Origin of the sequence: Pseudomonas sp. dw_612, assembly GCF_018449725.1 — a bacterium.
GTDB lineage: Bacteria > Pseudomonadota > Gammaproteobacteria > Pseudomonadales > Pseudomonadaceae > Aquipseudomonas.
On the sequence record NZ_JAAVVC010000014.1, the window covers coordinates 115344 to 171101 of the forward strand.

Below are 55758 nucleotides of genomic sequence, written 5' to 3' on the forward strand. Positions count from 1 at the left end.
TCGGCCCAATCAGGCACCACCAGGGCGCGGGCCTGGGCATCTTCGGCCAGCACGAACAGCTTGAGGCCACGAGCATTCAGCGCATTGAACGGCACGGTGCCCGGCTGCAAGGCATACGCCGCATCGCCGGACAGCAGCAACGCATCGTCGGCGCCGATCACGCGCAGGCAACTGGTCAGGCGATCGTCGCCGAACGGGGAATGAGACAACAGATGCAAAGTCGACATCAGAGGGTGATCACCTGGTCGTAACGGTCGATAAGGGCGGTGATTTCGGTGGCGGCCAGCACCTGGGCTTCTTCCAGCGCCAGTCTGCTCGGGTCCATGCCACGTTCGGCGGCGCTGTCGGCGCAGACAAACAGGTCTTCGACGCCGAACATCGGCAACGCTTGCAGGTTGGCGCTCAGGTCTTTTTGTTGCAGGGCCTTGGCGTCCTGTTTCGCGGCGAGCTGGAACACGCCGTCATCGAGAAACAGCAGGCCGATCGGCAGGTCGAACGCACCGCCGGCCAGCACGATGTCCAGCGCTTCCCGCGCGCCCGGTCCGGACCACGGCGCCTGACGGCTGATAATGAGTAGGGATTTAGGCATGTCACGCGCCTCCGAAACAGATCAGGCGGTCGGCGTCCTGTACCGCGTCATGCAATTGACCGAGACCGGACAATTCCCAGGGAGCATCCACCGCGACCGCTTCACGCTGATAGCGTTTGGCTTCTTCGTCGTTCAATACACCCCGACGCAGCGCAGCGGCGATGCACACGACGCCGTCCAGTTGATGCTCGGCGACAAAAGTGCGCCATTGCTTGGGTAAGTCCTGCTCGTCCTGGGGCGTGACCACGCTGCCGGACGCGTTGTAGACGCCGTCCTGATAGAAAAACAGCCGGACAATCTCATGCCCGCCGGCCAGCGCAGCCTGGGCGAACAGCAAGGCACGGCGCGAGGAGGGCGCATGGGCGGCGGAAAACAGCGCGATGGCGAACTTCATGACAGACTCGATCAGCAAAACTGTGGCCATGATAAAGCTTTATCGCTGAGGCGGCGAAGGGCGTTTTCTTATAGACCGAGGTGCTGCAATCGCGAGCAAGCTCGCTCCCACAAGGGATCTGTGTTGCGCGTGACGACCGAGTCCACCACAAAACCCTGTGGGAGCGAGCTTGCTCGCGATGACGGACTGTCAGGCAACACATTCAGCGCGGCATGTACCCCAACTGCCAACGCCGTGGAATCTTCAGTGACAGCAATCCCACCACCCCGGCCAGCAAGCCGCTGACAAACAACGCCTTGAGCCCCAAATGGTGTTCCAGCACCGCACCCAGTACGGCGCCGGCGAACATGCCGGTCCAGGGAATCAACTGCACCCGCCAGCCATTGCGTCGTTCGCCCAGCATCCAGCGCCCCAAACCACGGCCGAAGCGCGACAGGGCGCCGGTGACGTAGGTCAGGCCGACGGGCAGGCCGTTCACTTCTTCGACTGCAGCATTGAGCATGCCCATGGCGATGATCGCCGCCAGCAGCGCCGGCAGTTGCTCGTCATAAGGCCACGCGGCAGCGCCGCAGAGCAGGGTGGCGATGCACAACAATAACGGCAGCGCCCGACGCCCGCCGAGGCGGCTGACGACGATGCCCAGCGCGTTGCCGATGATGAAGGTCGCCACAAGGATCAACAGGCGCAGGGTCAGCCCCTGGTCTCCGTCGCTGATAGCGACCGCGAGCCGAGTGGTGTTGCCGCTCATAAAGGATACGAAATCGCCGCTGGCCATGAAGCCGATGGCGTCGGTCATGCCGGCGAGCACCGACAGTGTGGCCACCAGCGACAGGCCAATGCGCCCGCGCCATTTCTGGATATGCAGATGGCCAGGGCTGGCGCGATGAGTGGAGGCGGATGGCAGCATCGGCGTAAGTCGTCCTCAGACAGCGACCGAAAGGGTCACTTACTCAATCCATATAACTCGCAATACTCCAGCCAGTCCATGCCGGCCATTTCAGCGACTTCTTTATGCACTTCCATGCGCTGGGCCTGATAGTCCTCGGCGCTGGCCGCAGTCAGTTGCAAGGTCAGTTCCCAGGCAAACAGGCCCAGGCGTTCGGCCTCGGCTTCGAACGCTTCATGCAAGCGCTCGTCGCGGTATTGGGCCGGGGTTTCACCCTTGGCCTGGGCGAGCAGCGGGTTGAGGTTATCGAGTTCGTGGCGCAGTTCCGGGCGCTCATCGAGAAACTTTTTCAGCGCCTGTTCGTGTTGCTGTTCGGTGGCTGCCATGGTCGCTCCTTGCCGGTCAGGTTACGAAGCCTGCTTCTTGGCTTTGGCCGCTGCGGCCAGGCATTCGAGGGCGAACTGCTCGGGGTAGGTCATCTGGATCGGCGTGGTTTCGCCTTTGACGGTTCTTTCGCCGTCGAGAATGTAACGAATCCGCTTGTCAGTGACGCCGATTCGCTTGGCGATCCAGGAAGGGGTCTGACCGATCTGGCTGATCAGCTTGTCGGCATATTCGGCGGTTGGTTTGTAAAATTCGGCGTTGGGTGTCATGTGGCTTTCCAGAAAAAGAGGTGATGCGCTGTTAATTGCGCGACAGGGTGCGCGAATCGTCACGCGGTGTCGCGCTATAAATGAAGTAAAGCAGAACGATACGCCGCGCCACGGTGATACAGTCCGCTTTTTCTTGAAGAGCGAACACGATGCGAATTCTGATGGTGGCGCTGGCCGCAACCCTGCTGGCGGGCTGCGCGGGCTCGGCGATGGACGACTCCCGCACCAAATCCCCGACCAAGGTCCTGAACTCGGACAAACCGGAAAAAGTCGTCGCCCAGTGCGTGCAATTCGCCTGGCAGGACGAAGCGGTATTTGGCGTGGACGCCGGGGCTTATCTGCAGCCGGGCAAGAAGGGTGGTTCGACGGTTTATACGCGCTCGGCGGAATCGTTTGTGGACTTGACCACCGATGCTTCCGGAACGGTATTGAGTTACTACGCGCAGCACGATGATTTCGTAGCCAAGCGTCGGTTGGCGGCGTTGGCGACTTGTTTGTAAGCCAGAACACCATCGACCACTGTGGGAGCGGGCTTGCTCGCGAAGACGGTTTATCACTCAACATTGATGTTGGCTGAGACACCGCTTTCGCGAGCAAGCCCGCTCCCACAATGGGATTTGTGTTTTAAAGGGTATGAATCAGGCGCTTCTGGAAAAAGTGGCGCGTATGCCCCGGCGGATAATCAGCAATCTGGCCAAACTCGCTGTAACCCAGCTTCTTGTAGAATGCCGGCGCCTGAAAGCCGAAGGTGTCGAGCCAGATCCCCACGCATTCCTTCTCCTGTGCCAGTGCTTCGGCCATCTGCATCAGTTTTGTGCCCAGCCCCTGTCCTCGGCCTTGTTCCGGCACTGATAGCAGTTCGATAAACAACCATTGGTAAAACACCCGGCCATAGAGTCCGCCGAGGATATCGCCGCTGTCGTCACGCACCAGCAAGGCCACCGGCTCAGGCTTGGCGAGCCCGGCTTGCGCCGCGTTGTAGATCCGCAACGGTGCAAGGATGGCCTCGCGCTCTTCGTTGGTGGGGGCTTGCGAGCGTTCGATACGCAACGTCATGGCGATGTCCTTATGGCTGTGAGCCGAGAGATTATCTGGCTCGCCGCCATTGTTCCATCCCCGAACGCCGGTGGAACCGTCGCTTGTGCGCAGGTGTCTAGCCTCTAGAGCGTCAATTCAGAACGCGGCCATGAGGAGAGCCCATGAACATTTTCGAAGCCTTGCGCGAAAGCCACGACCGCCAGCGCGGTTATGCCGATGCACTGATCAAGACCAGCGGCGACACGCCGGAGCGGGTCGAAGCCTATAAGCAACTCAAAGCTGAGCTCCAGGCCCATGAAACCGCGGAAGAGCGGCATTTCTACATCCCGCTGATGGAGTTCGACAACGGCGTCGACCTGAGCCGTCATGCCATCTCCGAACACCACGAGATGGACGAAATGATGGAGACCCTGGACGAGACTGAGATGTCGGATCCGACGTGGCTGGTGACGGCGAAAAAGCTGTCCGAGAAGGTCCATCACCACCTGAAGGAAGAAGAGCAGAAGTTCTTCCAGATGGCCGGCAAGTTGCTCGACGACAAACAGAAAGAGTCCCTCGCCGGCCAATACGAAAAGGAATACCAGGAACAACTTTCCTGAGGTGAGAATCGTTCCGATTGCTGCCTTGCGCTGTAGGCCTTTGCCCACAAGGGTCGTAGGACTTGGCTCAAAGTACTGGCTGTATATCCAGTATTTGCTGGCGATCCACCAAGCAGGCAGCCTCGGTAGCGGAAATCCGGTCGGTGGACAAAAAACGCAGCTCCGTTAGGTTGAAGGCCTCTCCTCAGGAAGGAGAGTTCTTAAATCAATGGAGTGAAAAAGATGAACAAACCACAGACTCAACCCGAACTGCGACACGGTCGTGTCACCTCCCCATCCAGCCGTGGCGCGGTCGCCGTCGAACTGGGGCTGCTGGGCAACTGGCAGGTCAATGAAATGGAAGGCGGCAAGAACTTTCCGTCCCTGGTGGCCGGTCCGTTTCCCGCACCGTATCAAACCGACAGTGACAGCGTCACCCCACCGGCCGACGGTTTCATCCTCAGCGGTGGCAAGACCGATGCCCGCGACTGCATCAACTTCACCAACGAAGAACTGAGCCAAAAACTCAATCGTCCGTTCGCCTGGCCGCTGTTGAACGTCGACCCGGGCCAGACCTTCAACGTCACCTGGGAATACACCGCGCCCCACGTTACCCGTGGTTATCGCTGGTTGATCACCAAGGATGGCTGGGATTCGAAGCAGCGCATCTCCCGCGCGCAACTGGAAGCCAAACCGTTCGCCGAGGATTTCTACACCCAGGTCCCGTATTACAGCCATTCCGCCGAGATGAAGGCCAAGGTCAACCACGAAGTGAAATTGCCGGGCAACAAAAAAGGCCATCACGTGATCGTGCTGATGTGGATCGTCGCCAACACCGGCAACGCCTTCTATCAAGCGTTCGACGTGGACTTCAAGTAAGCCCGCCGCGTTAACCCTCCACACGTTCTGAAGGAATAGAACATGTCAAAATTTGACTTTACGTTATTGAAATCCGCCGTCAGCGACGCCGCTTCACTGATGCCGAGCATTGCCGGCAAAAAGATCCTGATGGGCTTCTGGCACAACTGGCCCGCCGGGCCGAGCGACGGATATCAGCGTGGCCAATTCGCCAACATCGCTCTGCAGGATGTGCCCAAGGATTACAACGTAGTGGCCGTGGCCTTCATGAAAGGCAACGGCATCCCGACCTTCAAGCCGTACAACCTGTCCGACGCCGAGTTCCGTCGCCAGGTCGGCGTGCTGAACAGCCAGGGCAGGGCGGTGCTGATTTCCCTCGGTGGCGCCGATGCGCACATCGAGCTACACAAAGGCAACGAACAGCCACTGGCCAATGAAATCATCCGTCTGGTGGAAACCTACGGCTTCGATGGCCTGGACATCGATCTTGAACAGAGCGCGATTGATTTCGCCGACAACAAGACCGTCCTGCCGGCCGCGCTGAAACTGGTCAAGGACCATTACGCCGGTGAAGGCAAACACTTCATCATCAGCATGGCGCCGGAGTTTCCGTACCTGACCACCGCTGGCAAATACGTCGGCTACCTCCAGGCCCTGGAAGGTTATTACGACTTCATCGCCCCGCAGTATTACAACCAGGGCGGTGACGGAATCTGGGTGCAGGAAGCCAACAACGGCAACGGTGCGTGGATCGCCCAGAACAACGACGCGATGAAAGAGGATTTCCTGTTTTACCTGACCGAAAGCCTGGTAAGCGGCACTCGCGGGTTCACCAAAATCCCGGCGGACAAGTTCGTCATCGGCCTGCCGGCTAACGTTGACGCAGCGGCCACCGGTTACGTGATCAACCCGGCAGCAGTGGTGAATGCCTTCAAGCGTCTGGACGCCAAGGGGCTGTCGATCAAAGGCCTGATGACCTGGTCGGTGAACTGGGACAACGGCGTCAACAAGGACCACGTGCCGTACAACTGGGAGTTCAGTCGTCGCTACGGGCCGTTGATCAACGGCACACGGCTGTCCTCCCACGAGGAAGGGCACGCGGCGCCTGAAATCGCCAACCCGCTGTAAAAAGAAGCCCGGCAGAGATGCCGGGCTTTTTGGTTTTCGCCTACCATGGGGCTCTTCTCACGAAAAAAGGATGCGTTGTGATGGCGAATACAGCCGACCGGGTCAACATCATTGACACCCAGGTGTTATCCCACGACTGGTACCTGCTGAAGAAAATCACCTTCGACTATCAGCGTAACAACGGTGACTGGCAGCGCCAGACCCGCGAAGTCTACGACCGAGGCAATGGCGCCGCGATTCTGCTGTTCAACCGCGAGAAGAAAACCGTGGTGCTGACACGTCAGTTTCGGCTGCCGGTGTTCGTCAACGGTCACGATGGTTTGTTGATCGAAGTGGCGGCTGGATTGCTTGAAGGCGCCGACCCCGAAGAACGCATCCGCGCTGAAGCCGAAGAGGAAACCGGCTACCGCGTGCACCACGTGCAAAAGGTCTTCGAGTCCTACATGAGCCCCGGCTCGGTCACCGAAAAACTGCACTTCTTCATCGCTGAATATGACGCCGCATCGAAAGTCAGCGCGGGCGGCGGGCTGGAAGAGGAGACCGAAGAACTGGAAGTGCTGGAGTGGACATTCGACGAGGCCCTTGAGGCGTTTTATCGCGGGGAGATCTGCGACGCGAAGACGATTATGTTGCTGCAATATGCGGCGATGAAGGACATCTTCGGAGCAGTGTGATCCGGGTCGAACGGGCCTCTGGATCGAGAGAGCGTTTTGGCACAATGGTCGAGCATTTCGGCACAGTAACCCTCCTGTGCCGCCTCTAGACTCGTGCTTCACGCCAGCACTCAGATGAGGTCACGATGAAACTCAGAATTATCCCCTGCGCATTGTCCATGGGAGTTGTCCTCACGGGGCACGCTGCCAACTTCTCGCTGACCAGCCAGGACATTGCTGACAACCATCCGCTGACCAGCCGCGAAGTGTTCCAGGGTTTTGGTTGCGAGGGCGGCAATACCTCGCCTGAACTGTCCTGGAGCAACGGCCCGGCGGGTACCAAAAGTTATGCGATCACGGTCTACGATCCCGATGCGCCGACCGGCAGCGGCTGGTGGCACTGGACAGTGGTCAACTTGCCCGTTTCAACCCACAGCTTGCCTCGCGGTGTCGGCTCGAACCTGCCGGCCGGTGCCGTACAAGGACGAACCGATTATGGCCAACCGGGATTCGGCGGCGCGTGCCCGCCGGTAGGGGATAAGCCTCATCGTTATCAGTTCACCGTATGGGCATTGAAAGTCGATAAGCTGCCCCTCGACAACCAGGCCAGCGGCGCGTTGGTGGGCTATATGCTCAATGCCAACGCCCTGGCCAAAGCGACCCTTACTTCAACTTACGGACGTTAACCACAATGCGCCCTTGTGTCGGCATACAGCACCGGGAAAACATTATCGATGCGTGTGTCATCAGGGCGCGGCAGCCTCATACCTTGCAACGGGTGCCGGTGTTCGTGACCACCGTGTGTCGCGTGCGCCAGGGCGAAAAACTGCTGCAATGGGATGATCGGCAGATGCGTGCCGGGCCGCAGCATCTGATTCTGATGCCGGCCGGGCGCGAGCTCGGGATCTCGAATTTCCCCGGTCTTCACGGTCACTACATCGCCGATGCCGTGACCTTTCCCGCCTCGACACTGCGCCATTTCAGCAGCCGTTATGGCCAACAGATCAGCAGCCGTCCCCGCGCCACGAACAGCGATTTATGTGTGCCTTTGGACCGGCACACTACGCAAGCCTGGGATCAGTTGTTGGCCGCGATCCATGCGGACGCGCCTGAGGCCTTGCGCACACATTATGGCGAAGCGGTTCTCTTGAGCCTGGGCCTTGGCGGCTTCGCCGGGCCGCTGTTGATGGACCGCAACGATCCCCTGTGCGAACGGGTGCAACAGCTATTAATGAGCAGCCCGGAGCGAGACTGGACGGTGGCGGGCGTCGCCCAACAGCTGAATCTGGGGGAGTCGACGTTGCGTCGCCAACTGGCCAATGAGGGGGACAGTTTCAGGAATATTCTGGAAGGTGTGCGTCTGGCGACGGCGTTGCAATGGCTGCAAACCACGTCCAGGCCCATCGGTGAAATTGCCGGTGCCAGCGGTTACGCCTCGGCCTCACGTTTTGCGGTGCGTTTTCGCTCACACTACGGGCTGTCGCCTCGGGAATTGCGGGCGATGATTTAAGCTGTCCTTGACCTCAAAACAAATCATCCATCCTGCTGGCGCCTGACCACTCGCAACCTTCCAGTGTCAGCAGCCGCTCCTTCGCCTCCAGCCCCCCGGCAAACCCGGTCAGCTTCCCCGACGCCCCGATCACCCGATGACACGGCGCGACAATCGAGATCGGGTTCTTGCCATTCGCCGCACCCACCGCCCGAACCGCACTGGGATTACCGATCTGCTCGGCAATCTGGCTGTAACTGCGGGTCTCGCCAAACGGAATGGTCAACAGCGCCTGCCAGACCTTTTTCTGAAAATCGGTCCCGGCAAACTCCAGCTCCAGGTCAAAGCGGTTTCGTGTGCCGGCAAAGTATTCCTGCAACTGTTGAACCGCGCGCAGCAGGATCGGATGGTCCGGCGCTTGCGTCATCGGCCCGAGGCGTACCCGGTCCGGTTTGTCGTTTTCCCAGAGGATGGCTGCCAGTCTTGAACCGTTCGCGACCAGCTTCAACTCGCCGACCGGGGAGGCCATGGTGGTGAAGGTGTAGCTCATGCCGGCGAACTCCGAAAACCGCTGAATAGAGGGCAAGCATACTGCCTCATCGGGGAGGCGCAATACGTAATCCCAGCCATACTGGCTACTGCTCTTGAAGCGTTCCCTCTGTTATTGCAGAGCCTAAAAACAAAAAAAGAGACCGAATCATGAAGTTCGAACCTTTTGCCAAATCGCTGATAGCGACCTCATTGGCGCTCAGTTGCCTCAGTGCTTACGCCGCCTCGGTGGCCCCGGTGGCGGCCGAAAACGGCATGGTGGTCACGGCCCAGCATCTGGCCTCCCACGTAGGCGTGGATGAACTGAAGAACGGCGGTAACGCCGTGGATGCCGCCGTGGCGGTCGCCTATGCGCTGGCGGTGGTCTATCCCGCAGCAGGCAACCTGGGCGGCGGTGGTTTCATGACCATTCAACTGGCGGACGGGCGCAAGACCTTCCTCGATTTCCGCGAAAAAGCACCCTTGGCCGCGACGGCGAACATGTATCTGGACAAGGACGGCAATGTCGTCCCGGACCTGAGCACCCGTGGTCACCTGGCCGTTGGCGTGCCGGGCACGGTCTCCGGCATGGAACTGGCCCTGAGCAAATACGGCACCAAGCCGCGCAAGGAAGTGATCGCCCCGGCCATCAAACTGGCTGAAGACGGTTTTGAGCTGGAGCAGGGCGATGTTGATCTGCTGGAGTACGCCACCGATGTCTTCAAAAAAGACATGCGCGACTCGGGCTCGATTTTCCTGAGCAACGGCGAGCCGATGCAGGTCGGGCAGAAACTGGTGCAAAAAGATCTCGCGAAGACCCTGCGGGAAATTTCCGAGAAGGGTGCCGACGGTTTTTATAAAGGCTGGGTGGCCGACGCCATCGTCACCTCCAGTCAGGCCAACAAAGGCATCATCACCCAGGCCGATCTCGACAAGTACAAAACCCGCGAACTGGCCCCGGTGGAATGCGATTACCGTGGCTATCACGTAGTCTCGGCGCCACCGCCAAGCTCTGGCGGGGTGGTGATCTGCGAGATCATGAACATCCTCGACGGCTACCCGATGAAAGACCTGGGCTATCACTCGGCCCAGGGCATGCATTATCAGATCGAAGCCATGCGCCACGCCTATGTGGACCGCAACAGCTACCTCGGCGACCCGGATTTCGTGAAGAACCCGCTCGCCCACCTGCTGGACAAAAACTACGCGACCACACTGCGCGCCGCGATTCAACCGCAAAAGGCCGGCGTGTCCCGGGAGATCAAACCCGGCGTCGCGCCGCATGAAGGCAGCAACACCACGCACTTCTCCATCGTCGACAAATGGGGCAACGCGGTGTCGATGACTTACACCCTCAATGACTGGTTCGGTGCCGGGGTCATGGCGAGCAAAACCGGGGTGATCCTCAACGACGAAATGGACGACTTCACCTCGAAAATCGGTGTGCCGAACATGTACGGTCTGGTGCAAGGGGAGGCCAACGCCATCGCGCCCGGCAAGGCACCGCTGTCGTCCATGAGCCCGACCATCGTCACCAAGGACGGCAAAGTGGTGATGGTGGTTGGCACGCCGGGTGGCAGCCGCATCATTACCGCGACCTTGCTGACCATTCTCAACGTGATCGACTACGGCATGAACATCCAGGAAGCGGTAGACGCGCCGCGTTTCCACCAGCAATGGCTGCCGGAAGAAACCAATCTGGAGACCTTCACCACCAGCCCGGACACGGTGAAACTGCTCGAAAGTTGGGGGCATAAGTTCGCCGGGCCACAGGATGCCAACCATGTGGCGGCGATTCTGGTCGGCGCGCCGTCGCTGGGCGGTAAACCGGTGGGCAAAAACCGCTATTACGGCGCGAATGATCCGCGCCGTAATACCGGGTTGTCGCTGGGTTACTGAGGCTGTTGAACAGGGGTGAATATGGATAGGCCGGATGTGGTGATGTGAGGTTCTCAGCAATCTTGCATCCGGCCCGTTCAAAACGACTACTTTGAAAGGAGCAGCGCGATTTGATTAGCGAATTTTTCATTCGCGTGGATGGTGTTATCAAAGTCGAAATCGCCTGCCTTCAATTCTTCCATTTTGTAGATAAGCGAATTGATGTTTTGTAAAAGTGATGCAAGCTTCTTAGTTCGGTCTAGAGCTCTTGGATCAGCTGCCGGCCACTCGTGCACCATTTTCCTATATGGAAAGTAGCGATCTGTTTCTGTGGTTAGCGTGAAGTTGTCATAAATAATATTCTTTAAATCCTGGATGGTTACATTGCTGACCATTAGCGAAAGCAGGGCAGCCGTGTCGAGTCCCATATTTTCCATGCAACACTGGTAGATCAAACTACGCTGTTGGAACTGTTTATTCCTGTAGTCAGTTTCTGCGTCCAAGCAGGAAATAATGCTATTGCGTATGTTGTGGGCATGCCCAGTCAAGATCACATCATCTTTGAAGGATTTTAAGTCCGTCGTTACGGTGGTGTGAAAACTACACAGCAATGCTTCGACATAGCAATCGAGGTAAAGCGTATAGCTCTCGAATGCTTCTGTTTTCGGGTATGACTGTGGAAAGCCGTCGGTGTACTCTTTAGCCGAAAGATAAGCAGCTTCTAAACCAGGAAGCGCGAAAAGAATCGAGTTCATCACCCGCTCAGTGTCCACTGCCAATGAAATGGCCATGATTCCTTTTTGACCTTGATTGGTCATGGTGCGGAATCGTGTCCAACTATTAAAAACAGTGTGTCTATTGACTTGAAGCTCTTTGAATTGAACGTAAGCAAATTTTTTGTCTATGACTGCATGAAAATTTTCAACAATGACGTGGAAGTCGAAAACGGTGTTTTGGCGATTATCGTCATTCGTTGTAATGGATTTCAGATAGTCGACAAGGCCGACCTCATTTATTGCCTTTATATATTTTTTATCCGCGCCTACCAGCATGGTTCTAACGGTGGGAACTTTGTTCATATCACTTTCCTTGTGCCAAAATTGGGCACGGCATCATTTTGGCTTCAGTCATCAGTGAGGGCATGGGAGACGAGGTTTACACCAATGCCGGCAAATACAAAGGGTGTCAGGTATTTTGTGAGGTCAACGATAAGACCTAGCACGATAAGCACATAGGAGATGTCGGGGACAGCCATTTGGTATTTGTTTATCGCATCCCCTAATTGGCCTGACGTTCCTACAATCAGTGCAGAATAAAATATGAGCGTAAAACCATTCTTGTAGTTTGTTCTTCTTACAATAGCGTCACTCGTGTAAGTGCTGTGAACTCTGGCGCCAGCAAACCAGATGCATGCGAGTAATGCGGCTAACCAGAAAAACAATATAAGCATGCTTCAAATTCCTTTTAGTGTTGAGCGACGACCATACGTGTGGATGGCGCGTGGTTTATGTGCGTATCTCTTTGAAAAAAAGTATTTCTGTATGCTAGCCTGATGCCACTATCGCGTCTACAAATAGGTCTTGTGCCTTGGTCGTATCGTCGATCAGTTAACGGCAATGCTTTTGAGCTGTGAACGCGTTCCGTGTACGCTTGATTGACCAGACAAGGAAGCTCCTGCCATGACTACCGCACTGCTGATCATCGATGTCCAACAAGCCCTGTGCACCGGCGAGTACGAATGCTTTGAGATCAAACGCGTCATCGAGAACATCAATGGCCTGAGCGCCAAGGCCAGGGAAACAGGAGTTCCGGTCGTCCTGATCCAGCACGAAGAAAAGGGTGACCTGTTGCAACACGGCTCCAAAGGCTGGCAGTTGGCCGATAGCCTGGAGACGTCATCCCAAGACTTGCGCGTGCGTAAAACCACCCGGGATTCGTTCTACCAAACCCACCTGCAAGCCTTGCTGCAAGACCAGGGCACTGATCGCCTGATCATCTGCGGCCTGCAAACCGACTATTGCGTCAACGCCACCGTGCGCCAGGCCCTGAAACTGGGCTACGACGTGGTCCTCGCCGCCGACGCGCATTCCACTGTCGACAACGGCAACGTCGCCGCCGCCGACATCATCGCCGAGCACAACGCCGATCTGGCGCACTTGACGGGGCCGGTGGCGCGGATTGACGTTTTGCCGACTGCCGAGATACGCGTTTAAGCCGCGACAGCTTCCCCCCGAAAACACCCTTGGCGACTCATGATTGTCGCCGCGCGGCCGGTCAGTTAAAGCGCAGAACCTGTGGGAGCGAGCTTGCTCGCGATAGCGGCGTAACAGTCAGCATCCCTGTTGAATGTGAACCCGCTATCGCGAGCAAGCTCGCTCCCACAAAGATTGCGCCGATGCGTTTTTGATGTGATTAAACGCGTTTTTGATTGAGTGTTTAAAGACACTCAGTGTTACGTCATAAACGGCTACAACGCCTTGCGTCGTTGCCTACGCGTACGCCAGAATCCGCCGGCTTGTGCGCCTTTGAGCTGGGCTCTATCGTTTGCCTGCCACTGCTCATCAGTGGTCGGGTTTAGTAGCCCGTGGTAATTCAGGCTGCACGTGCATCCGTCGGACAGGTAGTTTCAGATCTGTGCTTGATGGTAGCTGTACGTAGGGCGTCTTCGGGCGCGCCGGCTTGTTGAGTTCCCCGGTCTACTAACCTGCGTACAGCTGCCACCCTCCTTGTTTAGTAGCGGGATGGGATTGGCACCCAATTTGGAACTCAACTTATGTTCAAAGTAACGCCAAACCCCCCGCACACCAGTCCAGTACCCTACGACGCCTCTTTTGATCTTGACCCCAAGAAAATGAAACAGGCGGCCGACCGCGCGCTCAACTTCTACCTGAACCCCGGGGCGACGAAAACGCAGATACCGCCCCGCAGCCCCAGCAGCATCTTCACCATCGACGCAGCGGTGGATGACGAAACGTTACTGGTCCAGGCCTCCGATTCGATGTCATCGGCTAGCCTCATGGCCAGCGATTTCGCCGAGCTGCTGGAAGGCCCGCAACGCAAGAGGATGCTGCTGTTGCAGCAGGTGATCACGATGGGTGAGCTAGCGGTCAATCGCGTACTGGATAACCACAAGCCTGGGTAGCCGCCAGGCACATCCCTGTAGGAGCGAAGCTTGCTCGCGAAGGCGTCAGGCCTGATACACCGCGTTAACGTTCTTCGCGGGCAAGCCTCGCTCCTACACACAAATCCGGTCCGATCTTCTGCAGGAGCGAAGCTTGTGCAGCAGATCCCCCTAAAAACTCAAGTAGCAAACATCAACCCACCGATCATCCCGACCCGCTCAGGCACCACACCCCCCAACACCAACCGGGTAATCGTCGCCGCCGCCTTCTGATAATCCCCATCTTCCGGCACCGGCCTCCCGGTGATGTGCGCCATCTGCCAGCCCAGATTGGTATAGGTGCGCGTGGCCGACCAGATAAACAACATCAAATGCTCCGGATCCACCGGCGCCAGTAACCCACGCTCAATCCAGCTGCGCAGGCAGTCGACGTTGCGCTGCGCCTCGGCATACAACAGATCCCGACACTCTTCCGGCAACTGCCGTCCCCCCAGCAACAACTCGCCACTGAACACCTTGGCAATGTGCGGGTGCTCGCGCGCGATGCGGATTCGCGCCGCGATGTAGGCCTGCAACCCCACGACCGGGTCGTCGCTCTCGCGCAACACCGCCGACGCCTCCAGCAACTGCTCGACAAACCCGAGCAGCACCTTGGCGTAGAGGTTTTCCTTGGTCTGGAAGTAGTAATACAGATTCGCCTTCGGCACCCCCGCGCGTGCCGCGATGTCCCGGGTCTGGGTGGCGTCGAAACCCTTGGCGGCAAATTCTTCGCTGGCGGCGGCCAGGATCAGGTGCTGATTGCGTTGGCGAATGCGGGTCATGGAGATGGAACAAAGGAGGAGGGCATGGGGGCGTCTTGAAAAATCGGTTTCGTAATATACAAAACTATACAGCGAATGAGCCAGACACGAATCGTCGGATCGCACGGGCGGTTACCGAAATCAAAAGGGCGGCCCGTCATCCGTGTCCTAAACTGAATGGGGCTTCGGCCTTGGCCAAGCAGTCACTCCTCAAACGCCGACAGATGCACCGCACCACTAACCTGGAGGCATTCCCAAACCTAGAGGCATTCCCATGAAAATCGTCGTCATTGGAGGAACCGGGCTGATCGGCACCCAGCTCTGCAATAACCTTCGCCAGCGCGGGCACGATGTCCTCGCCGGCTCGCCGAGTACCGGCCTCAACGCCCTGACGGGCGAAGGTCTCGAAGCCGCATTGGCCGGCGCCGAGGTGGTTGTCGACGTCGCCAACTCTCCGTCCTTCGAAGACGCCGCCGTATTGGACTTCTTCGAAACGTCTGGCCGCAACCTGTTCGCCGCCGAAAAAGCGGCCGGGGTGAAACACCATGTCGCCCTGTCCGTCGTCGGCACGGAACGCATGCTCGGCAGCGGTTACTTCCGGGCCAAGATGGCCCAGGAAAAACTGATCAAGGACTCCGGCGTTCCCTACTCGATTCTGCGTGCCACGCAGTTTTTCGAATTCATCGGCGCCATCGCCCAATCCGGCGAGCAGGGCAACAGCACGCGCCTGCCTGCGGCAGACCTGCAACCGATCGCCTCGGCCGACGTTGCCTTGGCACTGGCCGAAATCGCCGAGCAACCGCCCACGAACAAGACGCAAGAAGTGGCCGGGCCTGAGCGGCTGCCGATCGTCTCGTTCGTCAAAACTTACCTGAAACACAACGATGATCCGCGCGAGGTGATCCCGGACCCCGAGGCCACGTATTTCGGTGCGCCCATCGACGATCAGTCACTGACGCCAGGCGCCGATCCGATCATCGGCGCGACTCACTTCGATGCATGGCTCAGGAACACTTAGCGGCTAAAACGGGTGGCGATCGTACGTACCGATCGCCACCCCACTTGCTCATGGCCATCCCACACGAGGAAAGCCACATGCACCTGCATCCGCTCTTGGCTTTACTGCCGCTGTTGTGCACCGGACTCGCCATTGCCGGGGACAAAACCGCGCCGCCCCCGGTCGTCAAACCCGTGATGGAACAGGCGCTGGCCGACTACCCCGGAAAAGAAGTGCTGATGATTACCGTGGAATATCCGCCGGGCGGGGCTGATCCGGTTCATCGTCACGACGCGCATGGCTTTATTTACGTACTCGAAGGTTCCATCGTCATGGGCGTTAAGGGCGGCAAGGAGGTCACGTTGCTGCCGGGGCAGAGTTTCCATGAAGGGCCTGACGACGTGCACACGGTGGGACGCAATGCCAGCCAGGACAAACCTGCGAAATTTTTGGTGTTTCTTTTGAAGGAGAAGGGCAAACCCGCAGTAATTCCGGTTGAGTGATTGAAAGTTCAGCCGATAAAGGGCATGGAGTCTGCCAAATCAACGGCTGGCCATGTGTCGTGGTTCTGTCCCTTAGTTGGCATAAAGCGAATAAAACGATTGATAAAAATTCTCATAAGCTTTAAACGAGAAGTTCGCTGGCACATTGCTGGTTTTTAACAGGAAAGTATCGCCAGTTATTGGCTCAGGGAGCGCTGATGAGTGTTCGTCCATTGACCGACGCCCTGCGGCAATCGAACGATTGCGACGTTGCCGCATCTCAACATAAAGGGAACTTGGATACTGTCGGCATGGCCTGCGCTGGCAACGGGGATACGATCGAACACTTGCTGGACTCGGCGCGCAGCTGGGCGCATACCACTTCGTGGGTGGTTTACCGCGCCGGTGAACAAATGCACCTGGTCGGGCAGGGCGACCCACGGGTGCAGTGGCCCTCCAGCGTGGCGAACGACGAGTTTGAGGCCTTTTGCCAGACCTGGAAGTTGCACCGCTGGCCGACCGGTCGCGGCGAAAGTGTGCTGGGTTGGCTGCTCGCGCCCGTCGACGATGCGGCGGAACCGGCCCTCGCCGAGTTTGCCCAGCGCCTGGGCATTCAGGTCCAGACCAATACCTTGGCCCGTGCGCAGATTACGCAACGCGTGCTGTATGAAATCACCTACCTGGCCAGTTCGACCCGCGACCGCTCCGTGTTTCTGGTGGGGGTTCACCAACTGCTGGCGAGCCTGATCGACGCCGAGAATTTCTACCTCGCGCTGTACGACCCGCACACCGGCAAGATGGACTTTCCGTATTACGTCGACATCATCGACGTTGAAGCCCTGGAGTCCGAGAACTACGAATACCTTGACCCTTCGCACCTGTCATTGACCGCCTACGTGTTGACCACCGGCCAGCCGTTGCTGATCGACTCCGCCGGCATTCTCGCGGCGCAGGCCGAGGGGCGTTTCTATTGCGTGGGTGATCGTCCCGAGTTCTGGATGGGCGCGCCGCTGAAAAATGCCTCGGACGACGTGTTTGGCATGCTCGCGATGCAGGTCTACGACGTGTCGCGTACCTACAGCGCTGAAGACCGCGCGCTGTTCCTGGTGGTGGCCCGCCACGTGGCCATGGCGCTGGACCGGATTCTGCACCGGGCGGACCTGGAAGAAACAGTGATGCGCCGCACCCTGGAACTTTCGGCACTCAACGACGCCTTGCGCCAGGAAGTGGCGGAACGCGAGCGCGCCGAACACCTGCAAAGTGCGCTGTTCCAGATTGCCGAACTGTCGAGCCAGCCTGGCGACATGGCGGAGTTGTTTAAAACCTTGCATGGCATCGTCGGTGATCTGCTGTTTGCGCAGAACTTCTACATTGCGCTGTTCGACGACGCGACCACCGAAGTGACCTTCCCGTATTACGTCGATGAGCGGCAGACAGTCCGCCCGGTGGCACGGCGTGGAAGTCGTGGCTTGACCGAGTACGTGATCCGTCAGCGTCGAGCGTGCCTGATCGATTCGGATGAGGCTGACCGACTGACTGACCACGGCGAAATCGAAGTCGCCGATCTGTATTTTCGTTCCTATTCCTGGCTGGGCATCCCATTGTTTGACGGCGATGTAGTGCGTGGCGTGCTCGCGGTGCAAAGCTATACCTCGCAAGTGCGCTATACCCTGCGTGACCAGGAACTGTTGACGTTTGTGTCGCGGCACATCGACACCGCGTTGTCGCGACGCACCGCCGCCGAAGCGATCCATGCCGCCAACCTCAAACTCGAAGCCCGGGTGCAGAACCGCACCCGCGAGCTCGATCACGCCAATGCCAAGTTGCAGCACGAAAACTCCCACGATGCGCTGACCGGGCTACCGAATCGCACCTACCTGCAACAGCGCCTCAACCTGGCCTGGTCGCAGTTTGGCAGCGACGGCGGGCACCTGGCGGTGATGTTCATCGACCTCGACCGTTTCAAAATGGTCAACGACAGCCTCGGCCACCATTTCGGCGATCTGCTGTTGATGCAGGCCGCCCAGCGTCTGCGCGGATGCTTGCGCGACACCGACATGCTCGCGCGCCTGGGTGGCGATGAGTTCTCGGTGCTCGCGCCCGAGGCGCCGCTGGAAGTGGTGATCGAAATCGCCGAGCGGATCCTGGTGGCGTTTGACCTGCCGTTTGTCATCAACGGGCATCAGGTTTTTTCGTCGTGCAGTATCGGCATTGTCAGCGCCGACAATCAGTTTCATCACGAGCCCGCCGACTTGCTGCGCGACGCCGATGCGGCGATGTACCGGGTCAAGAGTGCCGGGCGCGACAGCTACGCGGTGTTCAACCAGGAAGTGCGCCGCGAAGTCTCGGACCAGGTCGAGCGGGAAGGGGCCTTGCGCAACGCGCTCAAGCGCACCGATGAACTGCTGCCGTATTTCCAGCCGATTGTCAGCGTTGAAACCGGCGAACTGCTGGCCCTTGAAGCGCTGATCCGCTGGCATCAGCCGGGCGGTCGGGTGATCGCGCCCGGCGAGTTTTTGCCGGATGTCGAGGGGCTGCGCCTGATCGGCCGATTGGACCTGTACATGCTGACCAGCATCGCGGTGATCCTCGCCCAACCCGAGCACGCCAATTGGCCGCCGGTGCACGTCAATTGCTCCAGTTACAGCATGACTCGTCCAGAGTTCGCCAGTGAGGTGCTGGCCCTTTTGGCGCAGCACGGGGTCGCGCCGTCACGCATCTGCCTGGAGTTGACCGAAGGTGCGCTGGTGGCCGAGCCAGCGATTGCCCGGCTGACCATGCAGCAATTGGCGGACAACGGCATGTCGGTGGTGCTCGACGACTTCGGCGCCGGGTTTTCCTCCCTGAGCTATGTGCACCAATACCGTTTCAGCGGCTTGAAAATTGACAAGTCGTTCATCCTCGAACTGACCGCCAGCCCCCGCAGTCGCGCGATTGTCCGGGCGATTGTGCGCATGGCCGAATCCCTGGACCTGAGCGTGGTGGCCGAAGGTGTCGAAGACGAAGCGACCCTGGAGTTGCTGCGGGAAATGGGCGCGGGGCAGGCTCAGGGTTATTACTTTGCCAAGCCGATGGGGTTGGCGGCGTTGTTGGCGAGTTCGATGATTGGCCGTTAGGGGTTGAAATGACCCGCAGCCGCTGACTTAGTTTTTGCACTCCGACAACACCACTTGGCAGGTGTCCGGCGTGCCACCGGATCGGCCGGCGTAGCGAATGCAATTATTCAGGGATTTCTGGCGCGCCATGCTCAAGGTGTCCCCCCAGGCGAGGCCACCTTCGCCAGTCGTGGGGAGCGCTTTTGCATAGCAGTTGGAACCGATGCTGGCCGTCGAGTAGCGAGCGGTGGAGGTTTTGCGTGCACAGCCCGTGCTCAGCGCCAGGTTGATGGCGAGCAGAGAGAGCAGGGCCCATGACCAGCCTTGGCGCGCTGTTTTTCCGGTCATCGCGTTTCCCCTGTGGCAAGAGGCTGAGGGCACGTTGCGGCTTGTGCTCTACTCAGAATAGACGGTGTACCGGTTGGCCTTCAGCGATAGGCACGTCCGGATGCAGGTAATGATCGGCAGAGCGACATAAGATCGTGTTTTAGCCCCAGCTTTCAATATTTTCTTCAACCCGCACGGAGACGATCACCATGGCCATCCACGCCCAGCGCGCCGACGCCAGCCATCTCAATCAGGTGGCTAACCTGTTCGACGCCTACCGCGGCTTCTACGGCCAACCCTCCAACCTGCCGCAATCCCGGGACTTCATCGCCGAGCGCATTGCCCAAGACGAATCCGCCATTTTCCTCGCCCTGGACGACAACGGCGAAGCGCTGGGCTTCGTCCAGTTGTACCCGACCTTTTCCTCCATCGACGCCCACCGCACGTGGCTGCTCAGCGACCTGTTCACCGCGCCTGCTGCTCGGGGCCGTGGGGTAGGGACGTTGCTGATGAACACCGCCCGCGCCTTTGCGCTGTCGACGGGTGCGAAGGGGTTGGTGCTGGAAACAGCGACGGATAATTTTGGCGCGCAACGGTTGTATGAGTCCCTGGGGTATGTGCGGGATACGGGGTATTACACGTATTGTCTGGATTTGAAGCAGGGTTGATGGATATGTAGGAGCGAGGCTTGCCCGCGAAGAACGATGACGCGGTGTATCAGGCCTGACGCCTTCGCGAGCAAGCTCGCTCCCACAGGAAACAGCGTTAATTGCAAATCTTGTGAACGACACCCAGCAATTGTGGGAGCGGGCTTGCTCGCGAAGAGGGCGTGTCAGCCGACATCAAGGCAACTGACACACCGCTTTCGCGAGCAAGCTCGCTCCCACAGGAAACAGCGTTAACTGCAAATCTTGTGAACGACACCCAGCAATTGTGGGAGCGAGCTTGCTCGCGAAGAGGGCGTGTCAGCCGACATTCAGGCAACTGACACACCGCCTTCGCGAGCAAGCTCGCTCCCACAGGAAACAGCGTTAACTGCAAATCTTGTGAACGACACCCAGCAATTGTGGGAGCGGGCTTGCTCGCGAAGAGGGCGTGTCAGCCGACATCAAGGCAACTGACACACCGCCTTCGCGAGCAAGCTCGCTCCCACAGGAAACAGCGTTAACTGCAAATCTTGTGAACGACATCCAGCAATTGTGGGAGCGAGCTTGCTCGCGAAGAGGGCGTGTCAGCCGACATCAAGGCAACTGACACACCGCTTTCGCGAGCAAGCTTTTGGTAGAGAGCGACCTAACCCGGATTGAACATGGGCATTATCAGTCAGCTTCTTGCCGGCTTCGGTACTCTCGGCGTGTGCTTAGGGTCTGAACGCTCAACCCACCAGCCCCAACCACTGGCCCCACACGCCCCAATTCCGTAACATCCCCACCCCTCATTCCCCGCAACTCCCACGGCCCATCCCAACCGGCCCGTTTTTCAGGTAAGTCATGAAACCACAACGTCTGCGCGCCGATATCCTCGCCGGGCTCACCACATCCTTCGCGTTGCTGCCCGAGTGCATCGCCTTCGCGCTGGTCGCTCATCTCAATCCGCTGATGGGGCTGTACGGTGCGTTTATCATTTGCACCTTGACCGCGCTGTTCGGCGGGCGGCCGGGGATGGTGTCCGGGGCGGCCGGGTCGATGGCGGTGGTGATTGTGGCGTTGGTGGTGCAACACGGCGTGCAGTATTTGCTGGCGACCGTGCTGCTGGGCGGGTTGATCATGATGGCGTTCGGGCTGTTGCGGCTGGGCAAACTGGTGCGCATGGTGCCGCATCCGGTGATGCTGGGTTTCGTGAATGGTTTGGCGATCATCATTGCGTTGGCGCAACTGGAGCATTTCAAAAGTGGCGACACCTGGCTCAGTGGCACGCCGCTGTATGTGATGAGCGGGTTGGTGGCGCTGACGATGGCCATCGTTTACCTGCTGCCGCGTCTGACCCGCGCGGTGCCTCCGGCCTTGGTGGCGATTCTGGGCGTCGGGTTGGCGGTGTATGTGCTGGGCTTGCCGACCCGCACTTTGGGTGACATGGCGCACATTGCCGGTGGCCTGCCGAGTTTTGCGTTGCCGGACATTCCCTGGAACCTGGAGACCCTGCGCATCATCGCGCCCTACGCGATATTGATGGCGCTGGTCGGCCTGCTGGAAACCCTGCTGACTCTGAATCTCACCGACGAAATCACCGAGAGCCGCGGCTACCCGGATCGCGAGTGCGTGGCGCTGGGCGCGGCGAATATGGTGTCGGGTGTGTTCGGCGGCATGGGCGGCTGCGCGATGATCGGGCAGACCGTGATCAACCTCAGTTCCGGCGGACGGGGTCGGCTTTCCGGGGTGATCGCCGGGGTGATGATTCTGCTGTTCGTGTTGTTTCTGTCGCCGTTGATCGAGCGCATTCCGCTGGCTGCCCTGGTCGGCGTGATGTTCGTGGTGTCGCAGCAGACGTTCGCTTGGGCCTCGCTGCGGGTGATCAACAAAGTGCCGCTCAACGATGTGCTGGTGATCATCGCCGTAACCATCATCACTGTGTTCACCGACCTGGCCACCGCCGTGCTCTGCGGGATCATCATCGCCGCGCTCAACTTCGCCTGGCAACAGGCCCGCGAGCTGTACGCCGACACCTACCTGGAAACCGATGGCAGCAAGCTCTATCGCCTGCACGGCACGTTGTTCTTCGCCTCGACCACGCCTTTTCTCGACCAGTTCGACCCCGCCAACGATCCTGCCCAAGTGACCCTTGATTGCCGTCACCTGAGCTTCGTCGATTACTCGGCCATCGCTGCGCTAAAGACTTTACGTGAACGCTATGAGAAGGCGGGCAAGCATCTGCGGGTGTTTCATTTGTCGGAACGCTGCAAGCAAATGCTCAAGCGCGCCGGCGGGGATTACGCCTGATCGGTGGGTTACAGACGAGTGTTGCCGTGATCGGGGATGCAGCCTGGCTGTGCAACCCGGGTGCGATCCTGCTTAACTGTCAACGTCCACTCTCCAGCTGCTCAAGACGATGACCGATCTGAAACACGAATCAGCTTTCTTGCCTGTGTCTCAACCTGCCGATGCTTCGGTGCGTCGCCGCTCCCTGGTGGCGGGGTGCGGTGCTCATGCCATCCACGACGGGCTGACCGACGTGATCTATGTGCTGTTGCCGATCTGGCAGGCGCAGTTCGGCTTGAGTTTCGCCCAGGTCGGCCTGTTGCGCGGCGCCTATGCCGGGATGATGGCCGGGTTTCAACTGCTGGCGAGCCGGGCCGCCAAACGCTGGGCGCGCGAGCGCATGCTGGTGGGCGGCACGGCACTCGCCGGCCTGGCTTATTTGCTGGCGGGGCAGGCGGGCGGGTTGACGGTGCTGTTGCTGGCGCTGCTGTTGGGCGGATTGGGCGCGAGTACCCAGCACCCGCTGGCCTCTTCGTTGATCACCGATACCCACGAGGCGGGCGGCGGGGTCAAGCAGGCGTTGTCGCAGTACAACTTTTCCGGCGATATCGGCAAAACCCTGATTCCGGGGTTGATCGGCCTGTTGCTGACGGTCATCAGTTGGCGCGCCAGTGTTACGCTGTTGGGCCTGCTCGGGCTGGCGGCTGCGGGCTTGCTGTGGTGGCTGATTCCGGCGCGTTCCGAGTCTTTGTCCACTCAAGGCAACGCGTCGAAAGCGATCACGGGCAGCGGTTCCGCCAGCGGCCTGCGCGCACTGATCCTGACCGGGACCCTGGACAGCGCGGTGCGCATGGGCTTTCTCACGTTCTTGCCCTTTCTGTTGAAAGACAAGGGCGCCGGGACGGCAGGCATTGGCCTGGCGCTGACGATGCTGTTTATCGGCGGCGCGTTCGGCAAGTTGTTGTGCGGCTACCTGGGCGCGCGCATCGGCATGGTCAAAACCGTGTGGCTGACCGAGTTCACCACAGCGGTGTTGATCGTCATGGCGGTGTACCTGCCGTTTCTCGGCCTGATGGTGATGTTGCCGCTGCTCGGGCTTGCGCTCAACGGAACCTCGTCGGTGCTGTACGGCGCCGTGCCGGATCTGGCGGGGCCGGGTAAACGCGAGCAGGCGTTCGCGGTGTTTTACACCGGCACCATTGGCGGTGGTGCGCTGGCGCCGGTGGTGTTTGGCAGCCTCGGTGACGTCACGGGTGTCCCCGTTGCGGTGATCCTGCTGGCCGCCACGTTGTCACTGACGCTGCCGTTGTCGTGGCTTGTGCAGCGTGGAATGGACGCTGATGCGCGTTGAAAGCGCTGTCATTGTGGCCACAGGTTCAGTGTCAGGCGTAATGGATTGGAATCACCGCTCTGGAAGTCCCCAACTGTCACGCAACCGCGCGTACTCAGCCGCCGGCAACTGCACCAGCAACGGCATCTGTCGCGGATCCAGCCAACCTAACAACCGCGCAATATCCTCCGGGTCCATCGCCGTACACCCCAGCGTTCCCGAAGCCGGCCCACGCCAGATATGGAAGAAAATACACGAGCCTGCACCGGCCACCGCCGGGGTGTTGTGCTCGATGAAAATACCGTTGCGATACATGTCATCATCGCGGCGCATACGTTCGGAGCTGTTCCAGTCCTTGGCCACCGTCGCGCCGTCAACCAGTTGGTTGTAGCGTTTCGACTGACTGTCATCCACGCATTCAATGGTCGGCGTCAGTGGCTGGTAGGGCAGTCGGGTGTCGGTGGTGTTGGTGTAGCCGAAAGCGGTACCCAGTTTGAAGATCCCGGCCGGTGCCTTGCCGTCGCCTTCTCGTTTGATTGGCCCCGCAAGCGGGTCAACAACCGTCAGCCCCTTGCCCCAGGCCAATCCACTTTTACCGACCACCACCGCAAACGGCGCGCCGACTTTTTCAAAGGTTTTGCCATGGCGCTCGTAGCGCTGGGCGCTGCCCTGGATGTCGGTCCAGTTTTGGGTGGTGACGATGATTAACTGATGACTGCTGCTGAGTTCCATCGGGGTAATGGGGAAATCCATCACTTGGTTCAACGCCGGATTGCCGGTGTAGGAGAAGTGCCACCACTCTTTCGAATAGCCAACAAATCCCTCTTTTTCCATGGCGCTGGTGAGTCGCTGGCGATTGGCCTTGGCGGTCGCGTTGATTGCCGCGCTGTCGGTGTGGGCCGGCTCGTCGAAGCAATCGAAACCGGTGCCCATGTCCAGCGCACCGTCCTGCCAGCGCTGGCCATAGGGCGCGGTGCAATCGACTTGGGTGATCGAGGGTGACCAGATTGCAGCGGACGGCGCTTTAGGGCCGGTCAGGGTCAGGTCCACCGTGCTGCCCTTGGAATGCCCCGACACCCGCGCCACGTAACCCAGGCGCCAGAAGTCTTGTTTGTCCACGCGAGGATAAAACTCGGCTTTGGTCGGATCGCCCGGCACCTTGGCGAAGTTGCCCATATCGGCGACCGCGCGGGCCGGTCGATAGCAGTCGAATACCTTCAACCCGTAGCCTTGCGCATGCAGAGCGGTTTGCACCCGGGCCAGGGCTTTGGCCGCGTCCACTGACAACAGGCATTCAGGCGCCTCGTAACCGTCGAGCGGGTGCCCGGTGAAGTTATGGGCGGTGGCGTAACGGATGTCTTGCTGGATGTTCGGGTCGATCGAACGCAAATAAACCATGTGCTCGGGCCGTGGTTCGGCGCTGGCCAGGCATGGCACGACGAGGCACAGGGTGGACAGGATTTTGCTGAGCGCGCGCATGGCAGGCCTCCAGAAAGTCAGGTGCGGCGTGCGATATACACGAGGCTTTGTGGTTGCCCCGGCACGTCATCGAGCTCACCGAAACGCTGCATGCCGATTTTTTCCAGCACGCCGATAGAGGCCAAATGATTCGGCCGCACCAGCGCAAACACCTGCTCGGCCTCCAGCTCATTGAAGGCGAACGCCAGCGCCGTGGTCCCCAACTCCGTGGCGTAACCCTTGCCCCACGCGGCGGCATCAAACCGATAGCCGAGGTTGAGGCGCTCGACGTCGAGGTAGTTGTACAACGCAATGCCGCCGAAACCGATGACGTGTTCCGGCGCTTCACCGGTGGTAATCGCCCATTGCCCGTAGCCGTTTTCGCTCCAGTGGCGGAGCCAGCCTGCCAGCAAGGTTTCAGCCTGTTGGATGTCGGCCAGCGGCCCGGCCGGGTTGAATTGATTAGTCGCGGGGTCGCCGTAGATGGCAAACAGGCGAGCCAGGTCTTCGGCCTTCGGTGGTCTTAACATCAATCTCGCGGTGGTTCGTGGCATGGTCCGGTCAGTCCTTTGTCGGCACAGAAAGCACCTCATGGGCGAGGCGTCAGGTCAGGGCATCGGTTGGACCGGAGTGTATCGCCAACGCGGATGTGAAGCGCCCGGGCTAACGAGCTTTTTTATCGCTCCCAAGCATATTTTTAATATTTTTCCTCTGTAGAGGGATGTCGCACTATCGAGCCATACCCAGTGTGGTTCGGCGCTCCCGGATGGAGGCCGTTGCTCATAACGATGTAGGTCCAATGAGACCAGCACGATGGAACTGTTATTGGTCTCTGGCCAGCACTGCCCGGCTTTACCCTAATTTTAAAAAAACAGCTGCGGGAGCGTTCCATGTCTTTAACCTTACGTACGTGCATCCCTTTTTCCCTGGCCCTGTTGTGCACCGGCGTATTCGCCGCGCCGCAGGATCTGACCGTCATATCGTTTGGCGGCGTCACCAAGCAGGCCCAGGACAAAGCCTACTTCCAACCCTTCAACGCCAGTGGCGCCGGGCGCATCGTCGCCGGTGAATACAATGGCGAGTTGTCGAAAATCAAGGCGATGGTCGATGTCGGCCATACCAGTTGGGACGTGGTCGAGGTCGAGAGCCCGGAGCTGCTGCGCGGCTGTGATGCCGGGTTGTTCGAGAAACTCGACCCAGCCAGTTTTGGCGATCAGAGCCAGTTTGTGCCGGGGACGTTTACCGAGTGCGGCGTGGCCACTTATGTGTGGTCGATGGTCATGGCGTTCGACCAGAACAAGCTGACCAAGACCCCGTCCTCGTGGGCGGACTTCTGGAACGTCAACGACTTTCCGGGCAAGCGCGGCCTGCGCAAAGGCGCCAAGTACACCCTGGAAATCGCGCTGCTGGCCGACGGCGTCGCGCCGGATCAACTCTACAAAGTGCTGAACACCCCTGAAGGAGTGAGCCGCGCCTTTGCCAAACTCGACAAGATCAAGTCGAACATCCAGTGGTGGGAGGCCGGCGCCCAACCGGCACAGTGGTTGATTGCCGGTGACGTGGTGATGAGCGCCGCCTACAACGGGCGGATCGCCGCGGCGCAGAAAGAAGGCATGAACCTGAGCATCGTCTGGCCGCAAAGCCTGTACGACCCGGAATACTGGGCCGTGGTTAAAGGCACGCCGAACAAGGCCTTGGCCGAGCGCTTCATCGCGTTTGCCAGCCAGCCGCAGACCCAGAAAGTGTTCTCGGAAAACATCCCTTACGGCCCGGTCCACAAGCAGGCCCTGGCCTTGTTGCCGCAACAAGTGCAACAGCAACTACCGACCGCCGACGCCAACATGGCCAAGGCCCGGGCGGTGGATGCGGAGTTCTGGGTGGATCATGGGGAGGAGTTGGAAGAGCGGTTTAATGCGTGGGCGGCTCGCTAAATCAGCCAAGCGAAACCTTTGGCGGGAGAGCTTTTGTGGCGAGGGAGCAAGCTCCCTCGCCACAGGTTCGGTGTTATGCCTTGGGCGCCACCAACCGCAACGCACTCGCCACACTCCCCACCGCCGCAAACCCCGCACCAATGCTCAGCGCCAACACCGGGCCATGGGTGCCCGACATTCCGAAGCTCAACGCCACCAACGCGGCGCCGGTTGCCTGGCCGATCAGTCGGGCCATGGCGATGGTGCCGCTGGCGCCGCTGCTGCGTTCCCTCGGCGCGCTGGTCATCAGGGCTTTCTGGTTCGGGGCCTGGAAGAAACCGAAGCCGATACCGCAGATGATCATGCGAATCACGATCCCGGTTGCACTGAGATCCGCCGGCATGATCGCCAGGGACACCATCCCCGCACTGAGAATGGCCAGGCCGATACCGCCCAGCAGGCCCGGCGGATAGGTGTCGGACATACGTCCGGCCATCGGCGCGATCAGCGCCACGACGATGGACCATGGCGTCATCAGGAAACCGGTCTGGATCGGGTCGCGGCCCAGGGTCGTTTCGAAGAAGAACGGCAACGAGACGAACGCCAACCCTTGGGTGGCAAAGGAACAGAACGCGGTCAGCGTCGACAGGGCAAACATCGGTCGCTTGAGCAAATCCAGAGGAAACATCGGCGCCGGATGCCCGGCTTCGCGGCGCAACATCAAGGCCCCGGCGATCAGGAACACGGCCAGGGCGATCACCACGCTGCTCATCGAGCCCAACTGTGCGGCCTGGCTCAGCGCGAAAATCAGCGCACCGAAAGTGATGACGTTGAGCACGGCGGTCAGTCGGTCAAACACCACGGCTTTGGGCTGGCTGGTGGGCAAGGAACTCCAGGCGAAGGTCAGGGCAAACAGACCCAGGGGCAGGTTGATCGCAAACAGCCAGGGCCAATTGGCCACCGACAGCACCAGCGAAGCGATGGTCGGGCCGGCGGCGAAACAGGTGCCGACGACGAGCGCGTTCAAACCCAGGCCACGGCCCATGCGTTCCGGGGGGAAGATCAAACCGATCAGCGCGGCATTGACGCTCATGATGGCGCTGGCCCCGACGCCTTGAAGCACGCGGGCCACGGTCAGGGTCGGCAGCGACCACGCGAGCGCACACAACCCCGAAGCCACCACGAACAGGATGATGCCGCTGAGGAACACTTTGCGGTGCCCGATGATCCCGCCCAGCGCGGCGAACGGTAGTAGGGTGGCCACGGCCGCCAGTTGATAGGCGTTGATGATCCACACTGACGCGGCGGGCGAGGCGTTCAGGTCTGCGGCAATGGTGGGCAGCGCCGTATTGGCGATGGCGGTATCGAGTACCGCCAGGGCAATCGACACCAGAATCGCCACCAGCCCACGCAGTTCACGGGCGGTGAGTTTACCGGGTGCGGCGACCGGTAGCGGCGAGGCGGGTTGAGTCATCAGTTGCGACTGGCCAGGGCCAAGCGGCAGGCCAATCCAAGAAACACCACGCCCAGCAGTTGATTCATCAGTTTGCCGACCCGTCTACTGGCCGCCATGCGTTGGCTCAGTTGGCTGGCCATGACGATGACGCCACCGTTCACCAGCAGGCCGATCAGGTTCAGCACGGTGGCCAGCGCAAGCATCTGCACGACAATGGAGCCCGACTGCGGGTTGATGAACTGCGGAAACAGCGCCAGCACAAACAACGCCATCTTCGGGTTCAACAGGTTGGTCAGCAGGCCTTGTTTGAAAATCTGCGGCAGGGGATGGGCCGCGACGGCGATGTCCGTCGACAGCGGTGTGCCGGCGGACCTGAATGTTTTCCAGGCCAGAAACGCCAGATACGCCGCGCCGGCGAAACGCACCACGTCATACGCGACGGGCACCGTGAGAAACAGTTGGGAAAGCCCCAACGCGCCCGCCAGTGCATGGCAATAGGTGCCCAGTTGTATGCCCGCCAGGGAGGCGAAGCCGGCGGCCCGTCCCTGACTGGCGCTGCGCGACGCGATCAGCAACATGTCGGGGCCGGGCGTGAGTGCGAGGGCCAGGCAGGCGCCGGAAAACAGTGCAAGGACTGAAAGACTGATCATGGTGATTCCCCGTGTGCAGGCGTTGCGCAAGGGCCTCACTCTACCTAAATCCGTGGCGGTTCTGTAGACGGCTTTTCGCTCACTTTGCGCCGAACAGCATCGTCCAGTAGACGCCTTCGTCGCTGCGCGCATCCGTGGCAAAGGCTGCGCCGACCTGGGTGAACATCGGGTTCATCAGGTTGGCGCAGTGCCCGGGGCTGGCGAGCCAACCGGCCATGGCCTTGCTCGGTGAACCCTGGCCGGCGGCGATGTTTTCGCCGATCTGACGGCCACGGAAACCGGCGGCCCTGGCGCGGTCCGCCGGCATGTCACCGTCGGGGTCCTGATGCGCGAAGTAGTTGCCGTAGGCCATGGCTTTGCTGTGGCCTTGCGCAGCGGCACCCAACGCGGCATTCCAGCTCAGCGGCCGGGCGGCGGCGAAACGCTGGCGACCACACATCCGTGGCCTGGCTCGCGCCGCGTTGACTTCAGCCAGCAAGGTCTTGCTCGCCGCTCGCCCGTCGCCCATCTGATTGTCGAGCAACGGCCTTGCCAGCACCACTTGCCACTCGCTGCGGGCGCGGCTAATGCCGATGTCGGCATATTGCGCATCAAGCAATGCGCCGCAGTAGCGGTCTTGCAGCATGTCGAAGGCGTCCTCGGCATCCTGCGCGCCCACCAGGCGGATGGTGCGCACCGTCACCGCTTGATAGCCGTTCTGTTTCAGCCCCTCGCGCAACGCACCGCCATAACCGACGGGCAAGGCCAGGTTCGACTTCAGCACCAGCGGATTCAAGCGTTGGACCGGGCGTATCGAACAGCCTCGCGGGTGGGCGCGGTAGTCGTTGATCTCCGACACCAATTGCCGTTCTTCACTGGCGTGGGCGGGGAGGGCGAACAGGGGAAACAAAGGAATGAGGCAGAGCGAAACAACGCGAAGGGGCACGATGGATTGGCGCATGAGGCGAACGGCTCTGATGAAAGACGACCATGGGGCTGAGGTGCGCTGCCGAGGGCTAGCGCATTTCAGGGCAGGTCTGAGACTGCGGGTTTTGAATCTGGTTCATGGTGGCACCGGGGCAAATTCAAGGGCGGTGCCGGGTGTCTGTGCCGGGGTGATTGCTGACAGCGCGGATGCCCATTTTGCCATCCGCGCAGTCGGTGGCCGCGCCTGCGTTCAGGATTGGACGACCACACGAAACGAGGTGCTGATTTGTCGGCGTGGCCGAGCCTGAAGAAGCGGTCATTGGTGGGGCAAATATTGAGTGAACAAATCCAGAATGCCCTGCGGTGCGGTTTCGTTGAAAAACAGCTTCAGGTTCTTGTCCGTTTCCGCCGCAACCTCCGCACTGCGCGGGAACAGGTCTTTCTCATACGCGATCAGCGCGGCGTCGATATCGCCAGGGTTGGCAACAATCGCCTCGGCGAGCAAGGCCCCGTCGTACAACGCGAGGTTGGCGCCTTCGCCGGCGAACGGCGACATCAAGTGCGCGGCATCGCCGAGCAGGGTTACACCGGGGACGTGGTCCCATTGATGGCCGACCGGCAACGCATGGATCGGGCGCAGCACCGGGTCAGTGTCCGAATCAGTGATCAACGCGATCAACGCTGGCGCCCAGCCATCGAATGCCTCGGCAACACGGGCCATGGCCGTCGCAGGATTCGAGAGATCGAGCCGGGCGAACCAGTCCTCCGGCCGGTTCAGCGCCACATAGCTTTGCAAAGTGCCGTTCCCGTGGCGGTGGGCCAGGATGCCCTGATTCGGCACCACCGCCATCAACGTGCCGTCGCCAATCACCTCGGCGCTGGCCGGATGGCGACGGTTGGCTTCAAACAGAAAGGTCTCGATAAAGGACAGCCCGGCGTAGGCAGGTTTCACATCGGTCAGCAACGGACGAACCCGCGACCACGCACCATCGGCACCCACCAACACATCGGTGGTCACGGTTGCACCGTTGGCGAAGGTCACCTCATGCCGCCCACCGCCGAGCGAGGCCACCGCAGTGACTTTGTGCCCCCAGCGAAGCGTGTCGGCCGGCAAAGACTCAAGCAAAATCCTGCGCAGCTCCCCGCGCTCAACCTCGGGCCGACCACCGTTATCCGGGCTCGGCCAATCCAGCAACACGTTGCCATGCTTGTCGCAAATCCGCTTGGCATCGGCGCCCTCGATAATAATGCCCAGGAACTGCTCGAACAGGCCCGCCGCCTTCAGCGCGAGCTGCCCGTTGTATTCGTGGATATCCAGCAGACCACCTTGGGCGCGGGCGTCTGCTGAAGGTTCGGCCTCATAGATAGTGGTCGCGATGCCGTGGACATGCAGCACCCGCGCAAGGGCCAAGCCACCGAGCCCGGCACCGATGATTGCGATGGGAGTGTTCATGCGCCTTCCTGTGGGATTGGGGTTGTGGTGAGTATCTAACACAGGCGGGGGTTGGCTTTGTAGTGCGTGGGCGATGAAAGCCGTGAGCGTCTAAGCCTTGTTCCGGCGACTTAGCAATGCCAGTAAACCCATCAACTGGATTGCGCCCACGACCATCGCCACTTTCTGCGCCACTGGCCCCAGATTACTCAGCCATTCGATCAAGAGCATCAAACCCACCGTGCAGCAGGGGATCATGCAGAGGATGAACAACACACGGATTAGTTTTCGATGGTGTTGAGAGCGTGTGGATTGGCCTTCCTTTTGAGCAGAGGTATCCATGAGGGATAAGGCGTTTAGGAGGGCTACTAGGAATTCGGGCATGAGTTCCTTTGATGTGATGTCTTGGGACGCGGGAGTGGGTGGGTGGAATGTAGCAGGTGGTGGGGGGGCTGATTGAGGTGGAGAAGGCAGTTAACGGCCATAAGCGGCCCCTCAAGAGCGCCCGCTTTCGGCCGGAAGAAGCCAGTCCAATGTGTCCAAGAAACTCTAAGCGATTCAGTGATCTTCTTGTGTGCGCTCCGTTTTTTTTCAAATCTTGCTTCCAGTGGTATAGTTTTTTAAACATTGCTAAATAGTTGGCGGCGAACGTAATGAATAAAACGAGGGATAATCATTTTGTTGCGCAGTGGTATCAAAAAGGTTTCATGGATGAGCGAGACTGCCAGCTCTGCTATGTTACGCGTCGAAATATAGATCTGAAGAATGGTGAATTCAAGATCGTCAACTCCAAAAAATGGCATACGCCCGCTCAGCAATTTTATAAAGTAGACCTTTACTCGACATTCTTCGGTGTCGAAATTAATGACGATATTGAGCAAAAGCTTTTTGGACCAATTGACGATAACGGCTCCAAAGCTATTCGCGCGTTCCTGAATGACGACCTGTCTGAATGGCATCATAATTTTAAAAATTTATTTGTCTATCTTGATGCGCAAAAGTTGCGAACCCCTAAAGGCTTGGAATGGATTAAGAGTAAATATCATGAGTTAAGCCAATTGCAGTTGATGATGGAGATGCAATCTTTACGCACAATGCATTGTACTTTATGGGCTGAAAGCGTCCGAGAGTTAGTGTCTGCTGAAGACTCTGATGTGAAATTTATAATTTCCGATCATCCTGTTACGATTTATAATTATGCATGTCCTCCTGATTCAGAGTTATGTGAATATCCGAACGATCCAGATATTTCGTTAAAAGGGTCGCAGACAATATTTCCGCTGGATAAGAATCGCTGTTTGATTCTAACGAACCTTGAGTATGCTCAAGACCCTGACAATGTAAATCCGCTTGAGCAGCGGATCAATGCCACCCGTGTTCGTCAAAGCATGGTTAATACCATAGAGTTTATTAAAACTCGCAAGCTTACAGCTGGCGAGGTTGTCAAAATCAATCACGTTATTAAAAGTAGGGCTCAATCTTCCGTAGCTGCTGGCAAGGAAGATTGGCTGCATCCGGAAAACCTAGTTACTTGCGATTGGGCTAGTATTCGGAGCGTCCTGCTGCCCCCTGCTGGTGAACTTCACAGATATGGTGGTGAAATGTTTGTGAAGTTCAAAGACGGCTCGGTTCAGTATCAGGATGCATTTGGTCGAACAAAGAAGGCGAACAAATTTCTAAATAAGAATATTGATGAGGCTAAAGTCGGCCGCAACGATTTCTGCGGCTGTGGAAGTGGCCGAAAGTATAAGAACTGTTGTCGAGATGTTCCGGTTGACCTTAGGGTCACTTGGGAGGTAGCAAGTATACGAGAGCGGAATCTGGCATTTTGCAATTGTATTCGGAGCGTTCTTGGTTTCGAACAGGGTAAAACGTGGCTGGACGTCAGACGCGAGTTATCTAATGAACAGATAGCGGAAATTTACGACTTCTACTCCGTTTTGTGGCCCCGTGAAACTGATATTTACTCGCTGCTACCTAAGTCAGACGGGAAATTTCGAGGGCTTTATGCTGGACCATTAGACGTTCGAGTGATTAGCTTGCATGCGTTGCCTATGGCCTCTGTATTTGACGAGCTCTTGATAGCGTCACCTATCATCAATCCTAATAACGTTAAACCGGAATTCAGTCCAACTAAATCGCCAGAAAAATTTAAGTGTCAGGCATTAAAGGATTTTCTGTTTATGCTTGAGGTGGAACCATTTATTGAGCTTGGCCTTGTGAATCTCATCCCTAGTCCAACTGATTTTGACCACGATTTAATGATGGCGATAATGGAAATGGCTGAGGCTCGATATGCAGTTCGTGGCCAAGTCAAGATTTGCGAGCAGGACCTAGCATTAAACCTCCGTCTGTCGATTGAAGATTTATTAAATTCGATAGCAATGCTACCTAAAGATGTACAAGTTCGAGCACTAGTTAATCAGCTTGGACTGACTGAAGAAATGTCTTTAGACGCTATTTCCGAGCTTGAACAACATTCAGAAGCATCGCCGTTGATGTTGTTGCAAAAAGTTGATTTCGGCGGAAGCGGTCAGTTTATGAAGTCTAGTATGCTACCAAATTATGAGATGGCATTATTTATAGCTCAGGTAACTGGTTCTGTTTTAGTCACAGATAGTGGTTCAAGATGGGAGGAGTTTGTTTCAGCACAGCATCGAACCCAAGGTATTGTCAACTATCCATGGGGCGGCATTCTGAAGAGATTAAATTTAACTCAAACTGATACACAATTTTTGAGTTCCTTTCAGAGAACTCAGGGTCTATTCGCCACAGCCAGAAATATTCTAAAGTCAGTAGATCGCATGGTTTTAGATAATGACAGAGACAATGCTAGATTGGCTCGACTAGCTGAACAAGCAGCGAGTTTTATTAGTCAAATTGGGCAGGCTTTAGAATCGGCACCTACCAACATCTTGACAATATTAAGCCCTGAAGGCGGGCTCAATGACCCTCATGTTCAACGGTTATTAATTCGATCTGGCTGCACGAGATATGATCATAAGGTCAGATCCATCTATGGTATTGCTATTCAAAATTAAGCTCGTCACTTGAAATGATATTATAACTAAGAAACGGTCGTGGCAGACACAGGAAGGGGACGCCCCCCCCCCCTTGACACGATGGAGTACAACTATATTGCCCGTGAACATATTGAAAACTTATTCTCGAGAAAAAACCCAAATGCCATAGTCCAATCGATGCCATTTAATCTCAATTGAACGGTGTTTGTAATTTGTAAAAAAGCCCTTACCCGCTTTGTTGTTCGGGGCTCTTCTTTTTCGCTAGTGTTCCTACACAGTCGGGGGGGGCGAAGTGAGTATGACCCATGGCCAGTTCTACGTTTTGTTCGTTTCGTCTGTGTTCGGCATAGAAAAATTAGTGTTGGCTGCGTCAAACTTATCAAGAGTAAATGTTATTTCATCGTCATCGGTATCTTTGCCGGCAGTTACATCGATTTTGCTGATCATCAACCTGCTTTTAAGGTGAGCAGCAAATGGATTATTTGGTGAGTTCGGTTCATTCCATCTGTGTGCTCGGTTAAACTCTTCGACAGAAATCTCGCCTGCGAGAAGCCTAATTAGCCCTCTCGAAGAAATTTTAATCTCATGCCCTTGCATGGAGTATCCTCCTAACTGATCATTGCCTACACCAGGCTGTTTTAATAACGAAGCGGAGTGGTAAGCGGGACGAAGCGGCTTTGGTACATTCGATAAGGCAACACGCAATGCTTCGGTAACTGAATTAATCGAGTTCAGTGTCACACGCTGGGAGCGGGAAGCTGGTGGTGCACAAACTAGCTCGTAGCTCATTTGGTAATTGGTTGGCAATCCAAATGATTGGCGAAGTTCAGTTGTTGTCGTCAGCAAGACAAAATCAATACTACTATTCTGACGTAAAAAATCTTCAGCAACTTCTCTAGAGTTATAGGTGTAGTGCGACTTTCCTCCAGCCCCATGCCTGAGTAGATCGCAACCTCCGTCGCAGGCGATGATAAGGCGAAGTGCGTCATCTGGGGCACCATTTAACTGCTTAACCTTTCCTTTAAGTGCGCTAAATAATGGGTTAATAGTTTTAGATGTCGCGACCGTGTAACTGGTATGGCTGCCGCCGCCATTTTCCCAAGTAGGGTCGAAAATAATCTTGAAGTTGAGATCTTTTTCAGTGCGGTCAAATGTTGATTTTATAGTTCGATTTTTTTTGATATTGTAAAACCATGGTTCAAGCTCGTTTTTTATGAAGCTACTTATCTCATGCTTTTCAGGCATCATCAGGCGCATTTTGCTTTTATGGAATGAGCCTATAGTTTTTCCGCGCACGTCACACCAGAAATTTCCAGGGAGTAACCCGAGCTTTATGGCGAGCCTAAAAATTTCCTCGCGGAGGAATTTGATGGGGTTCTGAGCTTCAAGACCGTCATCTGATATTGTGGTTATGTCAGCGATGATTGAAAGGATGTCGCAATCTTGCTTTTTTATCTTCCAGTCAATATCAGGGCAACGCCCATTGGGCAACACCTGTTCGTGCTTGAGATCCCCGACCTGGCAAAGCCCATGTAAGATTACTAGTTCCCACATCGCATGAAGCCGGGTGGCATCATTAGCGTTAAGTCGGTTTATAAGTGATCTCAGCTGAGCGTTGTCTAGAGTTTGTGCCAGGGCGATGATGCGTGCCTGCATCGCTCTACGTGAAAATACGAAATTAGTCACTCATCCCTCCGCGGGTTTTCGTCCTTATGAGGCATTATGACATTGCCGGGAGGATGGTTTATGGGCAAATGAATATGCTGCCGTGGCTTCAGCATTTCCAAGGTCTGCTTCTGGCCGAAAGCGGCCAATAGCAGACTCCAGTATTACGATCACTTTTAATGAATCTGTCCCCTCTGTTTATTGTTTTAAAGTAGGCGATCCATGAACTGCGCCTACCTTGCGACCGTGGCAGAAGTCAGGTATCCAAGTCGGATAAATGCTCCATTTGAGTTCCCATCCCAAACAACCGGGCGGCTATCTGCCGACCTCGCTCCAGCCCTTCATCCGTCAACCAAATCGATTTGTTCTTGTTCACCGGATTACTAATGAAACCCTGTTCGTGCAATCGGCTCATGGTCTCGAAGTCGAACCCTTTCCAAGCATGGCCATTATCAAAACTGAAGGTTGCCAACAGGGCTAGCACGGCTTCTTCAATCAGTTTGTCGTCGTATTCCATGATCGTTGCTCCGCTCGTATTCTTTAACCTCACCGTAAACGCCATCAGCCATCAAGATCACTTTTAATAAATCCCCTTTGCTCAGAAAAATCAACACTCGCAAAGACACTCGCAGCCGAGCGCTGCGCAATTCTGCCGCGAGAAGGGGACAGATTTATTGACCCTTCCCACGCCGCGCATGGGAAGGGTCATCACGCTACTCCGACGGCATCGCCCGCAACCGTCGTCCAATCACATCCAGCACATCACAGCCGTCGCGCAACGGAATGGCGCAGAGTAAGGCAAAGTCGCTGAGGATGAAGGACTGACATTCGATTGAATCGCGCATGGACAGGTTCTCCAGTACTTGGGTTACGGCGCGGATTCGGTAGTTGGCGGCGTCATACAAAACATCGAGTGGGGCGTGGGTGTCGACGAATAGGGTGGGCATGTCGTCGCAGTTGCTGGTAAGCGCCATGAAACGGCTTTTGGGGTGGGGCGTTGGTTTTTCGTAGGGTGGGTCGGGATGTAGTGTTGTCATTTTAAGCTTCCGATGAAAAATGGGAGCTGACATCAGCCTTCCTACAGGCTTGGGTGGCAGCTATACGCGGGGTAGGAATACCGAGCATCGGAAAACTCGACCACGCCGAAACGTGCCCGCGCATAGCCGCCGCGACGGATTTTACGGGCGCACATGGCGGGCCGCAAATCTGACTTCAATGGCTAACGCATTACCGATGCTTTAAAGGGTTCCTACACCCCCTCACTGATTTCAGTGACAACCCAAGCCTACCCATCGAACCCACCCCGCACCAGTTCACCAAAGCCGCCACAACTTGAAGGAAACTTCCGAAGACCTTGCCCGGAAATTTCGACGCTACGACGGCCTGATCAGGAAGAGGCAGTTCCCGCAAAGTGCGGCGACTCGCCGAAATACTCGATCAGGAGTTCGGTGAGAACCCGAATTTTCTGCGCGGGATGTTGGCCTGCCGGTCGGACCATGTAGGCACCCGCCGGGGGTGGCGGATAGCGGGTCATGATCGGTACAAGCGCCCCGGAGGTCACGCTGTCGTGGGTGAGGCAATCGGGCAGGTAAGCGATCCCCAGTCCTGCGACGGCGGCGGCGACCAGGGCGACGCCGTTGTCGGCTTTGAAGCGTCCCTGCGGACGAACCGAGATGACGTTGTCGCCATCCATAAATTGCCAGGCTTCGGTGCTCTGCATCAGGGCTTGGTGGGCGATGAGTTCGTCTGGCTTCTCAGGTGAGCCATGGGCGCTGATGTAACCTGGGCTCGCGACCAGTTTGCCTTTGATCGGGCCGATGCGTCTTGCGATCAGGTTGGAATCCTGAAGGTAGCCCACCCGTATCGCGCAGTCGAAACCCTCGGCGATGAGGTCAACGAAGCGATCGGTGTAGCAAGTCTGGATTTGAAGCTGGGGGTGGCGTCGGGCCATTTCCGCCAGCAGGGGGGCGAAATGAGTCGGGCCAAACGAAAGCGGTGCGGCGACGCGCAGGCGACCGCGCAGCGCGCCGGCGGGCAGGATCGCTTCCCTGGCGATGTCCATTTCGGTGCAGACCCTGGCGGCATAGTCGCGAAACGTGGCGCCGGCTTCAGTCAGGGCCGCGCCGCGAGTCGTGCGTGCAAGCAACTGCACGCCAAGCTCGGTTTCCAGCCGCGCCAATCGGCGACTGACGATGGACTTGGACACGCCAAGCCGAACCGCCGCAGGTGAAACGCCCCCCGCATCTGCCACTTCCACGAATGTCTGAAGCTCTTCGATATCCAAATCAGTGTTCCCCAATTCGCAACATGGCACGCGTTGCGATGCTACTACCGATGCAAATCGGGGAACAACACGCCCGTCGTGTCAGGCGGGTTGTCCTGTTCTTGAGCGGCCCAGGGATTTAGGGGGTGTTCCTCTTTTGGCGACACAGCTAAGCACCGGACGCGGCTACCGGAACGAGTAGGGGGACAGCACAGTGTTGTCCTCAGGCAACGTCACCGCTGGTGCTCGTTGCCCGAAAACCAATCCCGTTCATAAGACAACCAAGGATGTATTAATGACTTTTCGTAACGGCGTTGCTTCGCTTCTTCGCCCAGAAGATTCGGTACTCGTTTTGATTGACCACCAGCCGTACCAACTGACTAACCTGAACAGCCATGAACCGCAGATGGTGGTCAACAACGCGACGGCGTTGGCCAAAGCGGCCAAGGCCTTCAACGTGCCCACCATCCTGACCAGCGTGATCGCCGAGCGGGGTGGTTTCATCTTTCCGCAAATCACCGATGTGTTTCCCGGCCAGGAGGTCATTGATCGGACGTTCATCAACACCTGGGAAGATCCGAAGGTCGTGGACGCGGTGAAAGCGACGGGCCGCAAGCAGTTGGTCATCGCGGGGCTGTGGACCGAAATCTGTGTCGCCATGCCGGTGATCCAGGCCCTCGGGGAAGGCTGGGACGTGACGGTGATCACCGACGCATCGGGCGCGGTTTCCGTGGAGGCGCATCAGGTCGCCATTCAACGCATGATCGCGGCCGGCGCGAACATGATGACGTGGCTGGCGCTGGCTGCGGAATGGCAGCGGGATTGGGCTCGGGCGGAAACGGCTGGCGCACTGACGGAGGTGCTCCAGCAGCATGCCGCCGGTAGCGGCATTGCGTATCTGTGGGAACAGCAGTTGCTCAACACGCCAGTGCCGACCACCGTAGGTTGATTCGGTAAAGAAGGGGATAGATTTATTTCTCCGAAAACGGTGGGAGCGGGCTTGCTCGTGAATGCGGAGTGTCAGCCACTTAAATATTGACTGACACACCGCATTCGCGAGCAAGCTTTGCTCCTACAGCGATAGCGGTGGGTCAGTTGATAGTAATGATGGCTGACATGCCATCATCGTGAGCAAGCTTTGCTCCTACGGTTTTTGATCGTTCTCGCGCAGGGGTACGATCACAACCCAAAAGAGGTAGATTTTTTTTCGATTTGACTGGCGCGCAGCAGCGCCTGAATCACGCGGGGCGTGAAGCGATTGCGGATTCGAAAGCGCGGCAGCCAGGCGCGTTTTTTATTGAAATGACGCATCTGTTTTCAATTCTGCTCGGTGGCAGGCCAGGGCGTTTGCGGACTTTTGTCAGAATTCATCATCACCTGTCCCCGACGGCATCAGCTGTCTAGCGGCTCAAGCCAGCAGCGCCGTGATCCACCGCGCCTGCTGGGCAATCTCCTGCAACTTCTCCTCGGGCACGGCTTCGCGTGCATGGGCGAAGCTGCTCAGGGTCTTCTGCTTTTCCCGCAGGATGCGCTGCCACTTGGCCAAGAACTCCGGGCTGCGCGCCTGCATCTGCAATGGGCCGAAGTACAGTTCCTCAGCCGTGTATTCCACCGACCCGGCGCGTTCGGCGACGATGATTTCGTAGTCGAAGCGCTTTTCCCGCAGCAGTTCCTCAACGAGGATGCGGTAGTCATTGTCCATCAGCCATTGGCGCAGGGGTTGTTCGCCGCCGTTGGGTTGCAGGATCAGGCGTTCCTGGCCGTTGAGGCGGGCCTTGCCGCTGTCGAAGATGTCACGGATGGTCTCGCCGCCCATGCCGCAGAGGCTGATCGCGGTGATCCCGTCCGCCGGCTCGATCGCCGCCAGGCCACTGGCCAGGCGCACGGTGACCTGCTGCTCCAGCTCGTTCTCGCGCACGGTGCGTTCAGCCGCACGAAACGGCGTCAACGCCACCTCGCCAGCCACCGCCGCGACGATGGCGCCACGGCGCATCAACGCCACCGGCAAGTAGCCGTGGTCCGAGCCGATATCGGCCAGGCGCGCACCTGCCGGCACATGCGCCGCCACACGCTCCAGACGCATGGACAATGTGTGTTCGTTCAACTGCCGCCCCTTATCACCACGAACGCCCGGCACCTTTGGCCGGATCGGGGCGTGACTGTGTCGAGCAACGGCGTGTGTGTCAAATGCCGGTTGATCGCGGGGGGCGCCGCCATCAGCCTGATAACGGCACTCCCGTGCGAGTCACCTCACTTGTAAATCGGCACCGAACGCCCTTCCGGCAATGCCTGCGCCCGAAGACGTTCGCCCAATTGCGCAATATTGGCTTCCCCGGCATTCAATGCTTGCACGCTGGTGTGCACCGAGTAGCTGCCCATTTTCAGGTCGTGGGGATGCGGCACTGCCGAGCCGAGCACGAACACCGCATCGCCTTGGTCCCCGGCCTGGAGTGTCAACGTGCCGTTGCCGGGTTCGAAGGCCACCAGTTCACCGGCCTCGACAGGCTCCGGCGAGTACAGGGTGCCACGGCTGACGCTCAGCCAAAGCACTTCATGGTCGGCCGGTGGCTGGTATTCCCAGCGTTGGCCCGCTGCCAGGGTGACCAATAAATAGTTGATGCCGGACGGTGCGCGCACCGGGCTGCGGACGCCTTGGTGCTCACCGAGAATCACCCGGGCCGGGCCGGCGTGGGGCATGGCTTCGGCTTCCAGGTATTGGCTGTCCACCGGCGCGAGTTCAAGCTCGGCGGGTAGGGCGATCCACAGTTGAAAGCCCTGGACCTGCGCTGACGTGCCCGCCGATAACTCTTTGCCGTGCCAGACGCCTGCGCCGGCGCGCATCCATTCGACGCCGCCATACCCGATATGCCCGGTGCCGGCGTCCGGGTCCTCAAAGCGCAGATTGCCTTCGGTGATGACGGTGATGGTGGCAATCCCCGAATGCGGGTGCAGCGGCATGTTGCCAAACCGTCGCAGGTCCATTTCGAACAGGTCAAGGAACACGAACGGTTTGAGCCATTGACCGAAATCCGAAGGGCTCATCAGCCGCACAATCGGGCCATGCCCGTGACCACGGGTGCTGTGGCTGATACGGCGGGCGTTGTCGGGGTGACGAGCGCTGAGCGGGGTCATGTTCATGCCTCGGACATTTAAAGAGAGACGCCAAGGGTATCGAGCGAGGAATGGGTTGATAAGTCGCCGTGACTGGCTTGGACTCATCCATTTTTCGAAGTAATGCCGGGCTGGGGTCTCAAGGCAGTCGTATCAGCGGTGGGATACGTCGCTCAGCAAGCGCTCGATCTGCGCCAATTCCCAGGTGCTGAGCAAACTCACCGGGTCGGTGCCGAAACGCTGCCAGCTCTCGAAAGCGCCTTCGCGGCCGTCCGGGCTCTGGCAGTGTTGGCAGTGCCGAACGTGTTTGCCGTCCAGGTCGAGGGTCAAGCGCCAGCCTTCGATGTCGATCTGCCCAGGGCCGAGGCGCTGCAACGGGCGAATGCCCAGGGCGACGTCGCGCAATAACTGGCAGACCTCGCGGGCGCTCAGGGCAGGGCGGTGCGCGTTCATTCCCCGTCTTTCGTCGACTTGATGACATTGCTGCGCAACCGCACGATCGCTTTCTGCAATTGCGTGAATTCGTCCTGGGTCAGGCCCGTGGTATCGGCGCCCAATTGCGGCTGGTCCTTGCGTAAATCGCGACCGGCCTGCGTCAGGTTGATCCGTACCTGGCGCTCATCCTCGGGATCCCGTTGGCGCTGGACGTAGCCCATGGCTTCCAGTTTTTTCAGGATGGGGGTGAGGGTGTTTGATTCCAGAAACAGCTTTTCACCGAGGCTGCCCACGGTCTGATTGTCTGCCTCCCACAACGCAACGATGGTGATGTATTGCGTGTAGGTCAGCCCGACCCGTTCGAGCACCGGTTTGTAGGCTTTGCCGAAGGCCAGGTTGGTGGAATAGACCGCGAAACACAGGAAGTCGGAGAGTTTCAGGTCTGCGGGGAGGGTCTTGTCGGTGGGTTCCATGGGCATCCTCTTTGGCCAGTCTTGATGGCTTGAATGCGTGAAATATACATCGTGTGCGATGGTGTCGGAAGTGCTCAAAGTTGGGGTGGCTGTCGGCGGTGGGCGGCCGGTTCGACGAGCAGGGCAGCGTCGAACCGACCACACCAGGCATCACACGGTGAGAACGTTCAGGGCCACGTCGATATTGCCTCGCGTTGCTTTCGAGTACGGGCAGATCTGGTCGGCGGTGTGCGCGAGGGTCGTTGCCACGTCCTGGGGCAAGCCTGGCACCCGCAGCGTCAACCGCGCCTGAAGGAAATAGGCCGGGCCGGTCTGACCCAGATCGACTTCGATGTCGACGGAGAAATCCGACGGCAATACCACGTTCATCTCACCGGCCACCAGCCCGATGGCGGCGGTGTAGCAGGCCGACCAGGCGCCGGCGAACAGTTGCTCGGCGGCCGGGTGCGGTTGAGTGCCTGCGAACACGTGAGCTGGCTTCGCGTTACCGGGCGAGGAGAGCTGGATATCGACGCTGCCATTATGGCCGCGGGACGTGTTGCCCGTGCTGCTGATGGTGGTGTGGGTTTTGCCGGTGGCCAGTACTTTTTCAATCTTGCTCATGATGAGGTCTCAACGTTTTGGCAAGGTTGTCGCATGCGTTTGCATCGCATGCGACATATTTGGGGTTTTTAGAAAGTCAGTTGTGATCGAGTCTGCTCAGGCATCACGCCGTGAGAACGTTCAAGGCCACGTCGATGTTGCCTTTGATCGCTTTCGAGTACGGGCAGATGCTGTCGGCGGCGTGCACCAGTGCGTTCGCGGTGTCTTCTGACAAGCCTGGCACGCGCAGGGTCAAGCGAGCCTGGAGAAAGTAAGCTTCACCGGTCTGGCCCAGATCGACTTCGATATCCACGGCGTGATCGGCCGGCAACGCAACGTTCAACTGCTTGGCAGCGAGGCCGACAGCGGCGATGAAGCAGGCAGACCAGGCGCCGGAGAACAGTTGCTCGGCGGTCGGGTGCGGCTGGATGGCGGTGAACACGTGGGCCGGTTTGGTGCTGCCGGGCGAAGAGAGCTGGATGTCGACGGTGCCGTTATGGCCACGGGAAGTGGTGCCAGCGCTGCTCAGGGTGGTGTGGGTTTTGCCGCTGGCCAGGACTTTTTCGATCTTGCTCATGGGATGAATCCTCAAAAATTGCATTAGGTGTGATTTTGTTATCGTATACGTTTATATCGCATACGATGGAAATAATAGTCCTCCAAATGCTGGGAGGGTGTCAATAGGGAAATGTGTGCCTTGCCGATGAGTGGTAAATCCGCGTTTTCGAACCAATGTTCTAACAGCCTGCCGATGGGGCTGTAAACTGGCCGCCCGATACACGACTCCTGTTCAAGAGATCCCCCATGGCAAACCAAGACATCACCTTCATCCCCGACCCCGACGCGGACTCCATTTCCTCCGACGTCGCCGGTTTCGGCGGCCTGCTGGTCTCCACCCAAATTCCCACCCGTGCCGATGGCAGCCTGGAGTTGGGCGGGATTGTCGAGCAAAGTGAATGCACCTTGCAGGCGCTCAAGTTAGCGCTGGAAGGTGCCGGCAGTTCGATGGACCGGGTTCTGCACCTGACCATCTACCTCACCGACATGGCCGACCGCGCCGCGTTCAACGAGGTTTACCAGCGCTTCTTCGCCAAGCCATGGCCGGTTCGCGCCGCCGTTGGCGTGGCCGCCCTGGCGGTTGAAGGCATGCGTGTGGAAGTCACCGCGATGGCGGCGAAGGGTTGAATTCATGAGTTGTCCGGTGCGTCGGATACGGTTGAAACAACAGAGGCGCCTCATTCGAGCCGCCTCTGTTCAGTGATTACCCGCGCCGTGGCAGTTTCCAGTTTGGCCGGATGAAGTGGCAGGTGTAACCGTCGGGCAGGCGTTCGAGGTAGTCCTGATGTTCCGGTTCGGCTTCCCAGAACGGCCCGGCCGGGGTGATTTCGGTGACCACTTTGCCAGGCCAGAGGCCGGACGCTTCGACGTCAGCCACGGTGTCTTCGGCGCCCCGTTTCTGCTCATCGCTGAGGTAGAAAAGGGCAGAGCGGTAGCTGGCGCCGATGTCGTTGCCCTGGCGATTCTGGGTGGTCGGGTCATGGATCTGGAAGAAAAACTCGAGAATCTGGCGGTAGCTGATCTGCTCCGGGTCGAACACGATCTCGATCGCTTCCGCGTGGTTACCGTGGTTGCGATAGGTCGCATTCGGCACATCGCCGCCCGAATAACCGACCCGCGTGGACACCACGCCGGGGTAGCGTCGCAGCAGATCCTGCATGCCCCAGAAGCAACCACCGGCCAGGAGGGCGGTTTCGGTTTGCGTCGTCATAGATAGTCATTCCCCTGAATGAAGTGGCACGTTACTGGTTGCCGATCGGGCTGTTGAACTGGTCGGAGAAACTGCCGTCCATCAGCGAGGATGCTACCCGATCCGAACCGATGCCACTGCGGGAATAGGCGAGACGAGCGGCGCTGACGTGGTCTGCGCCGTCAGCGGCGACTGCTCCGGCACCGACATGATCTGAACCGTCAGCGGCGACTGCGCCGGCGCCGACATGATCTGCGCCGTCAGCGGCGACTGCGCCAGCGCCGACATGATCCGCGCCGTCAGCGGCGACTGCACCGGCACCGACATGATCTGAACCGTCAGCGGCAACTGCGCCGACATGATCTGCGCCGTCAGCGGCGACTGCACCGGCACCGACATGATCTGAACCGTCAGCGGCAACTGCACCGGCGCCGACATGATCCGCGCCGTCAGCCGCAACTGCGCCGGCACCGACATGATCCGCGCCGTCAGCCGCAACTGCACCGGCGCCGACATGATCCGCGCCGTCAGCGGCGACTGCGCCGGCACCGACATGATCCGCGCCGTCAGCGGCGACTGCACCGGCACCGACATGATCCGCGCCGTCAGCGGCGACTGCACCGGCACCAACATGATCCGAACCGTCAGCCGCAACTGCGCCGGCACCAACATGATCCGAACCGTCAGCCGCAACTGCGCCGGCACCGACATGGTCTGAACCGTCAGCGGCGACTGCGCCGGCACCGACATGGTCTGAACCGTCAGCGGCAACTGCGCCAGCACCGACATGATCCGCGCCATCCGCCGCCAAGGCGCGTGCCTCTGCAGCCCAGGCGCCGGGCATTACTGCTGTTGCCGCGAGCGCCAATACAACGCCTGAAAAAAGCTTGAATTTCATGATGTTCTCCATAACCCATCAGTCACAAAGCCATTGAACACGGCCGGTTGCTGGATGTTGAGCGACGTGGCGCGTGGATTCGGGCTGGTTACGTTGACGATTGGCACGGGTACGCCGCACAGCGCACGGGTGTCGACGTGTTGCATGACACAAAGGCATCGAACTGAAAAGTATAGATCGTGACTGACGACTGGCCCGGGCCGGTGACCATCGGTGCGGTGGCGATAGTTTGCGCAGCTAGAATCAACCGGTCAGTCCCAATTAATGGAGAACCGGAATGCTCAGCAAAAACATCATTTGCCTCTGGTACGACGGCACCGCGCTGGACGCCGCGACGTTCTATGCCAAGACCTTCCCGGACAGCGCGGTGGGTGCTGTTCATCGCGCCCCCGGCGACTATCCGGCGGGCAAACAGGGCGATGTCTTGACGGTCGAATTCACGGTGATGGGCATCCCCTGTCTCGGGTTGAACGGCGGGCCGGGGATCAAGCATAACGAGGCGTTTTCGTTCCAGGTCGCGACCGACGACCAGGCTGAAACCGACCGCTTGTGGAACGCGATTGTCGGAAACGGTGGCGAAGAAAACGTCTGCGGCTGGTGCAGGGACAAGTGGGGACTGTCGTGGCAGATCAGCCCGCGCGTCCTGACAGCGGCGGTCACCGACCCCGATCAAGCGAAGGCCAAACGCGCGTTCGACGCCATGATGACGATGGGCAAGATCGATATTGCGGCGATCGAGGCGGCCATTCGGGGTTAGCTTGTGGATGGCAGTGACATGGATGCTGAATGTACCGCCGCCTTCGCGAGCAAGCCCGCTCCCACAGTGGTTCGGTGTCGTTCACAAAAATCGCAACCGACGCAGTTCCCCTGTGGGAGCGGGCTTGCTCGCGAAGGCGGTGGCACATTCAAAATCAATGCTGCCTGACACACCGCTTTCGCGGGCAAGCCACGCTCCCACAGTGGTTGAGTGTCGTTCACAAGAATCGCAACCGACGCAGGCCCCCTGTGGGAGCGGGCTTGCTCGCGAAGGCGGTGGCATATTCAAAATCAATGCTGCCTGACACACCGCTTTCGCGGGCAAGCCACGCTCCCACAGTGGTTGAGTGTCGTTCACAAGAATCGCAACCGACGCAGGTCCCCTGTGGGAGCGAGCCTGCTCGCGAAGGCGTCAGTTGGTACACCGCACCAACACCATTCGGTATCAGGGATGGTAAAGCTTGTATTCCTGGCTCACTCCACCATAGCCATAGGAACTCGCCTTGCAATCGATGACATGGATGTTCGAGTGCGGGTGCAGGTTGCCAATTGCCTCGGCCAGCAGCGCGAACGCCTCTTTCTGATAGCGTGCTTTCTGCGCTTTGGTGTTGGTCTCATCCGTGATGGTGACCTCCAGGCGGAATGAGTTTCGCCCAAGCTCAGCCAACGAGCGGCTGTCAATGAACCACAGTTCATGCGGTACAAATTGCACCATCACCATGGTTTGTTCCGGGCGCTTCTCCAGCACTTCACAGGTCAACACGGTGAGCGGGGGGACGATACGCTGCACCAGCTCGGCATTGGGCTGGCCAGCGATTTTAAGTGTGATACCAGGCATGTTGAAATCCTCGCAGGAAGTAATGTCGGGCTCAGGGTATGTCGCGGGTTGAATGCGGAAAAGCCGGAAGATATGATCGTATCTATCGGAAAAACGGCAGGATAGATATGCGCCCCTTCGACCTGGAACTCTTGCATTCCTTCGCTGTGGCGATGGAATCCGGCAGCCTCTCAGACGCCGCCCCCAAACTGTTTCGCTCGCAATCCGCGTTAAGCGAACAACTGCGCAAACTTGAAGCCTTCACCGGTGTGACCTTGCTGGAACGTGGCAAAAAAGGCGTCAGGCCCACGCCAGCCGGCGAGCGCTTGTTGGTGCATGCGCGAGAAATGCTGGCCTTCAGCGATCGTGCGTTGGAGGACGTGCGCGGCGTCACCTTTGCCGGTGAGTTGCGGCTGGCCATCACCGACTATTTCCTGCCCAGCGCCATCGCCGATCTGCTGAAAAAACTGCGAACACGCTATCCACGCCTTCGTCTGCATGTGTCCGTGCGCAAGAGCATGCAAATCGAGAGCGGGGCGCAGGCGGATGAGTTTGATATCGGCCTGTCGATGCGAATTCTCGACGGCCGCAGCCTTCGCGAGGGCATACCGGTTCGGCGGGAGGCGTTGCATTGGGTATCGGTCGCGGGATTCGAATCCGAGCGAGAAGAAAACATCCCGTTGCCACTGTTGGTATTGCCCCAGGGATGCAGCTTGCAACGCCTGGCCCGCGAGACCCTGGAGCAGCATGACGTGCCTTATGTGGTCGCGCATTCCGCATCCGGTGTCGCAGGGCTGCAATCAGCGCTGGTGGCCGGTCTGGGCGTCGCTTGCCTGAATGCCTCCGCTGTACCGCCGGGGGCAGAGATTTGTCGGTCGGTGCCGCATTTGCCGGGGTTGCCGGAGGTCGAGTTCAGTCTGTTACCGCCTCGTCCGGGCGAGTCGGAACTGGTCGGTGCCGTACGGACGATGCTGGCGAGTCAGTTTGGTTAGCAGCAGTGCGCAACGCAGGGATCAAGCCCCATGTTCTGAGTTGATCTCGTTCACGCGACCAGTTTCTGCCTCATCTGACTGAATCCCCCGCAACGCTCGGGTGATTTGACTGGCTTGTCAGGTATAGGCATCGCCTATGCAACGCACTCGAAACGTCCCGTTCATCCCTCCGCAAAAAGAGCGCAACAATGCGCCACGGGTCCCGATCGCTCTTGTTACAGCGGGCCGGAACACTGGGCAGAAGATTGCAGCCAAGACTTGATCCTGCCGTTCCGACCGCACATCCAACTCTCTGCCACGAATTACAATAATTTCAGAGGCGTGCACCATGAACGGTACTTCCACAGCAACACCCGGAGTCATCGAAGGGCTTGCGGACATTCATCCGCAGGCGACACCGTCAGCTAAGGCGAAGAACAAACCGCTCAACAAAGCGGTGCTGGGAGTGACCCTGGGCAACATGGTGGAGTGGTTCGACTTCGCCCTGTATTCGTCGATGGCGGTGATGATCGGCGACATCTTCTTCCACAGTGAAAGCCACACCACCCAACTCCTCGCCATCTACGCGACCTTTGCCGCAGGTTTCCTGATGCGGCCCCTGGGCAGCCTGGTGTTCGGCCCGATCGGCGATCGTTATGGTCGCCGCGCGGCACTGACCCTGAGTATCGCCTTGATGGCGATTGCGACCTTCTGCATTGCGTTGATCCCCTCCTATGAAAGCATTGGTGTGCTGGCGCCGATCCTGTTGGTGGCGATGCGTATGCTTCAGGGATTGTCGACAGGCGGTGAGTACGGCGGTTCGGTGATCTTCATCGCCGAACACGCCCCGGATAAAAGCCGCAGCTTTCTGACCAGTTGGCTGGAGGTGGGGATTCTTTCCGGATTCCTGCTGGGCGGCGCCGTGGTCAGCGCGCTGATGCTCGGGTTGGGTGAAGAAACCATGCGAGCCTGGGGCTGGAGGATTCCCTTTGTGATTGGCGGTTTACTGGGGGTGATTGCGCTGTACTTGCGCTTGAACCTGGAAGAAACGCCGATTTTCAAAGAGCTGCAAGAGAACGAACTCAAGCAAGTGGCGAACAAGCGCAGCCTAACGTCCATGCTGGTCGAAGAGTGGCCGCAGTTGCTCAAAAGCATCGGTCTGGTCGCTATCTACAACGTCTGCTACTACGTAGTGCTGGGGTACATTCCGGGCTACCTGACTAACGAGTTGGGCTACTCCAGCAGCTTTGGCAGTGTGTTGGGAATGGTCGGTACGCTGTGCATGCTGATGCTGGTGCCATTCTCGGGATTGCTCGCGGACCGCGTTGGGCGTAATCGCCTGATTGCCCTGGGCTGCATTTTGCTGATCGTGTTCTCGATCCCGGCATTCACGCTGTTGCAGACCCACAACGTGGTGCTGGTCTACATCGCGGTGCTGGGCCTGTTGATCGCGCAATTGCTGTTCGAAGGGGCGATGGGGGCGACGCTGGTGTCGCTGTTCAAGGCGCCGGTGCGCTTCAGTGCCCTGGCCCTGAGTTACAACCTCTCGGTGTCGCTGTTCGGTGGCACCGCACCGTTGGTCAATACCTGGCTGATTGGCCAGACCGGCAACACGATGATTCCCGCCTATTACCTGATCGGTGCCGCCGTCGTCGGCTTGATTGCGGTGCTGATGGTGGAGGATCGCACGGGCAAACCGATGCCCTAGGCACTGTCACGCTCCCGCCCAACCGGTGACCCCTGTCGCCGGTTTTTTCTGCCCAACAGGAAGTCCCCGAATGAAACTGTGCTGGATTCATCCCACGGGCCGCAATCCGGCCCTCGAACCCTTGTGGAACACCCTCCCTGAGACTGTCGGCGGCGCACTCGCGCAGGGCGTGCAGCTTGATTTCCGCTTTCTCGACAACAGCGGTGGCTTCACCCGTTCGCTGTATGCCGAACACTTGAATTCAGTGTTGATGGTGGAAGCGGCGATCAAGGCTCAGGCCGACGGCTATGACGGCGTGTTCCTCGGTTGCTGGAACGACCCTTTGTGGGAAGCCCGGGAAATGCTCGACATTCCGGTGGCCTCGGTGGGCGAACAATCGATGCTGGCGGCGCTCGCCATGGGTCAGCGTTTCGCCGTGATCACGGTGTCGGAGAAAACCGCGGCCGCCATCGAACGGGACATCATCGGTTATGGCCTGACCGATCGCTGCATCCGCCAACCGGTGCGCTCGATCCAGCCGTTTTCGGATGTGGGGTTGTTGCTGGAGGCGACCCATTCGCCAACCGAACGCTTCATCCCGAGGCTTGAGGCCGTGGCGCGGCAATGCATCGCCGACGGAGCCGATGTGATTCTGGTGGGGTGCGCCTATTACGGGCCGCTGTTGCGCCGTGCCGGGTATCGGCATGTGCAGGGCACGCAGGTGCCGGTGGTGGATTCGTCGACGGTGGCGCTCAAATACCTGGAGGCCATGGTCGGCATCGCCCAGTGCACCGGGCTGGTGAAGAGCAGGGCGAACCTGTTCGCTGGCGTGGCGCCTGCGGCCATTGCTCAGGCGCGCAAGGCGTTGGGTTTTAGCGATTAGAGGATCAAGAGCGCGCAGCCTCGTTTCAGTCGACAGTGCCTGCGGGCGAAACGAGGCTGTGATCTTTTTAGTCAGCGCTGGCAGAGAACCCCGGCCGCGGAATCTTGCCCATCAACATGCACGACAGACCCCCATTCACGGCGACTTCGCTGCCCGTGATATAGGACGCTCGTTCGCTGAGCAGAAATAGCACCGCGTTGGCGATGTCCTCGGGCGTGCCGATGCGGCGGGTGGCGGTGAAACCTTCGCGGGCTTCGGTGATGCCGGGGTGATCGTAGTAAGCGGCGGTCAATGCCGTGCGGATCATGCCCGGCGCCACGCAATTACTGCGCACGCCATGCGGTCCCCATTCCACAGCCAGTTGTTGAGACAGGGCGGACACCGCCGCTTTGCTCGGCGTGTAGGCGCCGCTGTAAGGTTGGGGATGGTGGGCGGCGATCGAGCTGATGTGCACGATGCTGCCGGCACCGGCATGACGCATCTGCCGGCCAAACTCTCGTGCACACAGCAAATAGCCGTTTAAGTTGACCGACAACAGCGTATTCCAGTCGGCAAGTTCGATATCCGCCAGGTTGACCGAGCGCAGAATGCCGGCCGCATTGACCAAGGCCTCGCACGCACCGAACTCACGGAACACGGCATTGGCGGCGGCCTTGACCTGATGCTCGTCGGCAATGTCGCAGCTCACGCTGAAGCGTCGACCGGGAAGGTGTGACAGTGCTTGTTGCAAGGTTTCGCAACCCTGGGCGTTGCGGTCGAGCAGGGCGACGTGGGCGCCGCGTTCGGCCAGGGCGGTGGCGATCGCGGCGCCAATCCCGCTGGCGGCGCCGTTGACCACGCACACTTTGCCGGCAAGGCCGAGCCAATCGTGGTGGGTATTCTGGGAGGTGGCAGTCATTGTCATGGTGAATCTCCAGGCAGGAATGGGCGCCTGGCACGCGTAGCGCGCCAGGCTGAGGGTCAGAGGCTGGCGCTGAGTGTCTTGATGTCGTGCAGCAGGATGCGTTCGTTGTCCGAGTAGTCCACCGGGCAGTCGATCACGTGCACGCCAGGGGTTATCAGGCATTCGGTGACCAACGGGGCGAAACTCGCCGCGCTTTCAACCCGATGCCCGTGGGCGCCGTAGCTCTGGGCGTAGCGCACGAAGTCCGGGTTGCCATAATCCAGGCCGAAGTCATCGAACCCCATTTGCTGCTGCTTCCAACGGATCATCCCGTAACCGTCGTCGCGCAGAATGATCACCACCAGGTTCATGTTCAGTCGCACGGCGGTTTCGAGTTCCTGGCTGTTCATCATGAAACCGCCATCGCCACACACCGCCACAATCGGCGTGTCGGGGTACACCAGGCGCGCGGCCATGGCCGAGGGCAGTCCCGCGCCCATGGTGGCCAGGGCATTGTCCAGCAGCACCGTGTTCGGCATGTAAGCCTTGTAGTTGCGGGCAAACCAGATTTTGTAGATGCCGTTATCCAGCGCCACGATGCCCTCGGCCGGCAGCACGCTGCGCAAGTCGGCGACCAGGCGCTGTGGGTACACCGGGAAGCGGCCATCGTCGGCGCCCTCGGCCACATGGGCCTCATTGGCTTCGCGGAGGGTCAACAGGCGTTCGAAGTTCCAGGTCGGCTGTACTTCGATGCTTTCCTTGATTTGCCAGATTGCGTTGGCGATGTCGCCGACCACTTCGATCTGTGGGAAATACACCGGATCGACCTCGGCGGAGCGGAAGCTGATGTGCACCACTTCGGTCCCGCCGCGCGCCATGAAAAACGGCGGTTTTTCAATGACGTCATGGCCGATGTTGACGATCAGATCGGCGGACTCCAGCGCTCGATGCACGAAGTCACCCGCCGACAGTGCAGCGTTGCCCAGGAAGCGCGAATGACGCTCGTCCACCACGCCCTTGCCCATCTGGGTGGTGATGAACGGGATGCCGGTTTTTTCGATCAACTGACGCAAGACCCGCGCGGTCATCTTGCGGTTGGCGCCAGCGCCGATCACCAGCACCGGGCTGCGCGCGGCTTCGAGTTTGGCCACGGCGGCACTGATCGCCTTGTGTTCGGCCACCGGGCGGCGGCTCAGGCTTGGGGCAATCGGTGTGCTTTCGGTGAACTCGGCGGCGATGTCCTCCGGGAGCTCCAGGTGCACCGAGCCCGGCTTCTCTTCTTCGGCCAGCCGAATGGCTTCGCGGATGCGCGAGGGGATGTTGTCGGCGGACGCCAGTTGATGGGTGTACTTGGTGAGTGGCGCCATCATTGCGCACACGTCGAGAATCTGGAAACGACCCTGTTTGGATTTTTTGATCGGCTTCTGGCCGGTGATCATCATCATCGGCATGCCACCCAAATACGCATACGCGCTGGCGGTCACCAGGTTGGTTGCGCCCGGGCCGAGGGTCGACAGGCATACACCGGTCTTGCCGGTCAGGCGTCCATAGGTCGCGGCCATGAAGCCGGCGGGTTGTTCGTGGCGGGTCAGAATCAGCTTGATCGACGAACGCGACAGCGAGTCCAGCAGGTCCAGGTTTTCTTCTCCGGGAATACCGAACACGTATTCCACCCCTTCGTTTTCCAGGCACTTCACAACTAACTCGGCAGCTTTGATCATGATGGGCTCAGTCTTTTGCAGGTCAAAAAAAAGCCGCGACAGGGGTCGCGGCCTCTGTGGTTCAGTGCAAATGCTTAGTCGGCAACGATGGCGTAGGTTTCGATTTCGACTTTTTGCCAAGGGCGCAGCATCGAGTCCACCTGGATCAGGCTGCTGGCCGGGCGGATGCCGTCGAACACCTCGCTGTGGGCCTTGGCCACGATCGCGGCGTCATTGATATCGCGCAGGTACACCACCGTTCGCACCACGTCTTCAACGCTCATTTGGGCCTCGGCCAGCACTTTTTTCACGGTGCCGAGAATGGCCTGCGCCTGTTCATAGGCATTGCTGTGTTCGTAGTCGGGCGAGGCGCACGTGCCGGAAATATGCAAGTGATTGCCCACCCGTACGGCACGGGAGTAACCGAACACGGCTTCGTACTGGCCGCCCGAGGAAATGTTTTGCCGCGATGCAGTTTTGCTGGTCATGTCGTGTCTCATTTTGGGAGGGGTTTACCGGTGGAATCCTTGACGAACAGGATGGATATCAGGCCGACCACGGCACCGGCGATCAGGTACCACGCCGGAATCATCTGATTGCCGGTGGTGGAGATCAGCCAGGTGTTGATCAGCGGGGCGGTGCCGCCGAAGAGCGACACGGCGATGTTGTAGCTGATGGCCAGGGCGCTGTAGCGCACGCGAGCACTGAACAGGGACGTCAGGGTCGCCGGCATCGCACCTTCAAAGAACAACTGGGCCAGGGTCAGGGTCAGCAAGGCGGCGAACAGGTAGCCGACTTGCCCGGTGTGCAGCAGCAGGAAGCAGGGGAACGCCATCACGATCAGCAACACACAGCCGCAGAGGATCATGCGGTTGCGGCCAAAACGATCCGCCATATGCCCGGCCACCGGGATCAGCACCAACATGAACAAGGTGGCGGCCAGGCCCAGGGAAAGGCTGAAGCTGTTGCTGTAGCCGAGCACGTTTTCCAGGTAGCCGGGGATGTAGCCCAGGACGATGTAGTAGGTGACGTTGAATACGGTCACCAGGCCCATGCATTTGAGCAACTGGGGCCACTCGCTGACCATCAGGCTGAAGAGGCTGGTTTTCTCGCCCGGGGAGGCTTTGTGCAGGGCTTCGTTCTTCTGGATTTCCTTGAATACGGGGGTTTCTTCCAGACCCAGGCGCAGGTACAGCGCTATCAGGCCCAGCAAGCCACCGATCGCGAAAGGCACACGCCAGCCCCATTCGCCCATCGCTTGTTCGCCGAGACCGAGGGTGAACAGGCTCACCACCGCGCCTCCGAGCAGGAAGCCCGAGATGTTGCCGAATTCAAGCCAACTGGTGAAAAAGCCGCGACGTTTATCCGGTGCGTGCTCGGCGATGAAGGTGCAGGAACCGCCGTATTCGCCACCGGTTGAAAGCCCCTGAAGCAACCTCATCAGGACCAGCAGAATGGGCGCAAACACACCGATGCTGGCATAGCCGGGAATCAAGGCGATGGCGAAGGTCGCAATGGCCATCAGCGAAATGCTGAGGGACAGCGCGGTGCGGCGGCCGTATTTGTCGCCGATGGGGCCGAAGATCAGGCTGCCCAGCGGACGGATCAGGAATCCGGCGGCGAAGGTGGCGTAGATCGCCATCAATTGCGTCGCGGGGTTGTCATCATGGAAAAAGGTTTTGCCGATGATGCCCGCCAACGAGGAGTACAGCGCAAAGTCGAACCATTCGACCATGTTGCCCAGGGTCACACCGATGACCGCTTTGGACAGCGGTTTGCGCGAGGGCTCGGCCGGTGCCCGGTTGCTGGAAAACTCTGGAATCGCGGTAGCGTGTAATTCGCCCATGATATTGCCCTCTTTGTAGTTGTAGTGAGGCAGCAGTCAATTGGGGAGCAGGCCCACGTCTGGCGCGTGGGGCCTGCGTTCGGGTCAGCGCATGAACACGCCACCGGCGATGCACAGCGATTCGCCCGTCACGTAGGAGGGTTTGGCGCTCAATTGCCAGACCCAGTCGGCGATTTCTTCCACGCGTGCCGCGCGTTTCAGCGGGATGGACTCGATGGCGGCTTCGATGCGACCGCCGGCACGGGTCCCTTCAGTGTCGACCCAGCCCGGCGCCAACGCGTTCACTACGATGTTGTGGTCCGCCAGTTCGATGGCCAGCGAGCGGGTCATCGAAACCACGGCAGCCTTGGACGCGCTGTACAGCAGCTGGTTTTTCGACACGGTAAATGCGTCGACCGAGGCGAAAAACACGATGGAACCCCCACCGGCCGCTTTCAGGTGTCGCGTGCCGATTCGGGCGATATTCA

The 55758-nt window shown here is 58.8% G+C and carries 59 protein-coding genes and 2 pseudogenes (2 of these 61 running past the window's edge); 24 read left to right on the forward strand and 37 right to left on the reverse strand.

Features of this window, described 5'->3' with window-relative positions; genetic code table 11:
* The 6 genes from tusB to HB680_RS20925 all read right to left on the reverse strand — a co-directional run.
* Positions 1–227, reverse strand: the 5' portion of a protein-coding gene (gene tusB / locus HB680_RS20900) for a sulfurtransferase complex subunit TusB (protein WP_213940387.1). It extends 67 nt beyond the left edge of the window; the window shows 227 of its 294 coding nt (coding positions 1–227); it begins with the start codon at positions 225–227; its stop codon lies beyond the left edge, outside the window.
* The gene (gene tusC, locus HB680_RS20905; RefSeq protein ID WP_213940388.1) at positions 227–589 is read right to left on the reverse strand and encodes a sulfurtransferase complex subunit TusC; all 363 of its coding nucleotides are present in this window, start codon (positions 587–589) and stop codon (positions 227–229) included. Before tusC ends, tusB begins: the two co-directional genes overlap by 1 nt.
* Before the next feature lies 1 nt (position 590).
* Positions 591–983 (reverse strand): sulfurtransferase complex subunit TusD, encoded by a 393-nt coding sequence (gene tusD, locus HB680_RS20910; protein WP_213940389.1) that lies wholly within the window; start codon positions 981–983, stop codon positions 591–593.
* 202 nt (positions 984–1185) lie between these two features.
* Positions 1186–1890, reverse strand: coding sequence for a YoaK family protein (locus HB680_RS20915; protein WP_213940390.1), 705 nt, complete (start codon positions 1888–1890; stop codon positions 1186–1188).
* Positions 1891–1925: 35 nt separating this feature from the next.
* Positions 1926–2255 carry a DUF6388 family protein gene (locus HB680_RS20920; RefSeq protein WP_213940391.1) on the reverse strand — a complete coding sequence of 110 codons (330 nt, stop codon included), beginning with the start codon at positions 2253–2255 and terminating at the stop codon, positions 1926–1928.
* Positions 2256–2276: 21 nt separating this feature from the next.
* Positions 2277–2522, reverse strand: coding sequence for a hypothetical protein (locus HB680_RS20925; RefSeq protein ID WP_213940392.1), 246 nt, complete (start codon positions 2520–2522; stop codon positions 2277–2279).
* A 149-nt stretch (positions 2523–2671) separates the two neighbouring features.
* On the opposite strand from HB680_RS20925, the gene HB680_RS20930 reads away from it, so the two are divergent.
* On the forward strand, positions 2672–3022 hold the full coding sequence (locus HB680_RS20930; protein ID WP_213940393.1) for a hypothetical protein: 351 nt from the start codon (positions 2672–2674) through the stop codon (positions 3020–3022).
* Between the two features lie 124 nt (positions 3023–3146).
* Here the strand turns inward: HB680_RS20930 and HB680_RS20935 are convergent, their stop codons facing one another.
* Positions 3147–3578 carry a GNAT family N-acetyltransferase gene (locus HB680_RS20935; protein ID WP_213940394.1) on the reverse strand — a complete coding sequence of 144 codons (432 nt, stop codon included), beginning with the start codon at positions 3576–3578 and terminating at the stop codon, positions 3147–3149.
* A gap of 143 nt (positions 3579–3721) precedes the next feature.
* Here HB680_RS20935 and HB680_RS20940 point away from each other — a divergent pair, with 143 nt between their 5' ends.
* From HB680_RS20940 to HB680_RS20965, 6 genes and pseudogenes are all read left to right on the forward strand, one after another.
* Entirely contained in the window at positions 3722–4159 is a 438-nt protein-coding gene (locus HB680_RS20940; protein ID WP_213940395.1) for a hemerythrin domain-containing protein, read from the forward strand.
* 222 nt (positions 4160–4381) lie between these two features.
* Positions 4382–5017: a lytic polysaccharide monooxygenase auxiliary activity family 9 protein gene (locus tag HB680_RS20945; RefSeq protein WP_213940396.1), complete on the forward strand. Its 636-nt coding sequence runs from the start codon at positions 4382–4384 to the stop codon at positions 5015–5017.
* 42 nt (positions 5018–5059) lie between these two features.
* Positions 5060–6061 (forward strand): annotated as a pseudogene (locus HB680_RS20950) (chitinase); the annotation flags it as partial.
* 143 nt (positions 6062–6204) lie between these two features.
* Positions 6205–6798, forward strand: a complete 594-nt coding sequence (locus tag HB680_RS20955; protein WP_213940398.1) for an NUDIX domain-containing protein — start codon at positions 6205–6207, stop codon at positions 6796–6798.
* A 125-nt stretch (positions 6799–6923) separates the two neighbouring features.
* Positions 6924–7463 carry a kinase inhibitor gene (locus HB680_RS20960; protein ID WP_213940399.1) on the forward strand — a complete coding sequence of 180 codons (540 nt, stop codon included), beginning with the start codon at positions 6924–6926 and terminating at the stop codon, positions 7461–7463.
* A 5-nt stretch (positions 7464–7468) separates the two neighbouring features.
* Entirely contained in the window at positions 7469–8287 is an 819-nt protein-coding gene (locus HB680_RS20965; protein ID WP_213940400.1) for a helix-turn-helix transcriptional regulator, read from the forward strand.
* Between the two features lie 13 nt (positions 8288–8300).
* On the opposite strand, the gene HB680_RS20970 is transcribed toward HB680_RS20965, so the two are convergent.
* Entirely contained in the window at positions 8301–8816 is a 516-nt protein-coding gene (locus HB680_RS20970) for a methylated-DNA--[protein]-cysteine S-methyltransferase (protein WP_213940401.1), read from the reverse strand.
* A gap of 149 nt (positions 8817–8965) precedes the next feature.
* On the opposite strand from HB680_RS20970, the gene ggt reads away from it, so the two are divergent.
* Positions 8966–10693 (forward strand): gamma-glutamyltransferase, encoded by a 1728-nt coding sequence (ggt, locus tag HB680_RS20975; RefSeq protein ID WP_213940402.1) that lies wholly within the window; start codon positions 8966–8968, stop codon positions 10691–10693.
* An 86-nt stretch (positions 10694–10779) separates the two neighbouring features.
* Here the strand turns inward: ggt and HB680_RS20980 are convergent, their stop codons facing one another.
* Complete coding sequence (locus HB680_RS20980; protein WP_213940403.1) at positions 10780–11751, reverse strand: hypothetical protein; 972 nt, start codon at positions 11749–11751, stop codon at positions 10780–10782.
* A 44-nt stretch (positions 11752–11795) separates the two neighbouring features.
* The gene (locus tag HB680_RS20985) at positions 11796–12122 is read right to left on the reverse strand and encodes a hypothetical protein (RefSeq protein ID WP_213940404.1); all 327 of its coding nucleotides are present in this window, start codon (positions 12120–12122) and stop codon (positions 11796–11798) included.
* 229 nt (positions 12123–12351) lie between these two features.
* Here HB680_RS20985 and HB680_RS20990 point away from each other — a divergent pair, with 229 nt between their 5' ends.
* Positions 12352–12885, forward strand: coding sequence for a cysteine hydrolase family protein (locus HB680_RS20990; RefSeq protein ID WP_213940405.1), 534 nt, complete (start codon positions 12352–12354; stop codon positions 12883–12885).
* Positions 12886–13445: 560 nt separating this feature from the next.
* Positions 13446–13814 carry a DUF6124 family protein gene (locus HB680_RS20995; protein WP_213940406.1) on the forward strand — a complete coding sequence of 123 codons (369 nt, stop codon included), beginning with the start codon at positions 13446–13448 and terminating at the stop codon, positions 13812–13814.
* A gap of 158 nt (positions 13815–13972) precedes the next feature.
* Here the strand turns inward: HB680_RS20995 and HB680_RS21000 are convergent, their stop codons facing one another.
* Positions 13973–14614, reverse strand: coding sequence for a TetR/AcrR family transcriptional regulator (locus tag HB680_RS21000; protein ID WP_213940407.1), 642 nt, complete (start codon positions 14612–14614; stop codon positions 13973–13975).
* A 253-nt stretch (positions 14615–14867) separates the two neighbouring features.
* Between HB680_RS21000 and HB680_RS21005 the strand changes: the two genes are divergently transcribed.
* The 3 genes from HB680_RS21005 (at position 14868) to HB680_RS21015 (ending at position 19188) form a co-directional block, all read left to right on the forward strand.
* Complete coding sequence (locus HB680_RS21005; protein WP_213940408.1) at positions 14868–15611, forward strand: SDR family oxidoreductase; 744 nt, start codon at positions 14868–14870, stop codon at positions 15609–15611.
* A gap of 77 nt (positions 15612–15688) precedes the next feature.
* A complete protein-coding gene (locus HB680_RS21010; RefSeq protein WP_213940409.1) occupies positions 15689–16093 on the forward strand; it encodes a cupin domain-containing protein in 405 nt (134 codons plus the stop codon).
* 197 nt (positions 16094–16290) lie between these two features.
* Complete coding sequence (locus HB680_RS21015) at positions 16291–19188, forward strand: EAL domain-containing protein (protein WP_213940410.1); 2898 nt, start codon at positions 16291–16293, stop codon at positions 19186–19188.
* A gap of 27 nt (positions 19189–19215) precedes the next feature.
* On the opposite strand, the gene HB680_RS21020 is transcribed toward HB680_RS21015, so the two are convergent.
* On the reverse strand, positions 19216–19515 hold the full coding sequence (locus HB680_RS21020) for a DUF4189 domain-containing protein (RefSeq protein WP_213940411.1): 300 nt from the start codon (positions 19513–19515) through the stop codon (positions 19216–19218).
* Between the two features lie 188 nt (positions 19516–19703).
* On the opposite strand from HB680_RS21020, the gene HB680_RS21025 reads away from it, so the two are divergent.
* The 3 genes from HB680_RS21025 (at position 19704) to HB680_RS21035 (ending at position 23760) form a co-directional block, all read left to right on the forward strand.
* Positions 19704–20162 carry a GNAT family N-acetyltransferase gene (locus tag HB680_RS21025; RefSeq protein ID WP_213940412.1) on the forward strand — a complete coding sequence of 153 codons (459 nt, stop codon included), beginning with the start codon at positions 19704–19706 and terminating at the stop codon, positions 20160–20162.
* A gap of 822 nt (positions 20163–20984) precedes the next feature.
* Entirely contained in the window at positions 20985–22430 is a 1446-nt protein-coding gene (locus HB680_RS21030) for a SulP family inorganic anion transporter (RefSeq protein WP_213940413.1), read from the forward strand.
* Between the two features lie 109 nt (positions 22431–22539).
* Positions 22540–23760: an MFS transporter gene (locus tag HB680_RS21035; protein WP_213940414.1), complete on the forward strand. Its 1221-nt coding sequence runs from the start codon at positions 22540–22542 to the stop codon at positions 23758–23760.
* Positions 23761–23811: 51 nt separating this feature from the next.
* Here the strand turns inward: HB680_RS21035 and HB680_RS21040 are convergent, their stop codons facing one another.
* Positions 23812–25218 (reverse strand): M15 family metallopeptidase, encoded by a 1407-nt coding sequence (locus HB680_RS21040; RefSeq protein ID WP_213940415.1) that lies wholly within the window; start codon positions 25216–25218, stop codon positions 23812–23814.
* A 17-nt stretch (positions 25219–25235) separates the two neighbouring features.
* A complete protein-coding gene (locus HB680_RS21045; protein ID WP_213940416.1) occupies positions 25236–25751 on the reverse strand; it encodes a GNAT family N-acetyltransferase in 516 nt (171 codons plus the stop codon).
* A gap of 336 nt (positions 25752–26087) precedes the next feature.
* On the opposite strand from HB680_RS21045, the gene HB680_RS21050 reads away from it, so the two are divergent.
* Complete coding sequence (locus HB680_RS21050; protein ID WP_213940417.1) at positions 26088–27128, forward strand: ABC transporter substrate-binding protein; 1041 nt, start codon at positions 26088–26090, stop codon at positions 27126–27128.
* A gap of 73 nt (positions 27129–27201) precedes the next feature.
* On the opposite strand, the gene HB680_RS21055 is transcribed toward HB680_RS21050, so the two are convergent.
* The 4 genes from HB680_RS21055 to HB680_RS21070 all read right to left on the reverse strand — a co-directional run bounded on the left by HB680_RS21055 (position 27202) and on the right by HB680_RS21070 (position 31572).
* Positions 27202–28512 carry an MFS transporter gene (locus HB680_RS21055; protein ID WP_256735594.1) on the reverse strand — a complete coding sequence of 437 codons (1311 nt, stop codon included), beginning with the start codon at positions 28510–28512 and terminating at the stop codon, positions 27202–27204.
* A 68-nt stretch (positions 28513–28580) separates the two neighbouring features.
* The gene (locus tag HB680_RS21060; RefSeq protein WP_213940419.1) at positions 28581–29213 is read right to left on the reverse strand and encodes a LysE family translocator; all 633 of its coding nucleotides are present in this window, start codon (positions 29211–29213) and stop codon (positions 28581–28583) included.
* A gap of 79 nt (positions 29214–29292) precedes the next feature.
* Positions 29293–30153: a CAP domain-containing protein gene (locus HB680_RS21065; RefSeq protein ID WP_213940420.1), complete on the reverse strand. Its 861-nt coding sequence runs from the start codon at positions 30151–30153 to the stop codon at positions 29293–29295.
* 282 nt (positions 30154–30435) lie between these two features.
* On the reverse strand, positions 30436–31572 hold the full coding sequence (locus HB680_RS21070; protein ID WP_213940421.1) for an NAD(P)/FAD-dependent oxidoreductase: 1137 nt from the start codon (positions 31570–31572) through the stop codon (positions 30436–30438).
* A 632-nt stretch (positions 31573–32204) separates the two neighbouring features.
* On the opposite strand from HB680_RS21070, the gene HB680_RS21080 reads away from it, so the two are divergent.
* Complete coding sequence (locus tag HB680_RS21080; RefSeq protein ID WP_213940423.1) at positions 32205–34592, forward strand: DUF4238 domain-containing protein; 2388 nt, start codon at positions 32205–32207, stop codon at positions 34590–34592.
* A gap of 297 nt (positions 34593–34889) precedes the next feature.
* On the opposite strand, the gene HB680_RS21085 is transcribed toward HB680_RS21080, so the two are convergent.
* The 4 genes from HB680_RS21085 to HB680_RS21100 all read right to left on the reverse strand — a co-directional run bounded on the left by HB680_RS21085 (position 34890) and on the right by HB680_RS21100 (position 38523).
* Positions 34890–36260 (reverse strand): hypothetical protein, encoded by a 1371-nt coding sequence (locus tag HB680_RS21085; protein ID WP_346657413.1) that lies wholly within the window; start codon positions 36258–36260, stop codon positions 34890–34892.
* Positions 36261–36495: 235 nt separating this feature from the next.
* A complete protein-coding gene (locus tag HB680_RS21090; RefSeq protein WP_213940424.1) occupies positions 36496–36756 on the reverse strand; it encodes a DUF6429 family protein in 261 nt (86 codons plus the stop codon).
* Between the two features lie 196 nt (positions 36757–36952).
* Complete coding sequence (locus HB680_RS21095; RefSeq protein ID WP_213940425.1) at positions 36953–37276, reverse strand: hypothetical protein; 324 nt, start codon at positions 37274–37276, stop codon at positions 36953–36955.
* A gap of 350 nt (positions 37277–37626) precedes the next feature.
* On the reverse strand, positions 37627–38523 hold the full coding sequence (locus tag HB680_RS21100; RefSeq protein WP_213940426.1) for a LysR family transcriptional regulator: 897 nt from the start codon (positions 38521–38523) through the stop codon (positions 37627–37629).
* Between the two features lie 274 nt (positions 38524–38797).
* On the opposite strand from HB680_RS21100, the gene HB680_RS21105 reads away from it, so the two are divergent.
* Positions 38798–39451 carry a hydrolase gene (locus HB680_RS21105; RefSeq protein ID WP_213940427.1) on the forward strand — a complete coding sequence of 218 codons (654 nt, stop codon included), beginning with the start codon at positions 38798–38800 and terminating at the stop codon, positions 39449–39451.
* 248 nt (positions 39452–39699) lie between these two features.
* Here HB680_RS21105 and HB680_RS21110 read toward each other — a convergent pair.
* The 7 genes and pseudogenes from HB680_RS21110 to HB680_RS21140 form a co-directional block, all read right to left on the reverse strand.
* Positions 39700–39813 (reverse strand): annotated as a pseudogene (locus HB680_RS21110) (alpha/beta hydrolase); the annotation flags it as partial.
* A gap of 97 nt (positions 39814–39910) precedes the next feature.
* Positions 39911–40606, reverse strand: coding sequence for a tRNA (adenine(22)-N(1))-methyltransferase TrmK (locus HB680_RS21115; protein ID WP_213940428.1), 696 nt, complete (start codon positions 40604–40606; stop codon positions 39911–39913).
* A gap of 146 nt (positions 40607–40752) precedes the next feature.
* Positions 40753–41634, reverse strand: a complete 882-nt coding sequence (locus HB680_RS21120) for a pirin family protein (protein ID WP_213940469.1) — start codon at positions 41632–41634, stop codon at positions 40753–40755.
* 132 nt (positions 41635–41766) lie between these two features.
* Positions 41767–42066 carry a hypothetical protein gene (locus HB680_RS21125; RefSeq protein ID WP_213940429.1) on the reverse strand — a complete coding sequence of 100 codons (300 nt, stop codon included), beginning with the start codon at positions 42064–42066 and terminating at the stop codon, positions 41767–41769.
* Entirely contained in the window at positions 42063–42521 is a 459-nt protein-coding gene (locus tag HB680_RS21130) for a MarR family transcriptional regulator (RefSeq protein WP_213940430.1), read from the reverse strand. The genes HB680_RS21125 and HB680_RS21130 overlap by 4 nt, the downstream gene beginning before the upstream one ends.
* Positions 42522–42671: 150 nt before the next feature.
* Entirely contained in the window at positions 42672–43124 is a 453-nt protein-coding gene (locus HB680_RS21135) for an Ohr family peroxiredoxin (RefSeq protein ID WP_213940431.1), read from the reverse strand.
* A 103-nt stretch (positions 43125–43227) separates the two neighbouring features.
* Positions 43228–43680 carry an Ohr family peroxiredoxin gene (locus HB680_RS21140; RefSeq protein WP_213940432.1) on the reverse strand — a complete coding sequence of 151 codons (453 nt, stop codon included), beginning with the start codon at positions 43678–43680 and terminating at the stop codon, positions 43228–43230.
* A 227-nt stretch (positions 43681–43907) separates the two neighbouring features.
* Between HB680_RS21140 and HB680_RS21145 the strand changes: the two genes are divergently transcribed.
* Positions 43908–44288, forward strand: a complete 381-nt coding sequence (locus tag HB680_RS21145; RefSeq protein WP_213940433.1) for a RidA family protein — start codon at positions 43908–43910, stop codon at positions 44286–44288.
* 76 nt (positions 44289–44364) lie between these two features.
* Here HB680_RS21145 and msrA read toward each other — a convergent pair whose 3' ends face one another.
* Together msrA and HB680_RS21155 are read right to left on the reverse strand one after the other, a co-directional pair.
* Positions 44365–44871 (reverse strand): peptide-methionine (S)-S-oxide reductase MsrA, encoded by a 507-nt coding sequence (gene msrA / locus HB680_RS21150; protein ID WP_213940434.1) that lies wholly within the window; start codon positions 44869–44871, stop codon positions 44365–44367.
* A gap of 93 nt (positions 44872–44964) precedes the next feature.
* Complete coding sequence (locus HB680_RS21155; RefSeq protein WP_213940435.1) at positions 44965–45639, reverse strand: hypothetical protein; 675 nt, start codon at positions 45637–45639, stop codon at positions 44965–44967.
* A 386-nt stretch (positions 45640–46025) separates the two neighbouring features.
* Between HB680_RS21155 and HB680_RS21160 the strand changes: the two genes are divergently transcribed.
* A complete protein-coding gene (locus HB680_RS21160; RefSeq protein WP_213940436.1) occupies positions 46026–46505 on the forward strand; it encodes a VOC family protein in 480 nt (159 codons plus the stop codon).
* Positions 46506–46949: 444 nt separating this feature from the next.
* Here the strand turns inward: HB680_RS21160 and HB680_RS21165 are convergent, their stop codons facing one another.
* On the reverse strand, positions 46950–47342 hold the full coding sequence (locus tag HB680_RS21165; RefSeq protein ID WP_213940437.1) for a 4-oxalocrotonate tautomerase: 393 nt from the start codon (positions 47340–47342) through the stop codon (positions 46950–46952).
* A 107-nt stretch (positions 47343–47449) separates the two neighbouring features.
* Here HB680_RS21165 and HB680_RS21170 point away from each other — a divergent pair, with 107 nt between their 5' ends.
* The 3 genes from HB680_RS21170 to HB680_RS21180 all read left to right on the forward strand — a co-directional run bounded on the left by HB680_RS21170 (position 47450) and on the right by HB680_RS21180 (position 50862).
* The gene (locus HB680_RS21170; protein ID WP_213940438.1) at positions 47450–48313 is read left to right on the forward strand and encodes a LysR family transcriptional regulator; all 864 of its coding nucleotides are present in this window, start codon (positions 47450–47452) and stop codon (positions 48311–48313) included.
* A 328-nt stretch (positions 48314–48641) separates the two neighbouring features.
* Entirely contained in the window at positions 48642–50000 is a 1359-nt protein-coding gene (locus HB680_RS21175) for an MFS transporter (RefSeq protein WP_213940439.1), read from the forward strand.
* A 70-nt stretch (positions 50001–50070) separates the two neighbouring features.
* On the forward strand, positions 50071–50862 hold the full coding sequence (locus HB680_RS21180; RefSeq protein WP_213940440.1) for an aspartate/glutamate racemase family protein: 792 nt from the start codon (positions 50071–50073) through the stop codon (positions 50860–50862).
* A 67-nt stretch (positions 50863–50929) separates the two neighbouring features.
* Here HB680_RS21180 and HB680_RS21185 read toward each other — a convergent pair whose 3' ends face one another.
* The 5 genes from HB680_RS21185 to HB680_RS21205 all read right to left on the reverse strand — a co-directional run.
* Complete coding sequence (locus tag HB680_RS21185; protein ID WP_256735592.1) at positions 50930–51766, reverse strand: SDR family oxidoreductase; 837 nt, start codon at positions 51764–51766, stop codon at positions 50930–50932.
* A gap of 56 nt (positions 51767–51822) precedes the next feature.
* Positions 51823–53466: an acetolactate synthase large subunit gene (locus tag HB680_RS21190; protein WP_213940441.1), complete on the reverse strand. Its 1644-nt coding sequence runs from the start codon at positions 53464–53466 to the stop codon at positions 51823–51825.
* A 74-nt stretch (positions 53467–53540) separates the two neighbouring features.
* Positions 53541–53933 (reverse strand): Rid family hydrolase, encoded by a 393-nt coding sequence (locus tag HB680_RS21195; RefSeq protein ID WP_213940442.1) that lies wholly within the window; start codon positions 53931–53933, stop codon positions 53541–53543.
* A gap of 8 nt (positions 53934–53941) precedes the next feature.
* Positions 53942–55291 carry an MFS transporter gene (locus HB680_RS21200; protein WP_213940443.1) on the reverse strand — a complete coding sequence of 450 codons (1350 nt, stop codon included), beginning with the start codon at positions 55289–55291 and terminating at the stop codon, positions 53942–53944.
* 84 nt (positions 55292–55375) lie between these two features.
* Positions 55376–55758 carry the 3' portion of an SDR family oxidoreductase gene (locus tag HB680_RS21205; RefSeq protein WP_213940444.1) on the reverse strand. Its footprint extends 331 nt past the window's final position, so only the last 383 of its 714 coding nucleotides appear in the window; its start codon lies beyond the right edge, outside the window; it ends in the stop codon at positions 55376–55378.

Coding starts and splice junctions, on each gene's coding strand:
- tusC (WP_213940388.1), bottom strand. CDS start 589: ATGCCTAAATCCCTACTCATTATCAGCCGTCAGGCGCCGTGGTCCGGA.
- tusD (WP_213940389.1), bottom strand. CDS start 983: ATGAAGTTCGCCATCGCGCTGTTTTCCGCCGCCCATGCGCCCTCCTCG.
- HB680_RS20915 (WP_213940390.1), bottom strand. CDS start 1,890: ATGCTGCCATCCGCCTCCACTCATCGCGCCAGCCCTGGCCATCTGCAT.
- HB680_RS20920 (WP_213940391.1), bottom strand. CDS start 2,255: ATGGCAGCCACCGAACAGCAACACGAACAGGCGCTGAAAAAGTTTCTC.
- HB680_RS20925 (WP_213940392.1), bottom strand. CDS start 2,522: ATGACACCCAACGCCGAATTTTACAAACCAACCGCCGAATATGCCGAC.
- HB680_RS20930 (WP_213940393.1), top strand. CDS start 2,672: ATGCGAATTCTGATGGTGGCGCTGGCCGCAACCCTGCTGGCGGGCTGC.
- HB680_RS20935 (WP_213940394.1), bottom strand. CDS start 3,578: ATGACGTTGCGTATCGAACGCTCGCAAGCCCCCACCAACGAAGAGCGC.
- HB680_RS20940 (WP_213940395.1), top strand. CDS start 3,722: ATGAACATTTTCGAAGCCTTGCGCGAAAGCCACGACCGCCAGCGCGGT.
- HB680_RS20945 (WP_213940396.1), top strand. CDS start 4,382: ATGAACAAACCACAGACTCAACCCGAACTGCGACACGGTCGTGTCACC.
- HB680_RS20955 (WP_213940398.1), top strand. CDS start 6,205: ATGGCGAATACAGCCGACCGGGTCAACATCATTGACACCCAGGTGTTA.
- HB680_RS20960 (WP_213940399.1), top strand. CDS start 6,924: ATGAAACTCAGAATTATCCCCTGCGCATTGTCCATGGGAGTTGTCCTC.
- HB680_RS20965 (WP_213940400.1), top strand. CDS start 7,469: ATGCGCCCTTGTGTCGGCATACAGCACCGGGAAAACATTATCGATGCG.
- HB680_RS20970 (WP_213940401.1), bottom strand. CDS start 8,816: ATGAGCTACACCTTCACCACCATGGCCTCCCCGGTCGGCGAGTTGAAG.
- ggt (WP_213940402.1), top strand. CDS start 8,966: ATGAAGTTCGAACCTTTTGCCAAATCGCTGATAGCGACCTCATTGGCG.
- HB680_RS20980 (WP_213940403.1), bottom strand. CDS start 11,751: ATGAACAAAGTTCCCACCGTTAGAACCATGCTGGTAGGCGCGGATAAA.
- HB680_RS20985 (WP_213940404.1), bottom strand. CDS start 12,122: ATGCTTATATTGTTTTTCTGGTTAGCCGCATTACTCGCATGCATCTGG.
- HB680_RS20990 (WP_213940405.1), top strand. CDS start 12,352: ATGACTACCGCACTGCTGATCATCGATGTCCAACAAGCCCTGTGCACC.
- HB680_RS20995 (WP_213940406.1), top strand. CDS start 13,446: ATGTTCAAAGTAACGCCAAACCCCCCGCACACCAGTCCAGTACCCTAC.
- HB680_RS21000 (WP_213940407.1), bottom strand. CDS start 14,614: ATGACCCGCATTCGCCAACGCAATCAGCACCTGATCCTGGCCGCCGCC.
- HB680_RS21005 (WP_213940408.1), top strand. CDS start 14,868: ATGAAAATCGTCGTCATTGGAGGAACCGGGCTGATCGGCACCCAGCTC.
- HB680_RS21010 (WP_213940409.1), top strand. CDS start 15,689: ATGCACCTGCATCCGCTCTTGGCTTTACTGCCGCTGTTGTGCACCGGA.
- HB680_RS21015 (WP_213940410.1), top strand. CDS start 16,291: ATGAGTGTTCGTCCATTGACCGACGCCCTGCGGCAATCGAACGATTGC.
- HB680_RS21020 (WP_213940411.1), bottom strand. CDS start 19,515: ATGACCGGAAAAACAGCGCGCCAAGGCTGGTCATGGGCCCTGCTCTCT.
- HB680_RS21025 (WP_213940412.1), top strand. CDS start 19,704: ATGGCCATCCACGCCCAGCGCGCCGACGCCAGCCATCTCAATCAGGTG.
- HB680_RS21030 (WP_213940413.1), top strand. CDS start 20,985: ATGAAACCACAACGTCTGCGCGCCGATATCCTCGCCGGGCTCACCACA.
- HB680_RS21035 (WP_213940414.1), top strand. CDS start 22,540: ATGACCGATCTGAAACACGAATCAGCTTTCTTGCCTGTGTCTCAACCT.
- HB680_RS21040 (WP_213940415.1), bottom strand. CDS start 25,218: ATGCGCGCGCTCAGCAAAATCCTGTCCACCCTGTGCCTCGTCGTGCCA.
- HB680_RS21045 (WP_213940416.1), bottom strand. CDS start 25,751: ATGCCACGAACCACCGCGAGATTGATGTTAAGACCACCGAAGGCCGAA.
- HB680_RS21050 (WP_213940417.1), top strand. CDS start 26,088: ATGTCTTTAACCTTACGTACGTGCATCCCTTTTTCCCTGGCCCTGTTG.
- HB680_RS21060 (WP_213940419.1), bottom strand. CDS start 29,213: ATGATCAGTCTTTCAGTCCTTGCACTGTTTTCCGGCGCCTGCCTGGCC.
- HB680_RS21065 (WP_213940420.1), bottom strand. CDS start 30,153: ATGCGCCAATCCATCGTGCCCCTTCGCGTTGTTTCGCTCTGCCTCATT.
- HB680_RS21070 (WP_213940421.1), bottom strand. CDS start 31,572: ATGAACACTCCCATCGCAATCATCGGTGCCGGGCTCGGTGGCTTGGCC.
- HB680_RS21080 (WP_213940423.1), top strand. CDS start 32,205: ATGAATAAAACGAGGGATAATCATTTTGTTGCGCAGTGGTATCAAAAA.
- HB680_RS21090 (WP_213940424.1), bottom strand. CDS start 36,756: ATGGAATACGACGACAAACTGATTGAAGAAGCCGTGCTAGCCCTGTTG.
- HB680_RS21095 (WP_213940425.1), bottom strand. CDS start 37,276: ATGACAACACTACATCCCGACCCACCCTACGAAAAACCAACGCCCCAC.
- HB680_RS21105 (WP_213940427.1), top strand. CDS start 38,798: ATGACTTTTCGTAACGGCGTTGCTTCGCTTCTTCGCCCAGAAGATTCG.
- HB680_RS21120 (WP_213940469.1), bottom strand. CDS start 41,634: ATGACCCCGCTCAGCGCTCGTCACCCCGACAACGCCCGCCGTATCAGC.
- HB680_RS21125 (WP_213940429.1), bottom strand. CDS start 42,066: ATGAACGCGCACCGCCCTGCCCTGAGCGCCCGCGAGGTCTGCCAGTTA.
- HB680_RS21130 (WP_213940430.1), bottom strand. CDS start 42,521: ATGGAACCCACCGACAAGACCCTCCCCGCAGACCTGAAACTCTCCGAC.
- HB680_RS21135 (WP_213940431.1), bottom strand. CDS start 43,124: ATGAGCAAGATTGAAAAAGTACTGGCCACCGGCAAAACCCACACCACC.
- HB680_RS21140 (WP_213940432.1), bottom strand. CDS start 43,680: ATGAGCAAGATCGAAAAAGTCCTGGCCAGCGGCAAAACCCACACCACC.
- HB680_RS21145 (WP_213940433.1), top strand. CDS start 43,908: ATGGCAAACCAAGACATCACCTTCATCCCCGACCCCGACGCGGACTCC.
- msrA (WP_213940434.1), bottom strand. CDS start 44,871: ATGACGACGCAAACCGAAACCGCCCTCCTGGCCGGTGGTTGCTTCTGG.
- HB680_RS21155 (WP_213940435.1), bottom strand. CDS start 45,639: ATGTCGGTGCTGGCGCAGTTGCCGCTGACGGTTCAGACCATGTCGGTG.
- HB680_RS21160 (WP_213940436.1), top strand. CDS start 46,026: ATGCTCAGCAAAAACATCATTTGCCTCTGGTACGACGGCACCGCGCTG.
- HB680_RS21165 (WP_213940437.1), bottom strand. CDS start 47,342: ATGCCTGGTATCACACTTAAAATCGCTGGCCAGCCCAATGCCGAGCTG.
- HB680_RS21170 (WP_213940438.1), top strand. CDS start 47,450: ATGCGCCCCTTCGACCTGGAACTCTTGCATTCCTTCGCTGTGGCGATG.
- HB680_RS21175 (WP_213940439.1), top strand. CDS start 48,642: ATGAACGGTACTTCCACAGCAACACCCGGAGTCATCGAAGGGCTTGCG.
- HB680_RS21180 (WP_213940440.1), top strand. CDS start 50,071: ATGAAACTGTGCTGGATTCATCCCACGGGCCGCAATCCGGCCCTCGAA.
- HB680_RS21185 (WP_256735592.1), bottom strand. CDS start 51,766: ATGACAATGACTGCCACCTCCCAGAATACCCACCACGATTGGCTCGGC.
- HB680_RS21190 (WP_213940441.1), bottom strand. CDS start 53,466: ATGATCAAAGCTGCCGAGTTAGTTGTGAAGTGCCTGGAAAACGAAGGG.
- HB680_RS21195 (WP_213940442.1), bottom strand. CDS start 53,933: ATGACCAGCAAAACTGCATCGCGGCAAAACATTTCCTCGGGCGGCCAG.
- HB680_RS21200 (WP_213940443.1), bottom strand. CDS start 55,291: ATGGGCGAATTACACGCTACCGCGATTCCAGAGTTTTCCAGCAACCGG.